The organism is Pseudomonas sp. RIT-PI-q, from assembly GCF_001297125.1.
Taxonomy (GTDB): Bacteria; Pseudomonadota; Gammaproteobacteria; order Pseudomonadales; family Pseudomonadaceae; genus Aquipseudomonas.
The window spans coordinates 171,970-215,966 of the sequence record NZ_LHPC01000040.1 but is presented as its reverse complement, the minus strand read 5'-3'; the positions used below and the strand labels follow the sequence as shown (position 1 = coordinate 215,966).

Annotated in this window: 36 protein-coding genes and 3 pseudogenes; 17 read left to right on the top strand and 22 right to left on the bottom strand. The window is 59.3% G+C overall.

What is annotated here, in order from left to right:
- The 8 genes and pseudogenes from AEQ67_RS22610 to AEQ67_RS22575 form a co-directional block, all read left to right on the top strand.
- A partial coding sequence (locus tag AEQ67_RS22610) for an RHS repeat-associated core domain-containing protein (RefSeq protein ID WP_059406036.1) occupies window positions 1–943 on the top strand: 943 nt, incomplete at its 5' end.
- Window positions 940–1,569, top strand: coding sequence for a hypothetical protein (locus AEQ67_RS22605; RefSeq protein WP_059406035.1), 630 nt, complete (start codon window positions 940–942; stop codon window positions 1,567–1,569). The genes AEQ67_RS22610 and AEQ67_RS22605, both read left to right, overlap by 4 nt.
- A gap of 185 nt (window positions 1,570–1,754) precedes the next feature.
- Window positions 1,755–3,701, top strand: a pseudogene (locus tag AEQ67_RS22600) (RHS repeat-associated core domain-containing protein); the annotation flags it as partial.
- Window positions 3,702–3,725: 24 nt separating this feature from the next.
- Window positions 3,726–4,097 carry an AHH domain-containing protein gene (locus AEQ67_RS36835; protein WP_442965667.1) on the top strand — a complete coding sequence of 124 codons (372 nt, stop codon included), beginning with the start codon at window positions 3,726–3,728 and terminating at the stop codon, window positions 4,095–4,097.
- Between the two features lie 9 nt (window positions 4,098–4,106).
- Window positions 4,107–4,703: an imm11 family protein gene (locus AEQ67_RS22595; RefSeq protein ID WP_059406034.1), complete on the top strand. Its 597-nt coding sequence runs from the start codon at window positions 4,107–4,109 to the stop codon at window positions 4,701–4,703.
- Window positions 4,704–5,003: 300 nt separating this feature from the next.
- Window positions 5,004–6,188, top strand: a pseudogene (locus tag AEQ67_RS22590) (RHS repeat domain-containing protein); the annotation flags it as partial.
- A 415-nt stretch (window positions 6,189–6,603) separates the two neighbouring features.
- Window positions 6,604–7,083 carry a hypothetical protein gene (locus tag AEQ67_RS22585; protein WP_063854472.1) on the top strand — a complete coding sequence of 160 codons (480 nt, stop codon included), beginning with the start codon at window positions 6,604–6,606 and terminating at the stop codon, window positions 7,081–7,083.
- Window positions 7,084–7,185: 102 nt separating this feature from the next.
- A pseudogene (locus AEQ67_RS22575) lies at window positions 7,186–8,325 on the top strand (type IV secretion protein Rhs); the annotation flags it as partial.
- A gap of 121 nt (window positions 8,326–8,446) precedes the next feature.
- Here the strand turns inward: AEQ67_RS22575 and AEQ67_RS22570 are convergent.
- Together AEQ67_RS22570 and AEQ67_RS22565 are read right to left on the bottom strand one after the other, a co-directional pair.
- The gene (locus tag AEQ67_RS22570; RefSeq protein ID WP_059406030.1) at window positions 8,447–9,079 is read right to left on the bottom strand and encodes a response regulator; all 633 of its coding nucleotides are present in this window, start codon (window positions 9,077–9,079) and stop codon (window positions 8,447–8,449) included.
- A 33-nt stretch (window positions 9,080–9,112) separates the two neighbouring features.
- On the bottom strand, window positions 9,113–10,474 hold the full coding sequence (locus AEQ67_RS22565) for a cache domain-containing protein (protein ID WP_059406029.1): 1,362 nt from the start codon (window positions 10,472–10,474) through the stop codon (window positions 9,113–9,115).
- A gap of 363 nt (window positions 10,475–10,837) precedes the next feature.
- Here AEQ67_RS22565 and AEQ67_RS22560 point away from each other — a divergent pair, with 363 nt between their 5' ends.
- On the top strand, window positions 10,838–12,895 hold the full coding sequence (locus AEQ67_RS22560; RefSeq protein ID WP_059406028.1) for a carbon starvation CstA family protein: 2,058 nt from the start codon (window positions 10,838–10,840) through the stop codon (window positions 12,893–12,895).
- Window positions 12,896–12,910: 15 nt separating this feature from the next.
- On the top strand, window positions 12,911–13,108 hold the full coding sequence (locus AEQ67_RS22555; protein ID WP_059406027.1) for a YbdD/YjiX family protein: 198 nt from the start codon (window positions 12,911–12,913) through the stop codon (window positions 13,106–13,108).
- 207 nt (window positions 13,109–13,315) lie between these two features.
- On the opposite strand, the gene AEQ67_RS22550 is transcribed toward AEQ67_RS22555, so the two are convergent.
- A complete protein-coding gene (locus AEQ67_RS22550; protein WP_059406026.1) occupies window positions 13,316–13,546 on the bottom strand; it encodes a DUF6555 family protein in 231 nt (76 codons plus the stop codon).
- Window positions 13,547–13,720: 174 nt separating this feature from the next.
- On the opposite strand from AEQ67_RS22550, the gene AEQ67_RS22545 reads away from it, so the two are divergent.
- Window positions 13,721–14,758 carry a GGDEF domain-containing protein gene (locus tag AEQ67_RS22545; RefSeq protein ID WP_152974894.1) on the top strand — a complete coding sequence of 346 codons (1,038 nt, stop codon included), beginning with the start codon at window positions 13,721–13,723 and terminating at the stop codon, window positions 14,756–14,758.
- A gap of 105 nt (window positions 14,759–14,863) precedes the next feature.
- Here AEQ67_RS22545 and AEQ67_RS22540 read toward each other — a convergent pair whose 3' ends face one another.
- From AEQ67_RS22540 to AEQ67_RS22490, 11 genes are all read right to left on the bottom strand, one after another.
- Entirely contained in the window at window positions 14,864–16,171 is a 1,308-nt protein-coding gene (locus AEQ67_RS22540; protein ID WP_059406024.1) for an OprD family porin, read from the bottom strand.
- Between the two features lie 144 nt (window positions 16,172–16,315).
- On the bottom strand, window positions 16,316–16,888 hold the full coding sequence (locus AEQ67_RS22535; protein ID WP_059406023.1) for a PPC domain-containing DNA-binding protein: 573 nt from the start codon (window positions 16,886–16,888) through the stop codon (window positions 16,316–16,318).
- Window positions 16,889–17,019: 131 nt separating this feature from the next.
- Complete coding sequence (locus tag AEQ67_RS22530) at window positions 17,020–18,597, bottom strand: aldehyde dehydrogenase (NADP(+)) (RefSeq protein WP_059406022.1); 1,578 nt, start codon at window positions 18,595–18,597, stop codon at window positions 17,020–17,022.
- Between the two features lie 31 nt (window positions 18,598–18,628).
- Entirely contained in the window at window positions 18,629–19,588 is a 960-nt protein-coding gene (locus AEQ67_RS22525; protein WP_059406021.1) for an amidohydrolase family protein, read from the bottom strand.
- Window positions 19,581–20,540 (bottom strand): amidohydrolase family protein, encoded by a 960-nt coding sequence (locus AEQ67_RS22520; RefSeq protein WP_059406020.1) that lies wholly within the window; start codon window positions 20,538–20,540, stop codon window positions 19,581–19,583. The genes AEQ67_RS22525 and AEQ67_RS22520 overlap by 8 nt, the downstream gene beginning before the upstream one ends.
- Before the next feature lie 16 nt (window positions 20,541–20,556).
- Window positions 20,557–21,012: a thioesterase family protein gene (locus tag AEQ67_RS22515; RefSeq protein WP_059406019.1), complete on the bottom strand. Its 456-nt coding sequence runs from the start codon at window positions 21,010–21,012 to the stop codon at window positions 20,557–20,559.
- 65 nt (window positions 21,013–21,077) lie between these two features.
- The gene (locus tag AEQ67_RS22510; RefSeq protein ID WP_059406018.1) at window positions 21,078–22,976 is read right to left on the bottom strand and encodes a TRAP transporter large permease; all 1,899 of its coding nucleotides are present in this window, start codon (window positions 22,974–22,976) and stop codon (window positions 21,078–21,080) included.
- Window positions 22,977–22,991: 15 nt separating this feature from the next.
- The gene (locus AEQ67_RS22505) at window positions 22,992–24,035 is read right to left on the bottom strand and encodes a TRAP transporter substrate-binding protein (RefSeq protein WP_059406017.1); all 1,044 of its coding nucleotides are present in this window, start codon (window positions 24,033–24,035) and stop codon (window positions 22,992–22,994) included.
- Window positions 24,036–24,181: 146 nt separating this feature from the next.
- Window positions 24,182–25,390 (bottom strand): CaiB/BaiF CoA transferase family protein, encoded by a 1,209-nt coding sequence (locus AEQ67_RS22500; protein WP_059406016.1) that lies wholly within the window; start codon window positions 25,388–25,390, stop codon window positions 24,182–24,184.
- A 1-nt stretch (window position 25,391) separates the two neighbouring features.
- On the bottom strand, window positions 25,392–26,171 hold the full coding sequence (locus tag AEQ67_RS22495; RefSeq protein ID WP_059406015.1) for an enoyl-CoA hydratase-related protein: 780 nt from the start codon (window positions 26,169–26,171) through the stop codon (window positions 25,392–25,394).
- A 75-nt stretch (window positions 26,172–26,246) separates the two neighbouring features.
- Window positions 26,247–27,386, bottom strand: a complete 1,140-nt coding sequence (locus AEQ67_RS22490) for an iron-containing alcohol dehydrogenase (RefSeq protein WP_059406014.1) — start codon at window positions 27,384–27,386, stop codon at window positions 26,247–26,249.
- 175 nt (window positions 27,387–27,561) lie between these two features.
- On the opposite strand from AEQ67_RS22490, the gene AEQ67_RS22485 reads away from it, so the two are divergent.
- Both AEQ67_RS22485 and AEQ67_RS22480 read left to right on the top strand, forming a co-directional pair.
- Window positions 27,562–28,485: a LysR family transcriptional regulator gene (locus AEQ67_RS22485; protein WP_059406013.1), complete on the top strand. Its 924-nt coding sequence runs from the start codon at window positions 27,562–27,564 to the stop codon at window positions 28,483–28,485.
- A 1,148-nt stretch (window positions 28,486–29,633) separates the two neighbouring features.
- A complete protein-coding gene (locus AEQ67_RS22480; RefSeq protein ID WP_059406012.1) occupies window positions 29,634–30,980 on the top strand; it encodes a PQQ-dependent sugar dehydrogenase in 1,347 nt (448 codons plus the stop codon).
- A 9-nt stretch (window positions 30,981–30,989) separates the two neighbouring features.
- Here AEQ67_RS22480 and AEQ67_RS22475 read toward each other — a convergent pair whose 3' ends face one another.
- The 5 genes from AEQ67_RS22475 to AEQ67_RS22455 form a co-directional block, all read right to left on the bottom strand.
- Complete coding sequence (locus tag AEQ67_RS22475) at window positions 30,990–32,306, bottom strand: MFS transporter (RefSeq protein WP_059406011.1); 1,317 nt, start codon at window positions 32,304–32,306, stop codon at window positions 30,990–30,992.
- Window positions 32,307–32,424: 118 nt separating this feature from the next.
- Window positions 32,425–33,246, bottom strand: a complete 822-nt coding sequence (locus tag AEQ67_RS22470) for an enoyl-CoA hydratase (RefSeq protein WP_059406010.1) — start codon at window positions 33,244–33,246, stop codon at window positions 32,425–32,427.
- Window positions 33,243–34,682 (bottom strand): aldehyde dehydrogenase family protein, encoded by a 1,440-nt coding sequence (locus tag AEQ67_RS22465; protein WP_059406009.1) that lies wholly within the window; start codon window positions 34,680–34,682, stop codon window positions 33,243–33,245. The genes AEQ67_RS22470 and AEQ67_RS22465 overlap by 4 nt, the downstream gene beginning before the upstream one ends.
- Window positions 34,679–35,461 carry an enoyl-CoA hydratase/isomerase family protein gene (locus AEQ67_RS22460; protein ID WP_059406008.1) on the bottom strand — a complete coding sequence of 261 codons (783 nt, stop codon included), beginning with the start codon at window positions 35,459–35,461 and terminating at the stop codon, window positions 34,679–34,681. The genes AEQ67_RS22465 and AEQ67_RS22460 overlap by 4 nt, the downstream gene beginning before the upstream one ends.
- Complete coding sequence (locus tag AEQ67_RS22455) at window positions 35,458–37,548, bottom strand: acetate--CoA ligase family protein (RefSeq protein WP_059406007.1); 2,091 nt, start codon at window positions 37,546–37,548, stop codon at window positions 35,458–35,460. Before AEQ67_RS22455 ends, AEQ67_RS22460 begins: the two co-directional genes overlap by 4 nt.
- 170 nt (window positions 37,549–37,718) lie before the next feature.
- On the opposite strand from AEQ67_RS22455, the gene AEQ67_RS22450 reads away from it, so the two are divergent.
- Window positions 37,719–38,615 carry a LysR family transcriptional regulator gene (locus AEQ67_RS22450; protein WP_059406006.1) on the top strand — a complete coding sequence of 299 codons (897 nt, stop codon included), beginning with the start codon at window positions 37,719–37,721 and terminating at the stop codon, window positions 38,613–38,615.
- Window positions 38,616–38,844: 229 nt separating this feature from the next.
- Here the strand turns inward: AEQ67_RS22450 and AEQ67_RS36010 are convergent, their stop codons facing one another.
- From AEQ67_RS36010 to AEQ67_RS22440, 3 genes are all read right to left on the bottom strand, one after another.
- Entirely contained in the window at window positions 38,845–39,051 is a 207-nt protein-coding gene (locus AEQ67_RS36010) for a hypothetical protein (protein ID WP_152974892.1), read from the bottom strand.
- Between the two features lie 29 nt (window positions 39,052–39,080).
- Window positions 39,081–39,800, bottom strand: coding sequence for an SOS response-associated peptidase family protein (locus tag AEQ67_RS22445; RefSeq protein WP_059406005.1), 720 nt, complete (start codon window positions 39,798–39,800; stop codon window positions 39,081–39,083).
- Between the two features lie 463 nt (window positions 39,801–40,263).
- A complete protein-coding gene (locus AEQ67_RS22440) occupies window positions 40,264–40,467 on the bottom strand; it encodes a hypothetical protein (protein ID WP_059406004.1) in 204 nt (67 codons plus the stop codon).
- A gap of 589 nt (window positions 40,468–41,056) precedes the next feature.
- Between AEQ67_RS22440 and nspC the strand changes: the two genes are divergently transcribed.
- The 3 genes from nspC to AEQ67_RS36605 all read left to right on the top strand — a co-directional run bounded on the left by nspC (window position 41,057) and on the right by AEQ67_RS36605 (window position 43,858).
- On the top strand, window positions 41,057–42,154 hold the full coding sequence (gene nspC / locus AEQ67_RS22435) for a carboxynorspermidine decarboxylase (protein ID WP_059406003.1): 1,098 nt from the start codon (window positions 41,057–41,059) through the stop codon (window positions 42,152–42,154).
- Between the two features lie 27 nt (window positions 42,155–42,181).
- Window positions 42,182–43,417: a saccharopine dehydrogenase family protein gene (locus tag AEQ67_RS22430; RefSeq protein WP_059406002.1), complete on the top strand. Its 1,236-nt coding sequence runs from the start codon at window positions 42,182–42,184 to the stop codon at window positions 43,415–43,417.
- 66 nt (window positions 43,418–43,483) lie between these two features.
- Window positions 43,484–43,858, top strand: coding sequence for a hypothetical protein (locus AEQ67_RS36605; RefSeq protein WP_330219466.1), 375 nt, complete (start codon window positions 43,484–43,486; stop codon window positions 43,856–43,858).
- Window positions 43,859–43,997: the final 139 nt, after the last annotated feature.

The following is a 43,997-nucleotide window of genomic DNA, read 5'->3' as shown; positions in this document are numbered from 1 at the left end:
GGTCAACGGCAAGCTGGAAAGTACCGGCGCTTATCGTTACGACAGCCTGGGGCGTCGTGTGGCCAAGGTGTCAGCGGTCAACGGCGTCACCGAACAGAAGAATTTCCTGTGGCAAGGTTTGCGCATGCTGCGCGAGGAAAGTCCGGGGCAGAGCAGCCTCTACATTTACGAGCCGGGGAGCTATGCACCTTTAGCCAGAGTTGATCAGAGCGAAGGAGAAGAACAGAAGCTCTATTACTTTCATACCGACCAGATTGGTACGCCGCTGGAGATGACCGACCGGGAAGGGCAGATCGTCTGGCAGGCGACGTATAAGGCGTGGGGCTCGTTAGAAAAGCTTGAAGTGAACGAGGTCGAACAGAACCTGCGGTTTCAGGGACAGTATTTTGACGACGAGACGGGGCTGCACTACAACACGTTTCGGTATTACGATCCGGAGGTGGGGCGGTTTGTTACGCAGGATCCGATTGGGTTGTTGGGTGGATTCAACCTTTATGGCTATGCAACAAACTCAACGAGTTGGATAGACCCGCTGGGATGGTGTTCCAGCGTTTTGGGTAAGAGTATGGGAGCGAAGACCGGTGACGGGATGGCTAACCACCACTTGATACCAGAAGAACTTATGAAAGCTCCTGCATACTCCCAGATGTTCAAGAAATTAAAATCTATGGGATTCAATGGCGATGGTGCATCCAACGGGATTTTTCTACCAGGGAAATCTGAACTTGCGAAACAAATAGATTTGCCAGGTCATTGGTCAAGCCACTCAGCATATACAAAAGCAGTTAATGCTGAGCTCAGTAACCTGAATGCCGCTTTTAAAGCAAACAGATTGAGCGATACGCAGCTTGCATTAGGTATAGGTAAAGTGCAGCAAGTGGCGCGTGAAGGATTAGAGAGCGGGAAATATGCAGTTGACCAAATCACAGGACGGCTTTTATGAATACAGAGTTATTTTACTTGGTGGATTATGATGGCAGCTCTTGCGAGCAGCCAGAGTTCATATCTGGTGTGTTTAATTATGATGATTGGGAGTGGGATGAATTTGATCCGAGTGCGGAACAGGTCATGATTAATAGAGAGTATAAGTTCAATATTTTAGATCGTTCAATTAAGTCTCTCTGTGTTGACTTTCTTGGGTCTCCGCACAATATAGTTTCAAAGCGCTTTTTAGAGGTTTGCGATGGTTTGAATGTTAGCTATCGAGCGGTCCCTGTCGAGCTAAACCTTACACAAAACAATCCACCTAGAGGTGATTATTTTATTTTTATCCCTCTTGACTCAGTGGCGCTATTAGAACAGTCTGGTTCTGAGTACGCGTTGGAGTCGGATCTAAGCAGTGGCGAACCCGTATTTAATCGATATCATCCAGAGGTGCCTGTCTATAGCTGGATTAAGATTTTTGCAACCAAAAAGAATGTTCAACAAGATTTCTTTGTCTGTATTGAGTTGATGAAATGGGTTTGTAGTGAAGGTTTCAAGAAGCGTGCGGAAAACAATCTAGTTGGATTAAGTTTCAAGCCGATAGATATCGAATTTTCTTTTGACCCCTGGGGTGAGATGTCTTGATTGTAATGTGTTATTGATTAATGCTACTTGTCGGGAGTCGCTGGTTGGTTGTGGTGTTTGTTTCGGATAATTATGTATTCTTTAAAAATTGAATTGTGGAGGTGACTGATTTTTTGTCAGTCATTACTCCATGAATTAAGTTTTATTGTAGCCGCTATCTAAACTAAGCGACGTCACCCCAAAATTCCAAATACCTGTGGTGGAACACCCTGGCCCAAGTCGAGCGTTTCCAGGATTGCTCGGGTAAAAACACCCTTTACCGCTTCGACGAGCGCCATCACCTGATCGCCGTCACCGATGCCCTGAACCAGACCACCACCCTGGAACGCAAACCCGACGGCGAAGTGCTGCGCATCCAGCATCCGGACGGCAGCGCCGAGTCGTTTACCTACAACGCCCTCGGCCAGGTCCTGACGCACACCGACGGCAAAGGCCAGACGACGCGCCTGCTGCGCACCGCTCGCGGCCTGCCGAGCAGCCGCCAGGACGCCAAAGGCCAACGCATCCGCTACGAATATGACCAGGCTATTCGCCTGACCGCGCTGGTCAATGAAAACAACGCGGCGTACCAGTTTGCCTACGACGCGTCCGACCGCTTGGTCGAAGAAAAACGCATCGACAACCTGACCCGTCGATTCAGCTACAACCTCGGCGGGCACCTGACGCGGGTCGACGAAATCGGCTACGGCGAACGCGCTGAACGGCCACAGCGCCACACCGAATTCGAGCGCGACACCATCGGCCGACTGTTGGCCAAGCTCAACGCCGATGCGCGTCAGGATTACACCTACGACGACGGCGATCGCTTGCTGTCCATCGAACGCCTGCCCACCGCCCACGGCAAAAAACTCGGCGTCAGCGAAGAGAAACTCGATTTCGCTTACGACCTGCTGGGCCGCCTGATCAAAGAGACCACGCCGCAAGGCGCCTTGTCCTACGACTACGATCCGCCGAGCAACCTGACGACGCTGACCCTGCCGACCGGCCAGCACCTGAACCACCTGTATTACGGCAGCGGCCACCTGCACCAACTCAACCTCGACGGCCAGCTCATCAGCGATATGGAACGCGACGACCTGCACCGCGAAGTCCTGCGCACCCAGGGCCAGCTCACCAGTTGTTTCGGCTACGACGCCATGGGCCGCAAGGCCTGGCAGTTCGCCTCGACCCTGCCGGCGGAAAAGCTCTCACAACTGCACAACCCCGGCATCCAGCCCGAACTGCTGGTGGAGCACGCCTACAACCCGATCCACCGCCGCCACCAATACGACCCGGCCGGCGAACTGACCCGCACCCTCGACAAGTTGCGCGGCGAGATCAAGTACGACTACGAAGCCAACGGCCAACTGCACAGCCGTGACACCGGCAAGTTGGTGGACAGTGAAGAGTTCCGCTACGACGCGGCGGCGAACCGGTTGAACTTCAACACCAGCCAGTTTGATCACGTCAAAGACAATCGAATCAAGCAGTGGCGGGATCAGGAATACACCTACGATGCGTGGGGCAACCTGATTGAAAAGCGCAGTGGTATGAACAAGCTGCAAACGTTCAGTTATGACGGTGAGAATCGGCTGGTTAAGGCCGAGACGTTGGTCAACGGCAAGCTGGAAAGTACCGGCGCTTATCGTTACGACAGCCTGGGGCGTCGTGTGGCCAAGGTGTCAGCGGTCAACGGCGTCACCGAACAGAAGAATTTCCTGTGGCAAGGTTTGCGCATGTTGCGCGAGGAAAGTCCGGGGCAGAGCAGCCTGTACATTTACGAGCCGGGTAGTTATGCGCCGTTGGCGCGGGTGGATCAGGCCGAGGGCGGGGAGCAGAAGCTCTACTTCTTACACACCGACCAGATTGGTACGCCGCTGGAGATGACTGACCGGGAAGGGCAGATTGTCTGGCAGGCGACGTACAAGGCGTGGGGCTCGCTGGAGCGATTGGACGTCAATGAAGTAGAGCAGAATCTGCGGTTTCAGGGGCAGTATTTCGACGACGAGACGGGACTGCACTACAACACGTTTCGGTATTACGATCCGGAGGTGGGGCGGTTTATTACGCAGGATCCGATTGCTTTATCAGGAGGTATGAATTTTTACTCGTACACACCAAGCCCTAATAACTGGGTCGATCCATTAGGCTGGTGCTCAACGAAGTTAGGTAACAATATGGGTGCGAGATCCGGCGATGGAATGGCGAATCACCATTTGCTACCTGAAGAACTGATAAAAAGTACTCAATTCAAAAGTATGTTTGGTAGGTTGAAAAAAATAGGTTGGGATCCGGATGGGGCATCCAATGGCATTTTCTTGCCGGGCTCCAAAGATCTAGCCCAAACTACTGGCATGCCGGGGCACTGGTCGAATCACGGTCAGTACACTGAAGCTGTAAAAAACAAGCTAGTGAAACTTAACAATAACTTAAGCAGTTTGACTGATATGGATCTTGCGCTTGGCGTGAAAAATGTCCAAGCGTGGGCTGCACAGGGGCTCGAAGGCGGGCTATTCAAACTTGACTCCATAACTGGTCGGCTGCTTTGAGGTGGAATAATGAAAGATCTATATATAATTAATTACGAGCCAGATGGTGAAGGAGCACCCTATTTTTTTGATTTGAGTTGGATTCCCGATTTGCCGACTTTTCACTATCCCACGGAAAATCCAGGGAGCGGCACATTAAGTGCCGACTACCAAGCTGTGGCTGATGTTCCGCAACTAAGCGCAGATTGGTTGCCAGATCACTTCTTGGCATCCAAGGAGTTTTTGGCCATCTGTGATACTTTTGAATGTAAGTATGTTAGTCGGCCAGTTGAACTTCTTATTCAAGGAAAGATTCGGCAAGATAAAAGATATTTTTTCTTTGCTGTTATCGAAAGGTTGAGAGCTATGGATTTGGATAATTCATCTTTCGTACTGGATAGTAATGCGAAATTAGAAGTGCACGGCTCAAAAAGTCCAAATTATGAGCGTATTGATAAACTTGTGGTCTCGAAAAACATAAATTCAGACTTGTTTTACTTTGAAGAAATCCACGAGGTTGTCTGCTCTGCTCGTTTCTTGGCTGAATGCGTTAATAAAAAAATTTATGGCATTACCTTTAGGAAGTTAGATGATGACTATCAATATGCTCCATGGGATGACTTTTAGTTGTGAGTGATCTCTTGGGTAGTTATAAGTTGACGGTATTTTTAGGAGGTGATTGTCTGAAATTTTTATAGATGACACGGTTTTTAAATTGAACAGCAGAGTGGCTGCCAATCTTGCTCAGCCACCTGCAATCTTATTTTTCGCTGGTTTGGGAAAATGACGCATTTAAGATTTTTTAAGTTGGCTTGCTATTCGGTTCTTTAAAAATATAGGTTAATTTGGGCGGCAAACGTCCTAACGGTTTGACGTCAGAGCATGCCCCAGTCAGGTCCTGACGCACACGGTCAGAACACGCGCCTGCTGACCACGCTGACCCTGCCGACCGGCCAACACCTCAACCACCTGTATTACGGCAGCGGCCACCTGCACCAACTCAACCTCGACGGCCAGCTCATCAGCGACCTGGAGCGCGACGACCTGCACCGCGAAGTCCTGCGCACCCAGGGCCAGCTCACCAGTTGTTTCGGCTACGACGCCATGGGCCGCAAGGCCTGGCAGTTCGCCTCGACCCTGCCGGCGGAAAAACTCTCGCAACTGCACAACCCCGGCATCCAGCCCGACTTGTTAGTGGAGCACGCCTACAACCCGATCCACCGCCGCCACCAATACGACCCGGCCGGCGAACTGACCCGCACCCTCGACAAGTTGCGCGGCGAGATCAAGTACGACTACGAAGCCAACGGCCAACTGCACAGCCGTGACACCGGCAAGTTGGTGGACAGTGAAGAGTTCCGCTACGACGCGGCGGCGAACCGGCTGAACTTCAACACCAGCCAGTTCGATCACGTCAAAGACAACCGGCTCAAGCAGTGGCGGGATCAGGAATACACCTACGATGCTTGGGGCAACCTGATTGAAAAGCGCAGTGGCATGAGCCGGCTGCAAACGTTCAGTTATGACTTTGAGAATCGGCTGGTTAAGGCTGAAACGCTGGTCAACGGCAAGCTGGAAAGTACCGGCGCTTATCGTTACGACAGCCTGGGGCGTCGCGTGGCCAAGGTGTCAGCAGTCAACGGCGTCACCGAACAGAAGAATTTCCTGTGGCAAGGTTTGCGCATGTTGCGCGAGGAAAGTCCGGGGCAGAGCAGCCTGTACATTTACGAGCCGGGTAGTTATGCGCCGTTGGCGCGGATGGATCAGGCCGAGGGCGGGGAGCAGAAGCTCTACTACTTTCACACCGATCAGATTGGTACGCCGCTGGAGATGACTGACCGGGAAGGGCAGATCGTCTGGCAGGCGACGTACAAGGCGTGGGGCTCGCTGGAGCGATTGGACGTCAATGAAGTCGAGCAGAATCTGCGGTTTCAGGGGCAGTATTTCGACGACGAGACGGGACTGCACTACAACACGTTTCGGTATTACGATCCGGAGGTGGGGCGGTTTGTTACGCAGGATCCGATTGGATTGAATGGAGGGGATAACCTCTATCAATATGGTAGTAATCCGTTAGGTTGGATAGATCCATTAGGATTAGCATGTACATCACTCCATGAACGGGTAGTTCATGATGCAAACAAGGTTGCCTCTACGGGAGGGGAAATAACGGCCAAACAGGCGCAGATACTGAAAGGGAATCTACCTGTCGTTCAACGGCGCAATGTGTTTCAGAACCAGATGGCGAGAAAAGAATTTGTAGGGAGTCAGAATTATTTGATGAAGCAATGGGAGGCAAATACCGGTAGAGTTTGGCCATCGGGTGCAACTCCTCACCACATCATTCCTTTAGAAAGTGGTGGAGCGAACAAGTGGTGGAACCTGATGTCGACACACGGTGCGCTACCTAATCATTCTTTGCCAGGAATCCCAGGTCCACACGCGGCCGGCGGCGTTCTTCGGAGTACGATTCAACAAGGAAGAAAGGCTCTGCCACCTGGAACAATAACTGATATGAGATTTTAGTATGATTGATATTGATGAAGAACTCATAAGAATCGAAAGATGTGATTTTTTCTCAAATATGGGAGCTGACGAGTCAAAGGATAGCGCGTTAATATATATAGGAGACGTCCGAAAGGTTTTCGTGGAACCGTCGGTGTCTGAGTTCGAGGGGTACTATGATGATGTCGAATGGCTGCCTACCTCTCCAACCCAGCCAGATCCTTTTTATAATTTACCAAAGCCGGCTTCCGATCTTGTCGCTATGCGAATGAAGGTAAATAAGGCGGTAATGGCCGCTACCAAAAATCTTGATAAAAATAAATTTATATGTGTTCCGCATGATTTTAGCCTTGCGGCAAGAAATGGTGTGTGTTTCGCCTTTAGGCAATATGTGTCTGAAGAGTATTATGGTTTAGGCGATAGGTGGGCAAAGATAGTGGGTGTGTATTATAAAGGCCATTGGCCCGTTGGCTTTTGTAAAAATAAGTTGGTCGTTATTTGAGTCTGGGAAGTGTAGGGTGTTCTGATCTTTGCCAGCAATTAATATTTTTTGATTTTATAGTGGTGTCTAATGTGCTCTTTAATAATTTGAACAATTAAATAATACCTGTGGTGGAACACCCTGGCCCAGGTCGAACGCTTCCAGGATTGCTCGGGTAAAAACACCCTTTACCGCTTCGACGAGCGCCATCACCTGATCGCCGTCACCGATGCCCTGAACCAAACCACCACCCTGGAACGCAAACCCGACGGCGAAGTGCTGCGTATCCAGCACCCGGACGGCAGCGCCGAGTCGTTTACCTACAACGCCCTCGGCCAGGTGCTGACGCACACCGACGGCAAAGGCCAGACCACGCGCTTGCTGCGCACCGCTCGCGGCCTGCCGAGCAGTCGTCAGGACGCCAAAGGCCAGCGCATCCGCTACGAATATGACCAGGCCATCCGCCTCACCGCGCTGGTCAATGAAAACAACGCGGCGTACCAGTTTGCCTACGACGCATCCGATCGCCTGATCGAAGAAAAACGCATCGACAACCTGACCCGTCGATTCAGCTACAACCTCGGCGGGCACCTGACGCGTGTCGACGAAATCGGCTACGGCGAACGCGCCGAACGACCACAGCGCCACACCGAATTCGAGCGCGACACCATCGGCCGACTGTTGGCCAAGCTCAACGCCGATGCGCGTCAGGATTACACCTACGACGACGGCGATCGCCTGCTGTCTATCGAACGCCTGCCCACCGCCCACGGCAAAAAACTCGGTGTCAGTGAAGAGAAACTCGACTTCACCTACGACCTGCTGGGCCGCCTGATCAAAGAGACCACGCCGCAAGGCGCCTTGTCCTACGACTACGATCCGCTGAGCAACCTGACGACGCTGACCCTGCCCACCGGCCAGCACCTGAATCACCTGTATTACGGCAGTGGCCACCTGCACCAGCTCAACCTCGACGGCCAGCTCATCAGCGATATGGAACGCGACGACCTGCACCGCGAAGTCCTGCGCACCCAAGGGCAGCTCACCAGCTGTTTCGGCTACGACGCCATGGGCCGCAAAGCCTGGCAGTTCGCTTCGACCCTGCCGGCGGAAAAACTCTCGCAACTGCACAACCCCGGCATCCAGCCCGAGCTGCTGGTGGAGCACGCCTACAACCCGATCCACCGCCGCCTCCAGTACGACCTGGCCGGCGAACTGACCCGCACCCTCGATAAGTTGCGCGGCGAAATCAAGTACGACTTCGGCTGCGAAGCAGTCGTGAAATCAGGCAATGCGGTGTGTCAGGGATACCGCGTGCGCAGGGTTTACGACTGCTGCGCAGCCGAACGCAGGCTTCGCCAGCTGCTACAGGTTGCGTTATGGGTTACCGCGAAATGATCCCGTGATCGATAGCGTATTTGACCAGCGCCGCCGGTTTGTCGATGTTGAGTTTGCGGCGGATGCTCAGGCGATGGGTTTCGACTGTGCGGACGCTGATGTCCAGCTCCCGGGCCATTTCCTTGTTGTTCAGCCCTTGCGCCATTTTGTACAGCACCTGACTTTCGCGCGGTGTCAGCTCGTTGTCGGTGCTTTTATCGGCGATGAGCCTCTGGGCAATTTCGGCGCTGTAGAACGTGCCGCCACTGGCGATGGCTTCGATGGCCGCGATGATTTCCCGCGATGGCGAGTTTTTCAGGACGTAGCCACTCGCACCCGCGCGCACCGATTCACTGACGTACTCATTGTTGTCGTACATGCTCAGCATCAGCACCTTGAGCGACGGGTACTGGCTGCGTAGCACGCGGGTCAGTTCAAGGCCGTTCATGTCTTTGAGGCTGATGTCGACCAGCAACAGGTCCGGCTTGCAGCGTCCGACCATCTCGATCGCGTCCGCGCCGTTCTCGGCTTCGCCCACCACTTCCAGCGGCGCCATCACCGCGAGCAAGGCTTTGATGCCGTCGCGGACCAGGGAGTGATCGTCGACCAGGGCGACGCGGATCGGGTAGGGCAGGTTCATCGCAGGCATTCACTCTTGTTGTTGGGGGGCGCGTCAGCGTTTTGTGCCGGGCATTTTCATCGGCAGCCAAACGTCCAGTTCACTTCTACCCGGCATCGAGATCAGGTCGAAGCGGCCACCAAAATGCTCGACGCGTTCACGGATATTGCGCAGGCCGATGCCCGCGTGTCGACGCTCGACCTGGGCAACGTTGAAACCGATGCCGTCGTCGACCACGGTCAATCGCACGGATTCTTCGCACCCGTGCAGGGTAATGGAGACGTTTTTGGCCTGTGCATGGCGTTCGATGTTGGTCAGGCCTTCTTGCACAATGCGAAACAGCGAGACCGCGGCGCCATCGACCAAATCACAGTCGAACTCGTTGTCGTCGTAGGTCACTACCAGCCCGCTGCGTTGCTCGAATTCGGCGGCGAGTTGACCGATGGCCGCTGGCAGGCCGAGGGTGTCGAGCAGCGACGAGCGCAAGTCGTGGGAGAGGCTGCGAACTTCGCCAATCGCGTCTCCCAGGCGCTCGGTGGCCTCTTTTAGAATGCTCAAACCCTTGTCTTGTCCGCTCTCCAGCACAAGGCTGGCAAGCTCGAATTGAAACTTGATCGAGACCAGCACCTGGCTGATGCCGTCGTGCAGTTCGCGGGAAACCCGGGATCGTTCCTCCTCCTGCAAGCTGACGATACGCTGGGTCAAACGCTGAAGTTTTTTGTCCGCCAGGCGATGTTCGCTGACGTTCAGCGTCATGCCGCTGGCGAAGACGAACAGCACCGCCACCAGGGCGACGACGGCAATCGCCATCATGGTTTTGCGGATGCCCTGCGCGACCTCGGCCCGCGCTTGCTGCGTGGCGCGCTCGACGTCTTCGAGGTAGATGCCGGTCCCGAGCATCCAGCCCCAGCGATCCAGCATCACCACGTAGGCGAGCTTGTCGGTCACCTGGCCGGAAGAGGGCTTGTTCCAGGCGTAGCGTTGAAAGCCTTCGCCCGATTGCGCACTTTTCAGCAGCGCCTGGATCACGGGCAGGCCGTGCGGGTCTTTCATGTCCCACAGGTATTGGCCCACCAGATCCGACTGCCGCGCGTGCATCAGGCTGCGGCCCTCGCGGTCGTAGACGAAGAAGTAGCCGTTGATGCCAAAGCTGAGTTTGCGCAGTTCTTCGAGCACTTGTTGCTGGGCGCGCGCGTCACCGTGGCCGTCGTCGTACAGCGGGGCGATCAGGCTTTGCGCCATTTCGACGTAGTTTTTCAGTTCGGCGCGTTTGCTGGCCAGAATGCTGTCTTCGATCAGCTGCGCCTGTTGATCGCCCAATTGGCGGTTCAGGGAAATCACCAGCGCGCAGATGACGGCGATCGCCAACACCAGCGGCAGAATCCCGAGCGCGACAATTTTGTGTTTGAGCTGCATCGGTGCTCCTGACCGGACCGAGGGAAGGCGGGGCCCGGCATCATATGCCAAAGATACGCCCGCCCTGTAGCGCTGCTGGACGGAATGACCGGTGGGCAGCCTGTAGGAGCGAGCTTGCTCGCGAGGGGCGTCAACGAAAACGCGTGTTACCGGGAGGCGCGCGGTGTTCCGGCGTTTATCGCGAGCAAGCTCGCTCCTACAGGGGGATTGGGGTGGTCTACGTAGAACTACGTAGACGCTGCGTACGTAGTAACGCGGATTTATTTGTAGACGGCATGCGGGGATATTGGGCCAGCTCCGCACAGCGGACACAATTATAAAAATTACCGCCGCAGTCCACTGGCTGTCGGCAGGAGACACGCTATGCCCCGTCTGGCTAAACACCTCGCCTGGTTTGCCGTGGCTGTCCTTGGAGCGTTTGCGCTGAGTGTCGTGGCCCTGCGCCGCGGCGAAGCGATCAACGCCCTCTGGATCGTAGTCGCAGCCGTTGCTATCTACCTCGTCGCCTATCGCTATTACAGCCTGTTCATCGCCACCAAGGTGATGCAACTCGACCCCAATCGCGCGACGCCCGCCGTACTCAACAACGATGGTCTGGACTACGTGCCGACCAATAAACACGTGCTCTTCGGTCACCACTTCGCCGCCATCGCTGGCGCGGGGCCGCTGGTCGGTCCGGTCCTGGCGGCGCAGATGGGCTATTTGCCCGGCACGCTGTGGCTGATCGCCGGTGTGGTGCTGGCCGGTGCGGTTCAGGACTTCATGGTCCTGTTCATGTCCACCCGCCGCAACGGCCGCTCCCTGGGCGACATGGTTCGTGAAGAAATGGGCCGCATCCCCGGCACCATCGCGCTGTTTGGCTGCTTCCTGATCATGATCATCATCCTCGCGGTGCTCGCGCTGATCGTGGTCAAGGCCCTGGCCGAAAGCCCGTGGGGCATTTTCACGGTGATAGCGACCATCCCGATCGCGATGTTCATGGGCATTTACATGCGCTACATCCGCCCGGGCCGCATTGGTGAAATCTCCGTGGTCGGCGTGCTGTTGCTGCTGGGTTCGATCTGGCTGGGCGGGCAGATTGCCGCCGACCCTGTTTGGGCCAAAGCCTTCACCTTCACCGGAATCCAGATCACCTGGATGCTGATTGGCTACGGTTTCGTCGCTGCGGTACTGCCGGTGTGGCTGATTCTGGCGCCACGTGACTACCTGTCCACGTTCCTCAAAATCGGCACCATAGTCGCCTTGGCGATCGGCATCCTGATCACCATGCCCGAGCTGAAAATGCCGGCGCTGACCCAGTTCATCGATGGCACCGGGCCGGTGTGGAAGGGCGGGATGTTCCCGTTCCTGTTCATCACCATTGCCTGTGGTGCGGTCTCCGGTTTCCACGCGCTGATTGCTTCCGGCACCACGCCGAAGTTGCTGGCCAGCGAAGGGCATGCCCGCTACATCGGTTATGGCGGCATGCTGATGGAATCGTTCGTCGCCATCATGGCCATGGTCGCGGCTTCGGTGATTGACCCGGGCGTGTACTTTGCCATGAACAGCCCGGCGGCGATTGTCGGCGCCGATGCTGTTTCGGTTGCACAAACCGTCAGCAGTTGGGGCTTTGCAATCACCCCGGAAGCGCTGCAAGCGGTGGCCAAGGACATCGGTGAAACCACTGTCCTGGCTCGCGCCGGCGGTGCGCCGACCCTGGCGGTCGGTATCGCGCAGATCCTGCACCACGTTCTGCCGGGTGAAAACACCATGGCGTTCTGGTATCACTTCGCGATCCTGTTCGAAGCGCTGTTCATCCTCACCGCGGTAGACGCCGGTACTCGTGCCGGGCGCTTCATGCTGCAGGACTTGCTCGGTTCCTTCGTGCCAGCGCTGAAACGCACTGATTCCTGGACCGCCAACCTGATCGCCACCGCCGGTTGTGTGGCGATGTGGGGTTACCTGCTGTACCAAGGCGTGATCGACCCGCTGGGTGGCATCAACACCTTGTGGCCGCTGTTCGGTATCTCCAACCAGATGCTGGCCGGTATCGCGCTGATGTTGGCGACCGTCGTACTGATCAAAATGAAACGCCAACGCTACGTCTGGGTGACCATGCTGCCCGCCGTTTGGCTGCTGATCTGCACCGTTACCGCAGGCTTCATCAAGCTGTTCGACGCCAACCCGGCGATCGGTTTCCTGGCCCTGGCCAAGAAGTACAGCGATGCCCTGGCCAACGGTCAGGTGCTGGCCCCGGCCAAAAGCATTGAGCAGATGCAGCACGTGATCTACAACGCGTACACCAACGCAACGCTGACGGCGCTGTTCCTGTTCGTGGTCTTCAGCATCCTGTTCTTTGCGCTCAAGGTCGGTGTTGCCGCCTGGGGTACTAAAGAACGTACCGATAAAGAAGCGCCATTCCAGGCCATTCCGGACGCGTGATCGAGGATTGCAACCATGTTCAATGACCTGAGTCGCCTCGGTAAATACCTCGGTCAGGCCGCGCGCCTGATGGTCGGCATGCCCGACTACGACAACTACGTCGAGCACATGCAAAGCAAACACCCGGACAAGCCGGTGATGGACTACGAGATGTTCTTCCGCGAACGTCAGGAAGCCCGCTACGGAAGCAAGGCCGGGCCGAAGTGTTGTTGATCGTCGACTTCGCTGAGCCCGCTTAAAACGCAAACGCCGCTCAATGAGCGGCGTTTTCGTTTGCGCGTGTTTTAGGGCCGCGACCTGTAGGAGCTGGCTTGCCAGCGAAGAGAACCTCAAATTCTACGTTGCTCATAAGGCAGCCTTCGCTGGCAAGCCAGCTCCTACAGGAGCCGGAAGCAGGCTTCGCCAGCGGTTACAGGGGCTTTATGGCAGTTCTTCCCATTTGACCTGCGTCAAACCGGACTTTTCAGCGTGTTCACGCAGTTGCGCGTCGTTATGTTCAGAGTGGATTTCCCCATACACAAGATCCACGCCCGCGTGCAGGCACGCGTAGTACCAGGCGTCTTCATCGGTCATGTGCGAGTCTGGCTGGACAAAAATGTGCCGCTGCTTGTTGAAGCAATAGGTGATTTGAAAATGCCGAGGGCGGTTCATCCGATTCTCCTGGTATGCCGCTACGACACTAGTGGCTCAATGCCAGTTCAGTTTATTTCGAACGTCCCCCTGTTTTTTTCCTGCAACGCAGTCCGCAGGGACATGGCTGTTTGCCCTGCGTGCGGTTATGCTCCGGCTACTTTCCGTTTTCCTTTAATAAACAACAGTGACGGCATGAACCAATCAGAGACACGTGCAAATGCTCTAGCGTTATATCCCGAGGATTCCCGCGAAGCGGCTGCGTTGCTCAAGCAGGCCGTGCCGCTGATGGTGCGTCACAACATTCCGCCCAATCCGGTGCACTACGCCCTCTGGTATACCTACAGCAAAGGTGTCGAGCCCGAACTTAATCGCCACCTGGATCGTGTGGTGAAGGACTTCGATAGTTTCCCGCCTGAATCCGCTTCAAAGCTGTTTCGCGAATACATCATTCGTGACGAACTGGAAGACGCCCGGGCCGGGCAGCAGCAAGCGATCAATCTGGTCGATGGCATGGAGCGGGACGTCTCGCGCAGCGTCAGCGGCAGTCGCGATTATCAGGACAGTTTGGGCCATTGCCTGGAAATGCTTGAGGCGCCGCTGGACACAAACCTGCCGAACATCCTCAACGAGCTGCAACAAAGCACTCAGTTGATGCAGGATCAGCAAGCGCTTTTTCTCTTCCAGCTGCGCGCCGCGCAAAACGAGATCAAGGCCCTGCGTGACAAGCTCGAGAGTACCAGCCGGGCTGCCACGCTGGATGGGCTGACCCAGGTGCTGAACAGAAATGCCTTCAACCGCGTGCTGGAAAAGGCCATGCGCAAATCGCCTGAAACAGTCGCGCTGGTCATGCTGGATATCGATCACTTCAAGCAATTCAACGACCAGTACGGTCATCCGTTGGGCGATCGGGTACTCGAGCACGTCGGCTTGGTGCTGCGTAAATCGCTGCCACCCGAAGGCGTGGCGGCGCGTTATGGCGGTGAAGAGTTCTGCGTGATCCTGCAAGGCTGCACCGATCTCGACAGTGCGCGCGCGTTTGCTGAACAGCTGCGCCTGAAAATTCAGTCATTGCGGATCAAGGCGCGCGTAACGGACACGGTGCTCGATACGATCACGGCGTCCTTTGGTGTGGCGCTGTCCAAGGCCGGCGATACCCTGGAAACGCTCGTGACCCGTGCGGACGATGCGCTCTACCTGGCCAAGCGCAACGGGCGCAATCGCGTGCAGTGATTTTATTCGGCCAGAAAAAACAAAGCGCTGACGCAAGGTCAGCGCTGAGGTAAGAGGCCAGGCCAGCATCCTCGAAGTGCGCGCAATAGCGGGGGTGTGGCGGTGTTAAAGCAGCGGAATGCTGTAGCTGACGATCAAGCGATTCTGGTCCTGGTCACGGCTCGCTTCACTGTTGGACTTGCCGTTACGCCAGCCAAACCCGACACCCTTGAGTGCTCCGGATTGAATCGTGTAGTCCAGGGCGATATCCCGCTCCCATTCCTTTTGCGTGTCGCCCGTGGTGGTCTTGATGTTGTCGCCGCTGAGGTAGATGACCGACGCCTTCAAGCCGGGCACACCCAAGCCCGCAAAGTCATAAGCATACTGACCGAAAGACGTGCGTTCGCCTGCGCGAGTGAAGGTTTGAATCAGGCGGTCGGTGTACAGATAAAGACTGGCGCCGCCGGCCCCCTTGTTTGGCAGGTTGCCTTGGCTGAGTTGAGTGAAGCCGCTGTCGCTCGACACGCTTTGGTAACCCGCCGTGATGGCATGGGCGCCCACGGTGTAAATCAGCGCGGCACTCCAGGTGCGGTTGTCGATCTCGCCATCACCGTTTTTGGTGAAACCACTGATTCTGTAGCCTGTCGTGCCTGAGCTGTTTTCACCGGACGAGTCTGTGTTGAAGTAACGCAGGTCGGTTTTCAGGGATTGGTTGTCCGAGATGGCCAAGGTGTGGATCAGGCCGAAAAACTGCTGGGTGTAGTAGTTGTCGAGGTTGGCGAAGTAATACTGGGCGGTCAGGTCTTTGGTGACCTTCCAGTCGGCGCCGGCGAAGTCGAATTCGTTGCTTTCACGGGTGCCGCCCGTAGCGGCCAGGCCCGTTTGATCGCTTGAACCCCGGCCTGTCGCATGTTCGATGCGTCCGCCTGTCAGGGTCAGGTCCTTGAATTCGCCCGAGGTGATTTGCCCGCCTTCGAAGGTCTGTGGCAGCAGGCGACCGTCGTTGGACACCAGGATCGGCAGCTTCGGCATCAGTGTGCCCAGGCGAAGTTCGGTCTTCGAGACTTTGACCTTGCCGGTCAACCCCAACCGGCTCCACTCGTCGACAGCGCTGTTATCGCTGTCCGAAGGAATCATGCTGCTGCCGACGTGCCGTCCTTTGCCGCTGTCCAGGGTAATCCCCATCAACCCCAGTGCATCGACACCAAAACCAACCGTGCCGTCGGTGTAGCCGGACTTGAAGTCCAGCATGAAACCCTGCGCCCACTCTTCGGTTTTCGAAGGGGTGGCCGTGCCGTCGCGGTTGTCGTTATTGAAATAGAAATTTCTCATCCCCAGGGTGGCTTTGCTGTCACTCAGGAAGTCCGCTTGTGCCTGGGTGCTGAGTGCAAGGGCACCCAGTGCAAAAGTTACCGCCGTCTTCTTACCGCTCATGTGTATCGCCCCTCTTATTTTTGTAATTTGAAGTTGGGAGCGGACTGGTCCGCGAATGCTATGTATGGATGGCTCCCGCCAGCGCGAAACTCGGCAACGTTCGATGCCTGCGGGAGCGATGCTCTTGGGTTAAAGGGTCTTGGGTTAAATACCCAACACGTTTGCCCCGATGCACGGATCGATCCCGCGTTCCAGACGACGCTGATGGACGATGACAGTGATTTCCATCGAGCCGGTGGTGACTTCAAAGTCGAGGATGTGGCCGCCATAGGCCTGGAATGTGGCGTCACCGGCAACGCCGTGCATGTGGATCGAAGGCTGGTCGTTCTTCCACGCCACGGAGCCGGTGATGCTGGCCATCTCGACGCTGTTCAAGGTCTTGGCGTCGAAGTCCTTTTTATCCTTGTTCCAGAAACCGAACTTCACGTTGCCAAAGCCGATACCGCTGATGGAGGCGCTCGGGATCTTTTCGGCGATGGCCAGTTTGGTCAGCTCTTTAAAGGCGTTGTCGCCCATGCGCAGCACCATGAGGTAACCGGTCGGGGTTTTGGTGTAACGCGGTGTCGCTTCAGTTGCACATTGCATAGGCGCTGGCGTCGCGGTTGGTGCGGTTTCTGCAACCGCTAGTTGGGAAATACTTGAATTGAGCAGAACGGCAGCGGTGACCGCCAACATCATTTTGGATAAACGCAGTGTCGGGTGACGTTGAACTTGCATGAGACTTCCTCTGTTTTTGTTGTTGTGTGGATGCAGCGTTTTTTGAGACGAAAGAGCCCGGCGCCTGTTTTTCAACAGGCGCGGGAGTTGTTGTTAGCAGTGGGCGTTAGTGACAGCGCAACTTGGGTGGATTACAGCGCATCGCGTCCGCTGACACCGTCGACCAATCGGTTAATGCCCAGCGGATTGGCGTTCTGCAGCGCTTCGGGAAGCAAGCTGTCGGGGCAATTCTGGAAACACACCGGGCGCAGAAAACGATCGATCGCCAGCGTCCCGACCGACGTGCCACGCACATCCGAGGTCGCCGGATACGGCCCGCCGTGAACCATCGCATCGCTGACTTCGACGCCGGTGGGGTAACCGTTGAACAGCACGCGCCCGACTTTCTGTTCCAGTAGCGCCAGCACCTCGTGCAAGGTGTTCAGCTCCGCGTTCTCGACGATCAGGGTTGCGGTCAACTGGCCTCGCAAGCCGTGCAATGCCTGGAGCAACTCGGCCTGATCAGCAACTTCCACCACGATGGTGGTAGGGCCGAACACTTCTTCCTGCAAAAGCTCGTCACCGCTGATCAACAGGCTGACATCGGCCTTGAACAATTGTGGTCGCGCCTGATTGCCTTGTTGCTCGGCACCGGCCAAATGCGTCATGCCGCTGTGAGCACGGAGGTTATCCAGGCCATGGCAATAGCTTTTCAGCGCGCCGGCGTTGAGCATCGTTTGCGAAGGTTGCTCGCCCATCAATGCCGCGAAACGTTCAAGGAATGCGCTGAACTCTGGCGAGCGAATGCCCAGCACCAGACCGGGGTTGGTGCAGAACTGACCGGCGCCGAGCACCACGGAGGCAGCCAGTTCGCTGGCGATTTTGTCGCCGCGTGCCTTCAGGGCTTCCGGCATCAGCAGCACCGGGTTGATGCTGCTCATCTCGGCAAACACCGGGATCGGTTGCGGCCGCGCCGCCGCCATGTCGCACAACGCTCGACCGCCGCGCAACGAACCGGTGAAACCGACCGCCTGAATAGCCGGATGTTTGACCAGCGCCTCACCGACGCTGCCGTAGAGCATGCTGAACACGCCATCAGGCATGCCGGTTTTTTTCGCCGCGCGAGTGATCGCATCGGCGACGTAATCGGCGGTCGCCATGTGCCCGCTGTGGGCCTTGAACACCACCGGGCAACCGGCCGCGAGTGCCGCTGCGGTATCGCCGCCAGCGGTGGAGAAGGCCAGTGGAAAGTTGCTGGCACCGAACACCGCGACCGGGCCCAACCCGGTGCGGTATTGACGCAGGTCGGCGCGGGGCAACGGTTGGCGATCCGGCAACGCACGGTCGATACGCGCACCATAGAAATCGCCGCGTCGCAGCGTCGTGGCAAACAGGCGCATCTGGCCGCTGGTGCGCGCTCGTTCACCTTGAATGCGCCCGGCGGGCAGGGCGGTTTCCCGGCACACCAGGGCGATGAACGAATCATCCAGCGCCTCGAGTTCCGTGGCGATGGCATCGAGAAACTGGGCGCGGCGCGCGGCCGACAGGTTACGGAAGGTCGGGAACGCGCTGGCCGCGGCTTGTGCCGCCGCATTCACTTCATCGACGGTTGCCTGATGGAAACGATAGGGCAGTGCTTCGCCGGTGCTGGCGTCGTGGCTTTGCAGCGTGGTCGAACCGTTTGCCGAGCGAGTGCCAGCGATGTAGTTGTGGCCTGAAACTTCAAACATGGGAACTCCTGATGAGCTGTTCAAATGAGGGTCAAGTCAGCCGGTAAATACGCCGGGCGTTGTCATGAAACAGGGCCAGCCGATCGGCGCGGGAGCGGTCCCGGACGATGGTTTTGAAACCGTCGAGAATTTCGCTCATGCCGTTCACGACGCCATCGACCGGGTAATTGGTGGCAAACGCACAGCGGCTGACACCGAAAATCGAAATCGCATCGTTGACCACCACGCGGTTCGACTCGACGGGCCACGCCTCGCCGGGAATGCAAATGCCGGAAATCTTCAAGGCGACGTTTGGCTCGCGGGCCAACAGGGCAAGGTTCTCGCGCCATCCGGCCAGACCTTCGTCGGAACGATCGGACGGCAGCGCGGTGTGATTGACCACGATGGTCACGTCGGGAAAATCCCTGGCCAGTTCGGCGGCCTCCGGCAAATGCCACCACGGCGCCTGCAACTCGAAGTGCAGGCCGTTTTCAGCCAGTTGTGCGTAACCTTCGCGCCAACGGCAATCGCGCATCGAGCCCGGCGCGGCAAAATCGTCACGCCATGCCTCACGGCTGGTCACCGTCGGCTTGTGCCGCACACCGCGAACCAGCGGGTGCTCGCCGTACTGACGCAACAGCTGCGGGGCATCTTCACGATCCAGCCAAGCCTGACCGACCATGGCGCCCAGCGTCGGCTCGGTTTTCGCCAGCGACGCGACAAAATCCACCTCATCGGCCGGCGTCGCCGGGTCCCATTCGCCCTCGATGACCACCGTCTGCACGATGCGATGACTGCCTGTGAGTGGGCGATAGTCTTCGGGCAGAAAATTGCGACAGATCGACGAGTAATCGCCATAACGAAACGGCCGCAACGGGCGATCGTTCAGCCACGGGTAGTAATGGGCTTCGATGTCGAAATAGTGTTGGTGAGCATCGACGATGGGCAAGTCGGCATCTTCGCCGCTGGCCAAAAAGCGCGCACGCCAGTCGATGGCCGATACGTTATCCATGCTGTTCCTCCAGTCGATAAAAGCGCCGGGCATTGCCGGCGAACACCGCTTCCTGCACGGCGCGACCCATGGGCGCGAGCATCGCGGCCATGCCATCGGCAATCGTGTCGTAGGACGCACGCAAACCGGCGACCGGGAAATTGCTGGCGAACATGCAACGCTCGGGGCCGAAGATTTCCAGTGCGGTCAACACCACCACGCGGTTGTCATCGTAGATCCAGGGCGAATCCTTCAGGCCGAACTCCGAGAGCTTGATGTGCACGTTCGATTGCAAGGCCAGGGCTTCCAGGCCCTTGCGCCAGCGCGCCATGCCTTCCGGGCTGCGATCCCAGGCGAAACCGGTGTGATTCAGGGCAATCCGGATCTGCGGGAACATTGCCGCCACTTCAGCGGCCTCGGCCAGATGCCACGGCGGCACCCGCAGATCCCATGACAGTCCGTGATGAGCCAGTCGCGAAAACCCTTCCAGCCATTTCGGGTCCTGCATGGTGCCGCTGGCGCCGGCAATCGAGACATCCGGTGACGCCGAGGTCACCGGTTTGGAGCGGATGCCCCGCACCAGTGGCCGGGCAGCCTGGGCGGCGAGAATCTCGGCGCTGTCTTCGCGATCGAACCAGGCGTGGGCGACAATGGCGTTCGGGAAACCGTAGCGTTCATTCACCTGTTCCAGCCAGCGGGTCTCGGCGACCTGCTCATCGCGGGCACGCTCGGCCTCGACGTGCACCGTGCCGACCAACCGTTGTTTTTCGGTCAGGGCGAGGAAGTGCTCAGGCAAGAAATCACGGCACAGGCTGTGATAGTCACCAAGAAAAAACTCCTCGTGATACTCATCCTGCAGCCACGGATAACGCCCGTTGCCGAGGTCCCACAAATGATGGTGAGCGTCGACAATCGGTAGCGCATCCTCGGCCGCGAGGTTCGGTAAGCCATTGCGTTCATGGAGGGTGATCATGACGTCGTCCCTTGACTCAGCGCGACGCAAATTGGGAGGGGCTGAGCACGCCGTCTTCGACTTCTCCGGCGGCAGCCGCTTCGGCCTTGGCCTGGACGCGGCTGCGCAGTTTGGCGACGTTGACCATCACCCGGGTATGCGCCGCCGTGGCGACCAGTTCGACGTCATCGCGCACCTCGATATTGAAGGTGACGCTGCGCCCCTCGATGCGGGTGACCGTGGCGACGATGCTCACCGACATGCCCAGCAGCGTGGCTCCGACATGGCGAATGTCGACCGCCGCGCCGACCGTGTTTTCGCCTTCACCGAGGAAGCCGAGCAGGTAGTCGAGGCAGGTCTGTTCGATGTCATCCACCAGCCGGGGCGTGGCGTAGATGCGCAAGTCCTCGCCGAGAAACGAGATGGTGCGTTCGCGGTCGACGATCAGTCGGCGCTCGGTGGCGGTGCCTGCTTGAAGCGTGGAGAAATTCATAAGCGACCTCGAGTTTGAGTGCCGACAGTCGGGGCTGCGACCATCGGCGGGGTGGCAAAGGGGGGTCATTTGGTCGGCAGGAAACCGATAGAAATCCAGGGCACAGCGATCAGCACGCCGAGAGCCACCACGAGTGCTCCGAGGTACGGCCAGACCCGGCGCATGGCGCCACTCGGATCGACCTTGGCGATCGCGCACGCGGCATAAAAACCCACGCCAAACGGGGGCGCGAACAGGCCCAGGCCCATGGCGAAGATCGCGACCATGGCGTAATGCACGTCGTTGATGCCCATGGCCTTGGCAATTGGAAACAGCAGCGGCCCGAACAAGACGATGGCCGGAATGCCTTCCAGAAAACTGCCGAGGAGGATGAACGCCACCGCAGAGATGATCAGGAAGCCCATCGCACCGCCCGGCACGGTCGACATCACCTGCGCCAACTGGTGCGAGAAGCCCGACTGGGTCAGCGCCCAGGCCATGGCGGCCGCGCTGCCGATGATGATCAAGATTGCGCCGGACAACGACGCGGTGCTGACCAGAATCGGATACAGACGGCGCCAATCGAAGCAGCGATAGCACAGCAGACCGACGATAAAGGTGTAAGCCACGCCGATGGCGGCGACTTCAGTGGCGGTGGCGACCCCTTCAACCACCGCCGTGCGGATCACGAAGGGCAGGGCCAGCGCCGGTAATGCGACCAGCAGCGAGTGGAAGATTTCCTTGCCCGAGGCGCGTTTGCCGGTGGAGGCCTCGCCTTTGCGGTTCTTCCACCAGATCACCGCCGCCATGGCAATCGCACCGACGACGGCGGGCATGAAGCCGCCGGTGAACAGTGCGGAAATCGACACGCCCGTCACCGAGCCGATGGTGATCAGCACCAGGCTTGGCGGAATGGTTTCCGACATCGCACCGGAAGCATTGAGCATCGCCACCAGTTCGTTTTCATCCTCACCGCGTTTCTTCATTTCCGGAAACAGCGCCGGCGCGATAGCCGCCATGTCGGCAGCCTTGGAGCCGGAGATGCCGGAGATCAGATAGATGGCGCCGATCAGCACATAAGACAGGCCGCCACGCACATGGCCGATCAACGAGCAGAGGAAGCGGATCATCGCCCGCGCCATGCCCATGGCCTCGATCAGTGCACCCAGGAACACAAACAACGGAATGGCCAGCAGGATCAGGCTCGCCATGCCTTCGTCCATGCGACCCACGACCAGCGTCAGCGGTGTGCTGGTCATGGTCGACAGATACGCCACGGTGGCCAGACCGAACGCGACCATGATCGGCACGCCGATGACGATCATCGCCATCACCCCGATCATGAAAAACAGCACCAGGTTCCAGTTGCCCATCAGCAGCAACGTGCCTTCAGCCGCCCACAGCAAACCGGCCAGTGAGGCCAGCATCGCCACCGACACGGAGAAGTCGATCAGCCGCGCGCTTGTCAACAGCCGTGCGACACAGGTCATCAGCATCAGGCTCAGGCCGACCGCGATGGCGGACACGCGAAAGGCGTTGGGGATTTCCAGAGCGGCGGTGGTGATGATCCACTCGTCGCTGACGTACTCCCAGGCCGGTGTGAACAGCAGCGCAATGAAGGTGATGACGATCACCGCGCCCAAGGTGTCGACAAAGGCGCGTTTTTCCGCAGGCAAGCGCCCGATGAACGAGGTGAGCCGCATGTGCTCGCCCCGACGCATTGCCACCACCGAACCGAGCATCGCCAGCCACAGAAACAGCAGCGAGGCCAGTTCGTCGCCCCAGACGATGGGCTGGTTGAGCACGTAACGGGAGAACACATTGCAGAACAGCAGCGTGACTTCAACGACCACCAGCAACGCCGCGCTGCCCTCGGTCAGCCAGCGCAGGCCAGTGTCGAGTGCGCGGCCAAGACGAAAGGTGGTGTGGTGCGGGCTGAGTCGTTCAGCGGGAGAAACATCCGTCATTGGTAGTTCGTTTTTCATGACCTTGTCTCCGGCTTAGGACAGTTGACCCGCGTACTGCTCGAGCAAGCTCCAGGCTTCCGGGCCGTACTTGTCTTTCCATTGGGTGTAGAAGCCTTTGGACTGCAGATCGGTCCTGAACAATGCACGGTCGACTTTGTTGAACGTGATGCCGTGGGCGGTCAGGGACGGTTCCAGGCTGGAGTTGAGGTCGATCACCTGTTGACGCTGGACCAGCGCAGCGGCGTTGATCTGTCGGGAGACGATTTCCTGCACATCGGCAGGCAGTTTTGGAAAGGTCTTGCCCGAGGCGACGATCCAGAAACCGCCCCAGATGTGGTCGGTCATCGAGCAGTATTTCTGCACTTCGTAGAAGCGCGCGGACTCGACCACCACCAGCGGGTTTTCCTGGCCATCGACGACTTTGGTTTGCAGCGCCGAGTAGGTTTCGTTGATGCTGATACCGGTCGGGGAGGCACCCAGGGCGCTGAACATGGAAGTCCACAGCGGGCTGACCAGCACGCGCAGTTTGAAACCGGCGAGGTCTTGCGGCGTGTAGATCGGGCGTGTCGAGCTGGTGATCTGGCGGAAGCCGTTGTTCCAGACTTTCTCCATCGGAATCAGGCCGACCTTCTCGGTCTTGGCGCGCACGTGTTCGCCCAGCTTGCCGTCGAGCGCGGCCCAGACACTCTCGTAGTCCTTGAACGCGAACGGCATGCTTTCGATCGACATGGCCGGCACCAGCGTGGAGAGAATCGCGCCTGGCAATGGAATGAAATCGATCGCCCCGGCGCGCACCTGGGACAGCATGTCGGTGTCGCCGCCCATGGCGCCGTTGGCGTACACCTGCAGGTCCACGGCGCCGTTGGTTTCGGCCTTGATCGCTTCCGAAGCGGCCTTCATCTGTTTGTTCAACGGATGGGTGTCGGGCAGGCTGCTGGTGTAGCGCAACACAATCGGTTTGGTCGCGGCGAAGACACTGGACGGCAGCAGGTTGGCGGCGAATGCGCCGCCGACGGTGACGCCGGCAGATACTAGAAATGATCGGCGGCTTACGGCCTCGGTCAAGATACGGCTCATGATGTTCACCTTATTGTTTTTGTAGTTGTTCTAAAAATCGGTCTGTGGGAGCGAGCTTGCTCGCGAAAAACCTGAGGGCGTCGCGTTCATCCAGGACGCACGTGTCATCGTTCACGCCCATCGCGAGCGAGCTCGCTCCTACAGGTTCAGGACGCCAGGGCCACCACGGCTTTGGTTTTGATCAGCTCATCGATTTCGCTTTCCGAGTAGCCGCTTTCTTTCAGCACTTCGCGGGTGTGTTCGCCGAGCAGCGGGGCGTGTCGACTGGTCGGCGGCGCCGCGTTGTCCATGTCGGAAAAGTGAATCGGCAGGCCCATGCCGCGCACCCGGCCTTCGGTCGGGTGTTCGGTTTCAACCACCATGCCTCGGGCTTTGGTTTGTGGGTGGGCCAGCGCGGCGGCGATGTCGAGGACCGGTCCGGCAGGCAGGCCGAGACCGTCGAACAACACCATCCACTCATCGGTGGTGCGTGCGACCAGCACTTCGTTGAGGATGTCCACCAGGGCCAGGCGGTGCTCCATGCGCAGCGCGTTGCTGGCGAAACGTGGATCGGCTTTCAGTTGCGGCAGCGCCAGGGCTTCGACCAGTCGCTCGTAGTTGGCCTGGTTGGCGGCGCCAATGTTGATCCAGCCGTCCGCGGTGCGGAACACCTGATACGGTGCGCTGGTGGAGTTGGCCGAACCCATTTTCGGCAGGATGGTGCCATCGGCGAAGTACGCCGCCGCTGGCCAGTACATCTGTTGCAGGCCGGCTTCGAACAACGAGGTGTCGACCATCTGGCCGAGACCGGTTTTCTGTTTGGCGGCATAGGCTGCGCAGATACCGAGGGCGGCAAGGATGCCGGAGTTGATGTCGGCCACTGGCGAGCCGGCCTTGACCGGTTCACGGCCGGCTTCACCGGTCATGCTCATCATGCCGCTCATGCCTTGGGCGATCAGGTCGAAACCCCCTTTCTCGCCGAATGGCCCGCTGCGCCCGTAACCGGAGATCGCGCAGTAAATCAGCCCTGGGTTGAGGGTTTTCAGGGTGTCATAACCCAGGCCGAATTTTTCCATGGTGCCGGCACGGTAGTTTTCCGTGACCACGTCTGCGTCCATCAACAGGCGGCGCAACACGTCGCGCCCGCCCTCGGTTTTCAGGTTCAGGCCAATGCCGCGCTTGTTGCGGTTGACCACCATGAACGAGGCGGACTCACCGCTGGCCATGATCGGCGAGAAGCGGCGCGAATCATCACCGTCCGGGACTTTCTCGACCTTCACCACGTCGGCACCCATGTCGGCCAACATCATCCCGCACACCGGGCCGGACATGATGTGAGCCAGTTCTACCACGCGCATTCCTGTCAGCGGTCCCATGTTATTTCCCCTTGAATTGTGGTTTGGCTTTCGCGATGAAAGCGTTCAGACCGATCTGAAAATCTTCGGTGTCGTAGCAGGAATAACTGGCGTCGATCTGATCGATCGTGGGGGCAACGCCGGCTTCAAGTTGAAGGGCGGCCTGGCGATGCCAGCGGGCGACGAGGGGCGCGCCGTTGACGATGCGCTGGGCGGTGGCGAGGGTTTCAGATTCGACTTCGGCATCGGCGACGACGCGGGTCACGAGGTTTTTCACGTAGGCGTCCTGGGCGTCGAGGATGCGACCTTCGAGGAGAATCTCCAGGGTCGTCGAGCGTCCGGCCAATGCCACCAGACCGGCCATTTCGTCATAGGACATGACCAGGCCAAGTTTGCCGACCGGCGCACCGAAGCGGCTGGAGGTGCCGCAGATGCGCAGGTCGCACAGTGCGGCGATTTCCAGGCCACCGCCGACACACACGCCGTGGATCATGGCGATGACCGGGTGCGGGCATTCGACGACCGCACGCATGGCGGCTGACGTGACCTCGGCATACACGCGGGCTTGCGCCTGGTTGGCGCGCACGCTCGGGAACTCACTGACATCGGCGCCGGCGGCAAAGGCTTGTTCGCCAGCACCGCGCAACACCACGCAGCGCACGCTGGCGTCGGCGGACAGTTCAGTCATGACATCCCCCAGGTCCTGCCACATGGACAGGGTCAGGGCGTTCATTTTCCCTGGGTGACTGAGGGTGACGATGGCAATGGATTCTTGCCGTTCGATAAGGACGGTGGGCTTCATGATTGTTCCGCTGGCGTCGAATCACGTTCGACGCCGCGGCTGCCTCCTGATTTATTGTTGTTGGATAGCGGCTGTTTACAACGACTGTTCAAGCATCGACAGGTAGTCCGCGGACGATGCTTCGCGGGGGTTGGTCTTGTGGCTGTGATCGTGCAGCGCGCCCTCGACGATGCCGGCAAACAGGCTCTCGTCGACGCCGATTTCGCTCAGGCGGGTCGGCAGGCCCAGGCGGCGAGTCATGTCCTCGATGGCCGTGCCGATGTTCGCGCCGGCCTCAAGGCCCATGGCGTGACGCAGACGCTCAAGCTTGCGTTCGTCTCTGACGGTTGGGGCGTTGGCGTTAAAGTCGACGACCGCAGGCAGGAAGATGGCGTTCAACGTGCCGTGGTGCAGTTTCGGATTAATCCCGCCCAGGGCGTGGGACAAGCTGTGCACACAGCCGAGTCCTTTCTGGAAGGCCAGCGCGCCCTGCATCGACGCGCTCATCATGTTCATTCGGGCTTCGCGATCACCGGGTTCGGCGGTCGCACGTTCGATGTGTTCCCAGGCGCGCCACAGGCCGTCGAGGGCAATGCCGTCGGCGGCGGGGTTGAAGGCCGGGGCCAGGAACGTTTCGATGCAATGGGCGATCGCGTCCATGCCGGTGGCAGCGGTGAGCATCGGTGGCAGACCCAGGGTCAGTTCCGGGTCGCAGATGGCCACGCGAGGCACCACATATGGTGAGATTACGCCCACCTTGCGACCATCGTCGAGGATCAGGACGGCGCCGCGACCGACTTCGCTGCCGGTGCCGGCCGTGGTCGGAATCGCAATCAGCGGCGCGGTGGCAGAAGTGATGCGGTCCAGTCCGCCTTCGATCACCGCAAAGCTTTGCAGCGGGCCGTCATGGGTGGCGCAGACCGCCACGCCTTTGGCCAAATCGATCGAAGAACCACCGCCGACGGCGATGATGCCGTCACACTCGCCGCTGCGGTATTGCGCGACGGCTTCACGGACGGCGTGTTCGTTGGGGTTGGACGGAGTGGCGTCGAAAATCGCCGGGGTGCGGCTACCACCGAGGGCGGCGATGACTTTGTCGACGATACCGGCATTGCGCACGCCGATGTCGGTGACGATCAGCGGACGGGTAATGCCCGCGCGCTCGGCCTCGGCGGCCAGGTGCTGGAGGCTGTCGTAGCCGAACTGGATCTTGGTGACGTAATTGATGATGGACATGATTCACCACAAGTTATACAGGATTGTTATTGTTGCAATCGGTCTGCGGCAGGAGGGCATTCGCTCTCTGGTCAAACCCGTTGCATTGCCTGGTTGTGGGGTGGACTATAGGGCCGTCGTGGTGAGCCTCGATACTGACAACTTTCGATACCTCTATAACTTTTAGTTAACCCTGATGACGCCCTCACTCAATTCGATCATGTCCCGCCTGCACATCAAGCAGCTGCGTTTGCTGATAGCCCTTGATGAGCACGGCTCCTTGCTGGGCGCGGCCAAACAGGTGGCGCTGACACAGCCGGGCGCCAGTAAAGCCCTGCAAGAAATTGAAACCACCTTCGGCACCTCGTTGTTCACCCGTACTAACCGGGGGCTTGAGCCAAACGATGCCGGACGCTCGGTCATTCGCTACGCCAGACTGATCCAGACCGACCTTGCGCACCTGCGCGAAGAGATCATCGGCATCATGAGCGGAGAGGGCGGGCGCGTGTCGGTTGGCACCATCATGGGCGCCGTACCGTTACTGACCACCGCCATCAGCCGCGTGATTGCCGACCACCCGAAGTTGTCCATCGAGATCGTCGAAGACACCAGCGCCGCGCTGCTCAGCCAACTCGACGCCGGGCGCCTGGACCTGGCGATCTGCCGGACCACCATCAGCACCACGCCTTACCTGTACGAAAGCTCGACCTTCGTCGAAGAAACCCTGGCGGTGATCGCCAGCACCCAGCATCCGTTCGCCTATGCCCGGCAGTTGTCACTGAAAGACCTGGTGGATTACCGCTGGGTGGTCTATCGCGCCAACATGCCTATGCGTCTGCTGTTGGAGCGGGAATTTCATGAGGCTGACCTGCGGTTCCCGGTGCACCTGCTGGAAACCACGTCGGCCTTCGCCACCCTCTCGTTGCTCCAGGAAAACCCGACCCTTGTCGCACTGGTGTCGACCGATGTGGCGAAGTTCTGCTCCGGTTACGGCTTCACCACCACGCTGCCGCTGCCCATCACCTCGCGCAGCGAACCGTACGAGCTGGTTTCACGCAAAGGCGTGCCGGACTCCCCAGCGGCCAGGCTGCTACGAGAAGCCTTGCTGAACCCCTTGTAGGAGCTGGCTTGCCAGCGAAGGCGGCCGCATGAACGATGCAAGATTCAAGGGCCTCTTCGCCGGCAAGCCGGCTCCTACAGGGAATCGCGGTCGTCCCCAATTTTCGCGCCCGCCGCCGGCTCCTCATGCCCGCCACCTGGCCTTATAGGCGCTGGCTTGCCAGCGAAGACGCCCATCTGACCTTTGTAGGAGCTGGCTTGCCAGCGAAGGCGGCCGCATGAGCGATGCAAATTTCAAGGGCCTCTTCGCCGGCAAGCCGGCTCCTACAGGGAATCGCGGTCGGCCCCAATTTTCGCGCCCGCCGCCGGCTCCTCATGCCCGCCACCTGACCTTATAGGCGCTGGCTTGCCAGCGAAGACGCCCATCTGACCTTTGTAGGAGCTGGCTTGCCAGCGAAGGCGGCCGCATGAGCGATGCAAATCTCAAGGGCCTCTTCGCCGGCAAGCCGGCTCCTACAGGGAATCGCGGTCGTCCCCAATTTTCGCGCCCGCCACCGGCTCCTCATGCCCGCCACCTGGCCTTATAGGCGCTGGCTTGCCAGCGAAGACGCCCATCTGACCTTTGTAGGAGCTGGCTTGCCAGCGAAGACGGCCGTATGAACGATGCAAGATTCAAGGGCCTATTCGCCGGCAAGCCGGCTCCTACAGGGAATCGCGGTCGTCCCCAGTTTTCGCGCCCGCCGCCGGTTCCTCGTGCCCGCCACCTGACCTTATAGGCGCTGGCTTGCCAGCGAAGGCGCCCACCTGACCTTTGTAGGAGCTGGCTTGCCAGCGAAGGCGGCCGCATGAGCGATGCAAATCTCAAGGGCCTCTTCGCCGGCAAGCCGGCTCCTACAGGGAATCGCGGTCGTCCCCAATTTTCGCGCCCGCCGCCGGTTCCTCGTGCCCGCCACCTGACCCTTGTAGGAGCTGGCTTGCCAGCGAAGACGCCCGCATAGGCGATGCAAATCTCAAGGATGCCTTCGCCAGCAAGCCGGCTCCTACAGGTACGTGGGATAGTGCCTGGCATCGGCAATCTGCATTCGTGCGATTCAGGCAAATTTGATTTGTGCCAGACGCGGTGTTTGAACGGAATCGACGCCGCGATACTTCGCAGTGATTTTGCCTGCCCAATAACTGGCCCACGGATGGCCATCGCGAGGTTAAACAATGACTGTATCCAACCGACTTGCGCTCTTGATGACGACTGCCGCGCTGCTCACTGCGTGTGGTGAGTCCTCTAAACTGCCGCCTCAGGCCAGCGTCGGCCCGACCCCGCAGTTGCCCGAACCCACCACATCGTTGATCCCCACGTTAAAGGTGTCCAAGGCCGTCGGCTGGTCGGGCAGTGACATGCCCAAGGCACCCGCCGGTTTCAAAGTCACCGCGCTGGCCGAGAATCTCGACCACCCGCGTTGGGTCTACACCCTGCCCAATGGCGATGTACTCGTCGCCGAGAGCAATCACCCGCCGATGCCGGAAGGCGCGACTGACGGTGGCACCGGACCGATTGCCTGGGCAAAACGCACCGCCATGGGTTTCGTGATGGGCCGTGTCGGCGCGGACGCACCCAGCGCCAATCGCATTACCTTGTTGCGCGACGTTGACGGTGACGGCCGCGCTGAAGTGCAGAAGGTCTTCATGACCGGCCTGGCGTCGCCGTTTGGCATGGCCCTGGTGGGCAATGAGTTGTTTATCGGCAATGCCGACGCCGTGGTCAAAGTGCCTTACGTCGAGAACCAAACCGAGATCAGCGCGACGCCGGTCAAAGTGACTGATCTGCCCGCCGGCATTAATCACCACTGGACCAAGAACGTTATCGCCAACCAGGAAGGGAGCAAGCTGTACGTCACGGTGGGCTCCAACAGCAACGTCGGTGAAAACGGCCTGGAGGCGGAAGAAGGGCGTGCGGCGATTTGGGAGGTTGACGTCAAAAGCGGCAACAAGCGCCTGTTTGCCAGCGGCCTTCGCAACCCCAACGGGCTGGCCTGGAAACCGGGTTCGACGCAGTTGTGGACCGTGGTCAATGAACGCGACGAAATCGGCAGCGACCTGGTGCCGGATTACCTGACATCCGTGCAGGACGGCGCATTCTACGGCTGGCCGTGGAGCTATTACGGCTCTCACGTCGACACCCGTGTTGAGCCGCCGCGCCCGGACATGGTTGCCAAAGCCATCTCGCCGGACTACGCACTGGGCACCCACGTTGCACCGTTGGGCCTGACGTTCTCTGATGCCCGCGCCATGCCGGCCAACTTCGCCAATGGCGTGTTCGTCGGTGAGCACGGCTCCTGGAACCGTAACCCGCAGGCGGGCTACAAGGTGGTGTTCATTCCGTTCAACGACGGCAAGCCTTCAGGTTTGCCGGTGGATTTCCTCACCGGTTTCCTCAATGCCGACGGCGAAGCGCAAGGCCGTCCGGTGGGGGTAACGCTGGATCAGCGCGGCGCGTTGCTGGTGGCCGATGATGTCGGGAACAAGGTTTGGCGCATCACACCCGCCAAACCTGCCCAGTGAAGATCAAGCTTAGCGGTTGACCATTTTCGCCGGTACGAACAGCACGATAATCATCGCCGAGACAAATACGCAGATCGACACGATGACCAGTCCGCTGGTCATCGATTGCGTCAGGTCTTTCAACCAGCCGAGCAGGGCCGGGCCGGCGAAGCTGGCCAGGTTGCCGGTGGAGTTGATCAGGGCAATGCCCGCCGCCGCACCTGCGCCACCGAGAAATGAGGTCGGCAAGGCCCAGAACATCGGCAGCGAGGTGATGATCCCGGCGGTGGCGATGATCAGACCGAGGATCGCCAGCCACGGTGTCGACGGGAAAAACGCGCAGATCAGAAAACCCGGCACAGCCACCAACAAAGGAATCACCGCATGCCAGCGGCGTTCACGGCGGCGGTCGGAGCTACGGCCGGCCAGGTACATGCCGAGCAATGCGGCTACGTAAGGCACAGCCGAAATCAATCCGATCATGCGCGGGTCGGTGATCCCCGAATTACTGATGATGCTCGGTTGCCAGAAGCCGATAGTGCTGGTGCCCATGACCAGTAAAAACAGAATCCCGCACATCAGCCACACCCGGCCACCGAGCAAACCCTGGCGCACTGAGCTGTGGGTTTTGTTGCTGTTGTCCTGTTTGATCTCCTCAGCCACCAAGGTCTTTTCAGCCGTGTTCAGCCACTGCGCGTCGTCGACCTTGTCGGTCAGAAAGAACAGCACCACCACGCCCAGTATCAGCGCCGGCGCCGCTTCGATAATGAACAGCCATTGCCATCCCGCCAGCCCGTGGACGGCGTTCATGGTGTGCAGGATGTAGCCCGACACCAGGCCGCTGAGAATCCCCGAGACCGGATTGCCCGCCATCAACAGCGCGACCATCTTGCCCCGACGATGGGCCGGGAACCACAGGGTGAGGTAGAGCACGATGCCGGGAAAGAAACCCGCCTCGGCTATACCCAGCAAAAAGCGCAGCACATAAAACTGCATGGGCGTCTGCACCAGCGCCGTGGCCGCCGAAATCAACGACCAGGTGATCATGATGCGGGCGATCCAGCGCCGCGCGCCGACCCGGTGCAGGATCATGTTGCTCGGCACTTCGGCGAAGAAGTAGCCGATGAAGAAGATGCCGGCACCGAGGCCATACACGGCATTGCTGAACGACAGATCGTTGAGCATGGTCAGCTTGGCGAAGCCGACGTTGATGCGGTCCAGATAGCTGACGACGTAGCAAAGAAACAGCAGCGGCATGAACCGCCACATGATTTTCTTGAACGTCGATTCAGCCAGGTCCAGGTGGCGGGCGCTGGCCGTTTGTTCCACGGTGTTGAGACTAGTCATCGCTGACTCCTTGTTATTTTTATTGAGTGCTCGAGGTATCAGTACGGCCTCATCGCCAGCGGACGTTGATTGCAGGTTCCACTGGCGATTGTCGCAGTTCGGCCGGCGCTTGTGAGGCTCAGCGGCCGCTGAAACGTGCCGGTCGTCGTTCGATGAAGTGCGCGACCCCTTCCTTGAAGTCTTCGCTTTGAATGCTCAGGAACATTTCGCGGTTGGCCATCGCGATCGATTCGGTGAGGGTCTGGAACGGTGACTCGCCCAGTTGATGCTTGATCACCTTCACCGAGCGTGGCGAGACGTTGAGGGCGATGTCTTCGGCGTAGGCCAGGGTTTGTTCCAGCAGTTGATCGGCCGGGTACAGACGTTGCACCAGGTTCATGCTCAAGGCTTCTGGCGCCGTCACCTTGCGCGATGACAGCAGCAGGTCCGCTGCATGGCCCGGACCGACGATGCGCGGCAGCAGGTAGGCGATGCCGTGTTCGGCGATCAGCCCGCGCTTGGCGAACGCGGTGGAAAACACCGCTGATTCGCTGGCAAAGCGCATGTCGCTGTACAGCGCCAGGACCAGGCCCAGGCCGGCAGCGGCGCCGTTGATTGCGCTGATAATCGGTTTACGCACCGCCGGAAAGTACGAGTAGCGGCTCTGGTAATCGGCTCGACGGTTCATGTCATAGGCACGCATCCAGGCCATTTCGCTGATGTCATCGGGTGGCAGCACCTCGAGTTCATCGATGTCCATGCCGGCGCAAAATGCGCGACCGCTACCGGTCAGCACGATGGCGCGCACGCTGTCGTCGCGGTCGAGGCGGGCGAAAGCCTCGCGCAGCTCCTGTTCCATCACTTTGGTCAGGGCGTTCATTTTCTCGGGACGCATCAGCGTGACGAGGGCGACGTGCTGCTGGGCGCCGGCGCGGGTGATTTCGATCTGCTTGAACATCATGCGTTCTCCTGCGTACGGGCGACGGGCAACTGAATCGCGCGCAGCTCAACGAACTCTTCAATGCCGAAGGTGCCGCCTTCACGACCCAACCCTGAGTCACCGAAACCGCCGAACGGGGCTGCGGCGTTATAGGGCGCGCCGTTGACGTCCACCTGGCCGGCGCGCAACTGCCGGGCAATGTGAAGGGCATGTTCGGTGCTACCCGCCCAGACTGCAGCGGCCAGCCCGTAGGCGGTGCCATTGGCGATATCGATCGCTTGCTGCTCATCGTCATAGGTGATGACGCTGAGGACCGGGCCGAACACTTCCTGTTGCGCCAGCGTCGACTGCGCCGGCACGCGTCCAAAAATTGTCGGCGCGATGAAGTAACCATGGACGGGCAGGGCGGCGTTGCTGCCGCCGGCAATCAGGTCGTAGCCCCGGGCTTCGCTGTCGACGATGAACGCCTGCACGCGGTCCCGATGCGCTGCCGACACCAGCGGCCCCATGCGCGTGGCGGCATCGCGCGGATCGCCGAGGGTCAGGCGCGTGACCGCCTGCGCCAGCAAATCGCGGTACTGGTCATACAGCGCAGCCGGCACCAGTAACCGGGTCAGCGAGTTGCACGACTGACCCGAGTTGGGGAGGCGCGAGCCGATGCCCTGACGCACCACGTTGTCGATAGGGGCGTCCGCCGTGGCAATGCACGCTGATTTACCGCCCAGCTCCAGCGCCACGCGCTTCAAGGCCTGGCCGGCTGACGCGGCGATACGCCGACCCACGGCGGTGGACCCGGTGAACGACAGCATGTCGACCTCCGCGTGGTCGACCAAGGCCTGGCCGGTGGCGGCGTCGCCCAGGACGATGTTCAGCACGCCTTTGGGCAGACCGGCCGCCAGTGCCGCTTCACCCAGGGCTTGAGCGGTGCAGGGCGCCAACTCTGAGGGTTTGAGCACCACCGTACAACCTGCAACCAGCGCCGCCGCAACTTTGCCGGTGATCTGATTCAACGGGTAATTCCACGGCGTGATGGCGCCGACCACACCGACCGGGACGTGGGTGATGGTCGAGTGGCCGACGCTGCTATCCGCCAGGCACTGCGCGGCGAGATCGGCTGTTGCGCGCCATGCCAGCAGCGGCGCTTGCACCTGTATCCGTTGCGACAATTTCAGCGGCATGCCGACTTCCGCGGCGATGCCCGCCGCCAAGTGTTCCACGTGTTCTTCAAGCTGATCGGCGATGGCGCGTACGTAGTCCGCGCGGACGTTCACTGGCAGCGTCGACCATGCCGCGAAGGCGTTTTTTGCGGCGCGAACGGCGAGATGGATTTCCTCGTTCGTGCCATGAGCAACGTTTGCCAGTTGCGCTTCGGTAGCCGAGTCATAAACCGTGGTGTGCTGCGCTGATTGCGCGGCCATCCAGGCGCCGTCGATCAAGTGATGTCGATAGTCAGTCATGGGGTGTTTCCTTTGCGTGCACGGGCGTCGAGAAACGCGCGCATCGTGGTCTGGGGTTCGCCGCTGGCGTAACACTCGAGTTGGGCGCGGATGCCTGCGGTGCAGGCGTCGTCAAAGCCCGGTTGCGTGAGCGCCCGGAAGCGCTGTTTGGATTGGCGGATGGCCGTCGCCGGATGCTGCGCCAGGGAACGGGCGCGGGTGAGGGCGGTGCCGAGCACGTCGACGTGCGCCAGTTCGGTGATCAGCCCGATTTCGTGAGCGCGCTGGCCGCTGATCAATTCCCCGGACAACGACAACTGGGTGTTGTGCGTCAGGCTGGTGTGCAGCGACATCAGGTAGGAACCGACGATGCTGGCCAAGCCGGCCTTGACCTCGGGCTGACCGATCCGTGCTTCGGGCGATGCAATTCGCCAGTCAGCACACAGCGCCAGTTGCATGCCAGCCCCGGCCGCCACGCCGTTAATTGCTGCGACGCAGGGCTTGTCCAGGTCGCGTACGGCCTGATACATGGCGCGTTGCGCGGTCAGCCAGGACGCGATCTGCGTCCACTCGATGGCACTGGCTTCTTCCAGATCCTGCCCGGCGCAAAAAGCCCGGTCGCCGGCGCCGGTCAGGACGATGGCGCGCACTTCGGGGTGGTGATTGAGCTGCTGCAGCGCCGCGATCAATGCGCTGCGCAAGGTCTGATTGACCGCGTTCAGGCTGGCGGGGCGATTGAGGGTGACCAGTGCAATGCCACCCTCCTGGATCTCCACCCATACGCTCTGGGTAATACTCATGAGGCCTCCCGGTATTCAATGACGGCATCCACTGCCACCACGCCGTCGGCCAGGACCATGACCGGGTTGATGTCGATGCTCAGCAGGTGGTCGCGCTGCTGCAATGCGAAATTGCCGAGGGCAACGGCGGCATTCGCCAGTGCCAGAGCATCGAGTGGAGGCTGTCCGCGAACGCCTTTGAGTACCGGAGCGATGCGCAATTTGCCGATAGCGGTCAGCGCTTCGGCCACGCTGAACGGCGCCAGCAAGGACACGGTGTCGTTGCGAACTTCCACCAGGGTTCCGCCTTCGCCGATGGCCACCAGCGGGCCGAACAGCGGGTCGACGACGACGCCGAGCATGAATTCATGCAGCCCTTTCACCGAGCGGGCGACGATCAGCCGGCCGTGGGGCACACCGAGCCGATCCAGAGTGCCAAGGCACAGTCGCGCGGCGTCCGCGACCGCCTGCGGATCGGCGAGGTTGAGGTGCACCAGCGCGTGTTCGCTTTTATGCGGGATCTGCGCGGCGCAGCCTTTGAGCACCACCCGCGCACCGAATTCGGCGGCGATTTGGGCGGCGGCTTCCGGGTCGTGGCACACCGCATGTTCAACCACGGGCACACCGGCGCTGGCCAGCAGGGTGAGACTGTCGGCTTCATCCAAAAGCCCGGTGTAGGTGCATGGGGCGGCGGCCGGTTGTGGCGTTTGCGGTTCGCCGCGCCATTGGCAGCTACTGGCGTATTGCTGGAGCGCCGCCACGGCATCACTTTCATGACGAAAAACCGGCACACCTTCTTTCTGGAATTGGGCCCTGACCTCGGCTTGCGGTGCCGTCATGACCACTGTTTTGCCGGTACGCCGCATGAAACCTGCGGTGGTTTGCGCTAATCCCGGCCCGTCGTAACCGGGGCCGGCGACCGGCATGCCGATCAGGAACATGTCGGCCTGCGGATCTTCACCCAGCGCTTCCAGCACCCGAGGGAACATCTCGCCGTTGCCCAGCAAAGCCGCGGTCAGGTCCAGCGGGTTGGCGGCGGTGGCGAAATCGGGAATAAGCGATTTCAGGCGCTCGCGGGTTTGTTCTGCCAGTTCGCTCAAGGGCAACCCGACGCGCTCGGCGGCATCTGCGCACAACACGCCGACGGCGCCGCTGTGGCTCATGATCACGGTGCGCCCGGCACCCGGCGCATAACCATTGAGGTAAAGCGACGCGGCGTTGACCAGTTGATGCACGTCGTGGGCGCGGCAGATGCCGTGGCGGGCGAGAAAGGCATCCAATGCGCCGTCCTGCCCGATCATCGCGCCAGTGTGGGACGCCGCTGCCGCTGCGCCTTTGTGGCTGACGCCGCCCTTGACCAGGACGAGATGGCTACCGTTCTGCCGCGCCAGGTGCGCCGCTTCCGCGAGCATTTGCGGGTTGGAAACACTCTCCACGTACACTAGGATCAGGCGGATCTGCGGGTCTTCGATGCAATGGCGAACCAGTTCGGAAACGCCCAGATCAGCGTCATTGCCGGTGGCTACCAGATAGCGCACGCCATAACCCTGCTCACGCAACATGGCATAGGGCATGACGCTGGCCGCGCCGCTCTGGCTGACGATGGCAATCGGGCCGTCCTGCGGCAGCACTTCCATGAACATGGTGCTGAAATTCAACACCGCGCCAGTGGCGAAGTTGGCGAAGCCCTGGGCGTTCGGGCCGATCAGGCGCATGCCATGCAAGCGGGCGTAATCCACCACCTCTTGCTGCAACTGGCGACCGCTTTCGCCGGTCTCGGCAAATCCGGAAGCCATCACCACCGCCGTGGCGACGCCGGCTCGGGCGCACTCCTTGATAGCTTCGACCGCACTGGCGCCGGACACCGCGATGATGGCGGCCTCGGGGACAACCTCCAGCGCGCTCAGACTGGAGTAGCACGCCAGCCCTTGCACCGTGTCGCGCTTGGGATTGATCGGCAGGATGCGACCCTGGTAGCCGAACTTGAGCATGTAGTGAATGGGGCGTCCGCCCACTTTATTGGGATCGTCCGATGCGCCGATGACGGCGACACTCGACGGGTTGAGCAGCGTTGACGCTGCCGGGCTGGTTTTATTGTTATGGGCCATGGGGCGCTCGTTTCAGGAGGTTTGGCTTCAGGTCTGATTCGAGTCTAGGGAGCGCGGGAGTCATGCGGAAGTGTCATAGGGGCGATATCAGGTAGACGAAAAAGTGATGGCTTGAGCGTGCTGGATGGCTTATGTTTCATGCTCATTCCGCTTCAGGTACTGGCCCTTCCATGAACCTCAAACAACTGCAAAGCGTGGTGTTGATGGACGAACTGGGCTCGATTTCCCGCACGGCCATTGCCTTGGGCACCGCGCAGTCGCTGGTCAGCCGGCAACTGGCGCAACTGGAACTGGAATGGGGGGATCAACTGTTTGTGCGTACCGGGCGGGGGCTGGTGCTGTCGGACTTCGGTCGGCTGGTGCTGCCGGAAATCCGCTTGCTGCTGGAACAGGCCGAACGCCTGGAGACGTTGGTCAAGGAGTCGTCGGGGATACCGGCAGGCGTCGTGCACATCGGCGTGTTGCCATCGATGTCACGTCGGCTGCTGCCGTTGCTGTTCACCGAGCTGCAAACCCATGCGCCGGCCGTGCGCCTGCATGTGGTCGAAGGGTTCAGTGGCGATCTGGACGAGCAACTGGCGGCCGGGCGCCTGGACCTTATCGTGGTCAACCGCTATGGCGTCTCCAATAGTCGGGACGAGGAAACCCTGGGGCTTGTCGACACCTACCTGGTGGGCAAGGCGGGCAGTCTGGGGGCGTATGGCGACGGCATCGATTTCGAGGCGTTGTCGGGTTTTCCGCTGATTTTGCCGTCGCGACCCAATGGCCTGAGGACCACCCTGGATCAACTCGCCCGCAAGCACCAGATCGAGCTGAAAGTGGCGATTGAAGTGGATACGCTCAATGCCATGAAGGACGTCGCCACGTCCGGCGGTGCGTTTACCATACTGCCGCTGCTTGCGGTGCAGGACGATAAGGAGCGTGGCTGGCTGGACGCCGTGCGCATCATCAACCCGGATATCAAGCGCACCATTGCCATGGCGTTTACTCGTCAACATCCGCTGTCGAAAGCGGCCCGGGTGGTGGGCAGTCATGTGCGGGAGTTGGCGAAATCACTGCTGGTGTGAAGGGCGGACCTCGGAAGCAGCACACCCCATGTAGCAGCTGGCGAAGCCTGCGTTCGGCTGCGCAGCAGTCGTAAACCCTGAGTGTCGGGTGGGTCTGACACACCGTATGGTCTGATTTCACGACTGCTTCGCAGCCGAACGCAGGCTTCGCCAGCTGCTACAGGTTCGGTGTCGTGTCAGATTTGTGTATTACCACCCACAGGGGCTTCGGTGTTTTGCTGATCGGATTTCAGGCATAAAAAGCATCCTGAATCATCACTGTTTTTTCAACTGCCCGGTCGGCGAGTTTGGCGTTGTGAACGAGTCGACACAGCACGGCGACGATCATGATCGACAGCAGTGGCCAGTAGAGAAAAATACCTTTCAGGAGCATGGCGTCACCTCGTGCTTCATCCCGTCGCGCATAACCCGTCAGACCAGAGTGGCCCTTGTTCATGACGATATCGCTGTCAGCGCCGACGCTGATTATCCGTTGTTCACGAAGCCTGCGCCCGCGACCACGACTTCACTGATCGGCTCAATCAGTTCGACCCCCTGGTTGCGCACGTTGCCCACGGCCCGATCGACCTTGAACCACTCGAATGCCTCGCTCGGCTCTCCCTGGAACAGTACCAGCTGTTCGGCACGCTGCCCGGGTGTCGCCGGGTCCAGCCATTCGCGGCCCAACTCGGAGGCAAGCGCCACCGGCCGACGGTCATGGATGTCCACCATGCCGCCCGCACTGTCGGCGGTAATGATGACGAAACCATCATGCTCACCCGGTCCATGCCCGGCGGTGGGGTATTGGCCGATCGCCGCGCAAAGGATCGGTGCGCGATCCCGCCGGCGAATCAGGTAGGGCTGTTTCTTCGGTCCGCCTTCATCCACCCATTCAAACCAGTTGTCGATCGCAATGATCGCCCGGTTCGGCCAGATCGCGTTGAAGAATGGGCCGTGGGCGACTTTCTCGACCCTGGCATTGATCGGCGCGGCTCGGTCCTTGGCCCAGTGCGGCCGCCATCCCCAGCGCACATTGTCGGCGTGCAACACGTTGCCTTCCTGGTGGAAGAGGGCGAGTTGCGTCGTCGGCGCCGCGTTGTAGCGCTCGAATGGCTGATCACCGGCGTTATTGATCAGCGCGTCGGGAATGCTCAGCACTGCCACGAAATCGTGAATGCCTCGGTACTGTGAAAGCCTTCCGCACATGGCCAGATCCTCACGTTGAATTTTCAGCGTAGATCATCAGGCGCCTGTTTGAAGGGCTGGAAAGCCTGGCCCTTCGGGACATTGAACTGTGGACAGCGAAATACGTCCAAGCACTACGGGCCATCGACCGTCCGACAGGGCGGTCGTTTCGCGAAAATTTGCTCGAAATCTTCAATTTTCTAAAAGTGTGCAGGGCGGGGTGAATGTGATGGGGAGGCGGACGATGATCAGATTTGTTGCGGCTTACCTTTTCATTTGCTGCCTGATTGGATGGGGTGTGGCCCAGGCATCGCCATGGATTGCCTCTCATGTTCTCTTGAAGTGGATGATGTAGCGACGCATGCCCGCAGCGACACTTCACCCATCATCCAGTCCCAAAAGCGCCAGAGTCGACTCCCCGTTGACCAATCAACTCCGACGAATCCGACCTTGCGCGATGTATTGACGCTCAACTCAAACGCAGTCAGATCAGGTAGGCAGTCGCTTGACCAAGATGGTTGTCCTGCGCGCCGGCGATGAGGTGCAGTGGCATGTGTTGCGCATCAATGGAGGGGACTTCCAGACTGCCCACAATTTGCAGCTGTCGCTCCCTCAGTTCGGCCGACTCTTCTGCCTTTGCCATAACCATTCTCGCGTGATTCGCTGCGATTTCATTGAGCGTTGACACGTTACATCTCCCGGTGACTGACCAAGCTTATCGCTGGAGTCCTTAAGCGTTAATTAGAATGCCGCCGCGTCAGAATTACGTCGTTCCGGGGCTGGCAGGAGCGTCCTGTGCAATCCTTAAGCCAGACATACGCGGGTATTGGGCGCCAGGTTTTGGTAGGCGACGAATGGTGATAAGCGGATGCTTGAAGAACAATAAAACACTTTCGTGTCCGTCCGGTGACAGGCCTATCGGCAGGCTCGATGTTAGTTTTGTTCAGCGTTGTGTTCAGGACACTCGGCGCGGCTCTGGGTAAAGTCAGTATCGCTTGCCCGGCCAGGTGTGTTTCAGATGGATTCTGAATGGCCAGCAACTGGTCAGGGTGGGCACCCGGCTTCTATTAATGGCGGTGTAATCTTTCCGGCTGAAAGCATTCTGCTTTCTGCCCCCGCGATGCCTTGGCATCCACGCCATCAGGCGCATCGCACTCAAACTTGAAACAACACAAGGCGTAGACTCGGCAAACTGTGCGTTCTGCTCTTTCGATATGGAGCAAGTGAAGGCACAATGCGCATCCTTTTTTGGCTGGCCTTGCCGGAGGCGCCTCGAAATGATCAAAACGCCGTACTACCTCATCGATAAACAGAAGCTGCTGGTCAATCTGAAAAAGATTGCCTATGTGCGCGAACAGTCCGGGGCCAAGGCCCTGCTGGCACTCAAGTGCTTCGCCACCTGGTCGGTGTTCGACCTGATGCAGCAATACATGGACGGCACCACGTCGTCGTCGCTCTATGAGCTCAAACTCGGTCGACAGAAGTTCGCTGGTGAAACTCACGCCTACAGCGTGGCCTGGGCCGACGATGAAATCGAAGAGATGCTCGCCAACTGCGACAAGATCATCTTCAACTCCATCGGCCAGTTGCAGCGCTACACCGAGGCTTCAGCAGGCAAGGTGCGCGGTCTGCGGGTCAATCCGCAAGTCAGCAGCTCGGATTACCTGCTGGCCGACCCGGCGCGGCCGTTCAGCCGTCTGGGCGAGTGGGACCCGGAGAAGATCGAGCAGGTCATCGAGCAGATCTCTGGCTTCATGTTCCACAACAACTGCGAGAACGACGACTTCGGCCTGTTCGACCAGATGCTGTGCACCATCGAAGAGCGTTTCGGTCATCTGCTGCACAAGGTCGAGTGGGTCAGCCTCGGCGGCGGCATTCACTTCACCGGTGAAGGCTACGCGCTCGACGCCTTCTGCGCGCGGCTCAAGGCTTTCTCGCAGAAGTACGGCGTGCAGGTCTACCTGGAACCGGGCGAAGCGGCCATCACTCAGAGCGCGTCGCTGGAAGTCACCGTGCTCGATACCCTCTACAACGGCAAACACCTGGCCGTCGTCGACAGCTCCATCGAAGCGCACATGCTCGATCTGCTGATCTATCGCCTGAACGCCAAGCTGGCGCCTAGTGAAGGCGAGCACACCTACATGGTCTGCGGCAAATCCTGCCTGGCCGGTGACATTTTCGGTGAGTATCAATTCAGCCGTCCACTGGCCATCGGCGACCGGTTGTCGTTCGTCGACGCGGCGGGTTACACCATGGTCAAGAAGAATTGGTTCAATGGCTTGAAAATGCCGTCCATCGTAGTGAAACAACTCGATGGTAGTGTCGAGGTGGTTCGCGAGTTCGGTTACAACGACTACATGACCAGCCTTTCGTAAGCTGGCTAAGAAGGAGAGAGAGAAAAATTGAAGAAGAACGTACTTATCATTGGTGCAGGAGGTGTCGCCAAGGTGGTGGCCCACAAGTGCGCGCAGCACAACGACGAACTCGGTCGTATTGCTATCGCGTCGCGCAACATCTCCAAATGCCAGGCCATCATCGACAGCGTCAAGGCCAAGGGCAGCCTCAAGCAGCCCGCTGAGATCAAAGCCTTCTCGCTGAATGCTCTGGACGTCGAGGCGACCAAAGCCCTGATCCGCGAAACCGAATCGCAGATCGTCATCAACGTCGGCTCCGCCTTCCTCAACATGTCGGTGCTGCGTGCCTGCATCGATACCGGTGCGGCCTACCTGGACACCGCGATTCACGAAGAACCGGGCAAAATCTGCGAGACGCCGCCCTGGTACGGCAACTACGAGTGGAATCACCTCGAGGAATGCCAGCAGAAGAACATCACCGCCATTCTTGGCGTGGGCTTCGATCCCGGCGTGGTCAATGCCTATGCAGCACTGGCGAAGCAAGAATATTTCGACAGCATTGATTCGATCGACATTCTCGACGTCAATGCCGGTTCCCATGGCAAGTATTTCGCCACCAATTTCGACCCGGAAATCAATTTCCGCGAGTTCACCGGACAGGTGTGGAGCTGGCAGAACAGTCAGTGGACCAGCAACACCATGTTCGAAGTCAAACGCACCGACGACCTGCCGGTTGTCGGTTCGCAGAACCTGTACCTGACCGGCCACGATGAAGTGCACTCCCTGTCGAAGAACCTCGGCGTGCCCAACGTGCGTTTCTGGATGAGCTTCGGCGAGCACTACATCAATGTGTTCACCGTACTCAAGAACCTCGGCCTGCTCTCCGAGCAACCGGTCAAGACTGCCGAAGGCCTGGAAGTCGTGCCGCTGAAAGTGGTCAAGGCCGTGCTGCCTGATCCAGGTTCGCTGGCACCCGGCTACACCGGCAAGACCTGCATCGGCGACCTGGTCAAGGGCACCAAGGATGGCCAGCCGCGCGAAGTCTTCATCTACAACGTGGCCGACCACGAAGAAGCCTACGCAGAAACCGACAGCCAGGGCATTTCCTACACTGCAGGCGTGCCGCCCGTAGCGGCGGCCCTGCTGGTCGCCCGAGGCGAGTGGGACGTACAACGCATGGTCAACGTCGAGGAGCTGCCGGCTGAGCCGTTCCTCAAGGCGCTGGACGTGATGGGCCTGCCGACCCGCATCAAGGACGAGAATGGAGATCGTCCCTGGAGCTGAAACGCCTGAGGCTCGCTCAATCAATGTGAACCTCATCGCCCGCTCCAACGCAAAAGCGCCGCTCATTTGAGCGGCGTTTTGGTTTGTGCGTGGGGGCAGATTTTGGCGGAAATGTTAAATGAGTTTGCCGGTGGTCGGCCATTTGGAATTACTGGTGTTGGCGGTACTCCACTACCCGAGGGACAGCTGTCTCTCGATAGCGGTGCCATCCGCCTCGGGGCAAATGCAATGACGTCATTCGAAGAGTTCAGGACTACATCGCACAAGCTTCTGATAGAGCTGGATGCTGCGACCACCAAAATGATGATGCTGGTGTCCGCTAAAGAGGTCTCGGGGCCTTTTTGGGATGACGCTACACTCCGGCATCATGATGCCGTTGAGGCATGGCATGCCTTTCTTAATTTGCGAACCGGCGTCGAGCCGGGTCCATTGGACCTCTGAGCACGGTTGGAAAAAGCGGTATTTCCCAAGCCTATAAAGCCGGGGCAAAAGGTTATTAGACTTGCCGGGCCTACTTTGTTAAAAAATAAGTGCATAGCTGCGTTCAGCACGCCAATGCATCCCCATTCGTTGAATGGAA

What these genes read in the sequence shown, in the direction of transcription:
- AEQ67_RS22605 (WP_059406035.1), top strand. Translation starts at nt 940, where the DNA reads ATGAATACAGAGTTATTTTACTTGGTGGATTATGATGGCAGCTCTTGC.
- AEQ67_RS36835 (WP_442965667.1), top strand. Translation starts at nt 3,726, where the DNA reads ATGGGTGCGAGATCCGGCGATGGAATGGCGAATCACCATTTGCTACCT.
- AEQ67_RS22595 (WP_059406034.1), top strand. Translation starts at nt 4,107, where the DNA reads ATGAAAGATCTATATATAATTAATTACGAGCCAGATGGTGAAGGAGCA.
- AEQ67_RS22585 (WP_063854472.1), top strand. Translation starts at nt 6,604, where the DNA reads ATGATTGATATTGATGAAGAACTCATAAGAATCGAAAGATGTGATTTT.
- AEQ67_RS22570 (WP_059406030.1), bottom strand. Translation starts at nt 9,079, where the DNA reads ATGAACCTGCCCTACCCGATCCGCGTCGCCCTGGTCGACGATCACTCC.
- AEQ67_RS22565 (WP_059406029.1), bottom strand. Translation starts at nt 10,474, where the DNA reads ATGCAGCTCAAACACAAAATTGTCGCGCTCGGGATTCTGCCGCTGGTG.
- AEQ67_RS22560 (WP_059406028.1), top strand. Translation starts at nt 10,838, where the DNA reads ATGCCCCGTCTGGCTAAACACCTCGCCTGGTTTGCCGTGGCTGTCCTT.
- AEQ67_RS22555 (WP_059406027.1), top strand. Translation starts at nt 12,911, where the DNA reads ATGTTCAATGACCTGAGTCGCCTCGGTAAATACCTCGGTCAGGCCGCG.
- AEQ67_RS22550 (WP_059406026.1), bottom strand. Translation starts at nt 13,546, where the DNA reads ATGAACCGCCCTCGGCATTTTCAAATCACCTATTGCTTCAACAAGCAG.
- AEQ67_RS22545 (WP_152974894.1), top strand. Translation starts at nt 13,721, where the DNA reads ATGAACCAATCAGAGACACGTGCAAATGCTCTAGCGTTATATCCCGAG.
- AEQ67_RS22540 (WP_059406024.1), bottom strand. Translation starts at nt 16,171, where the DNA reads ATGAGCGGTAAGAAGACGGCGGTAACTTTTGCACTGGGTGCCCTTGCA.
- AEQ67_RS22535 (WP_059406023.1), bottom strand. Translation starts at nt 16,888, where the DNA reads ATGCAAGTTCAACGTCACCCGACACTGCGTTTATCCAAAATGATGTTG.
- AEQ67_RS22530 (WP_059406022.1), bottom strand. Translation starts at nt 18,597, where the DNA reads ATGTTTGAAGTTTCAGGCCACAACTACATCGCTGGCACTCGCTCGGCA.
- AEQ67_RS22525 (WP_059406021.1), bottom strand. Translation starts at nt 19,588, where the DNA reads ATGGATAACGTATCGGCCATCGACTGGCGTGCGCGCTTTTTGGCCAGC.
- AEQ67_RS22520 (WP_059406020.1), bottom strand. Translation starts at nt 20,540, where the DNA reads ATGATCACCCTCCATGAACGCAATGGCTTACCGAACCTCGCGGCCGAG.
- AEQ67_RS22515 (WP_059406019.1), bottom strand. Translation starts at nt 21,012, where the DNA reads ATGAATTTCTCCACGCTTCAAGCAGGCACCGCCACCGAGCGCCGACTG.
- AEQ67_RS22510 (WP_059406018.1), bottom strand. Translation starts at nt 22,976, where the DNA reads ATGAAAAACGAACTACCAATGACGGATGTTTCTCCCGCTGAACGACTC.
- AEQ67_RS22505 (WP_059406017.1), bottom strand. Translation starts at nt 24,035, where the DNA reads ATGAGCCGTATCTTGACCGAGGCCGTAAGCCGCCGATCATTTCTAGTA.
- AEQ67_RS22500 (WP_059406016.1), bottom strand. Translation starts at nt 25,390, where the DNA reads ATGGGACCGCTGACAGGAATGCGCGTGGTAGAACTGGCTCACATCATG.
- AEQ67_RS22495 (WP_059406015.1), bottom strand. Translation starts at nt 26,171, where the DNA reads ATGAAGCCCACCGTCCTTATCGAACGGCAAGAATCCATTGCCATCGTC.
- AEQ67_RS22490 (WP_059406014.1), bottom strand. Translation starts at nt 27,386, where the DNA reads ATGTCCATCATCAATTACGTCACCAAGATCCAGTTCGGCTACGACAGC.
- AEQ67_RS22485 (WP_059406013.1), top strand. Translation starts at nt 27,562, where the DNA reads ATGACGCCCTCACTCAATTCGATCATGTCCCGCCTGCACATCAAGCAG.
- AEQ67_RS22480 (WP_059406012.1), top strand. Translation starts at nt 29,634, where the DNA reads ATGACTGTATCCAACCGACTTGCGCTCTTGATGACGACTGCCGCGCTG.
- AEQ67_RS22475 (WP_059406011.1), bottom strand. Translation starts at nt 32,306, where the DNA reads ATGACTAGTCTCAACACCGTGGAACAAACGGCCAGCGCCCGCCACCTG.
- AEQ67_RS22470 (WP_059406010.1), bottom strand. Translation starts at nt 33,246, where the DNA reads ATGATGTTCAAGCAGATCGAAATCACCCGCGCCGGCGCCCAGCAGCAC.
- AEQ67_RS22465 (WP_059406009.1), bottom strand. Translation starts at nt 34,682, where the DNA reads ATGACTGACTATCGACATCACTTGATCGACGGCGCCTGGATGGCCGCG.
- AEQ67_RS22460 (WP_059406008.1), bottom strand. Translation starts at nt 35,461, where the DNA reads ATGAGTATTACCCAGAGCGTATGGGTGGAGATCCAGGAGGGTGGCATT.
- AEQ67_RS22455 (WP_059406007.1), bottom strand. Translation starts at nt 37,548, where the DNA reads ATGGCCCATAACAATAAAACCAGCCCGGCAGCGTCAACGCTGCTCAAC.
- AEQ67_RS22450 (WP_059406006.1), top strand. Translation starts at nt 37,719, where the DNA reads ATGAACCTCAAACAACTGCAAAGCGTGGTGTTGATGGACGAACTGGGC.
- AEQ67_RS36010 (WP_152974892.1), bottom strand. Translation starts at nt 39,051, where the DNA reads ATGAACAAGGGCCACTCTGGTCTGACGGGTTATGCGCGACGGGATGAA.
- AEQ67_RS22445 (WP_059406005.1), bottom strand. Translation starts at nt 39,800, where the DNA reads ATGTGCGGAAGGCTTTCACAGTACCGAGGCATTCACGATTTCGTGGCA.
- nspC (WP_059406003.1), top strand. Translation starts at nt 41,057, where the DNA reads ATGATCAAAACGCCGTACTACCTCATCGATAAACAGAAGCTGCTGGTC.